At 71.8% G+C, this 45451-nt stretch carries 50 protein-coding genes; 17 read left to right on the top strand and 33 right to left on the bottom strand.

What is annotated here, in order from left to right; translation table 11 throughout:
* Window positions 1-311: 311 nt before the first annotated feature.
* Genes ACIQMJ_RS39975 through ACIQMJ_RS39960 form a run of 4 tightly spaced genes read right to left on the bottom strand, consistent with a single transcriptional unit; the run spans window position 312 to window position 3622 of the window.
* Window positions 312-1196, bottom strand: a complete 885-nt coding sequence (locus ACIQMJ_RS39975) for an ABC transporter substrate-binding protein (RefSeq protein WP_499766224.1) — start codon at window positions 1194-1196, stop codon at window positions 312-314.
* Window positions 1193-1918, bottom strand: a complete 726-nt coding sequence (locus ACIQMJ_RS39970; protein WP_499766227.1) for an ABC transporter permease — start codon at window positions 1916-1918, stop codon at window positions 1193-1195. The genes ACIQMJ_RS39975 and ACIQMJ_RS39970 overlap by 4 nt, the downstream gene beginning before the upstream one ends.
* Entirely contained in the window at window positions 1918-2523 is a 606-nt protein-coding gene (locus ACIQMJ_RS39965) for an ABC transporter permease (RefSeq protein WP_499766226.1), read from the bottom strand. The genes ACIQMJ_RS39970 and ACIQMJ_RS39965 overlap by 1 nt, the downstream gene beginning before the upstream one ends.
* A gap of 49 nt (window positions 2524-2572) precedes the next feature.
* The gene (locus ACIQMJ_RS39960; protein WP_499766223.1) at window positions 2573-3622 is read right to left on the bottom strand and encodes an ABC transporter ATP-binding protein; all 1050 of its coding nucleotides are present in this window, start codon (window positions 3620-3622) and stop codon (window positions 2573-2575) included.
* Between the two features lie 103 nt (window positions 3623-3725).
* Here ACIQMJ_RS39960 and ACIQMJ_RS39955 point away from each other — a divergent pair, with 103 nt between their 5' ends.
* Window positions 3726-5279 carry a bis-aminopropyl spermidine synthase family protein gene (locus ACIQMJ_RS39955; protein ID WP_499766222.1) on the top strand — a complete coding sequence of 518 codons (1554 nt, stop codon included), beginning with the start codon at window positions 3726-3728 and terminating at the stop codon, window positions 5277-5279.
* Window positions 5280-5354: 75 nt separating this feature from the next.
* A complete protein-coding gene (locus tag ACIQMJ_RS39950; protein WP_499766221.1) occupies window positions 5355-6065 on the top strand; it encodes a hypothetical protein in 711 nt (236 codons plus the stop codon).
* Between the two features lies 1 nt (window position 6066).
* Here ACIQMJ_RS39950 and ACIQMJ_RS39945 read toward each other — a convergent pair whose 3' ends face one another.
* The 4 genes from ACIQMJ_RS39945 to ACIQMJ_RS39930 all read right to left on the bottom strand — a co-directional run bounded on the left by ACIQMJ_RS39945 (window position 6067) and on the right by ACIQMJ_RS39930 (window position 11672).
* Window positions 6067-6684, bottom strand: coding sequence for a hypothetical protein (locus ACIQMJ_RS39945; protein ID WP_499766220.1), 618 nt, complete (start codon window positions 6682-6684; stop codon window positions 6067-6069).
* Entirely contained in the window at window positions 6681-7079 is a 399-nt protein-coding gene (locus tag ACIQMJ_RS39940) for a YbaB/EbfC family nucleoid-associated protein (protein WP_499766219.1), read from the bottom strand. Before ACIQMJ_RS39940 ends, ACIQMJ_RS39945 begins: the two co-directional genes overlap by 4 nt.
* A gap of 20 nt (window positions 7080-7099) precedes the next feature.
* Complete coding sequence (locus ACIQMJ_RS39935; RefSeq protein WP_499766218.1) at window positions 7100-10267, bottom strand: sensor domain-containing protein; 3168 nt, start codon at window positions 10265-10267, stop codon at window positions 7100-7102.
* A 223-nt stretch (window positions 10268-10490) separates the two neighbouring features.
* Window positions 10491-11672, bottom strand: a complete 1182-nt coding sequence (locus ACIQMJ_RS39930; RefSeq protein ID WP_499766217.1) for an NAD(P)-dependent malic enzyme — start codon at window positions 11670-11672, stop codon at window positions 10491-10493.
* Between the two features lie 287 nt (window positions 11673-11959).
* Between ACIQMJ_RS39930 and ACIQMJ_RS39925 the strand changes: the two genes are divergently transcribed.
* Entirely contained in the window at window positions 11960-12553 is a 594-nt protein-coding gene (locus ACIQMJ_RS39925) for a dTDP-4-dehydrorhamnose 3,5-epimerase family protein (RefSeq protein ID WP_499766216.1), read from the top strand.
* A gap of 11 nt (window positions 12554-12564) precedes the next feature.
* On the opposite strand, the gene ACIQMJ_RS39920 is transcribed toward ACIQMJ_RS39925, so the two are convergent.
* Window positions 12565-12897: a S24/S26 family peptidase gene (locus tag ACIQMJ_RS39920; protein ID WP_499766215.1), complete on the bottom strand. Its 333-nt coding sequence runs from the start codon at window positions 12895-12897 to the stop codon at window positions 12565-12567.
* Between the two features lie 78 nt (window positions 12898-12975).
* Here ACIQMJ_RS39920 and sodN point away from each other — a divergent pair, with 78 nt between their 5' ends.
* Entirely contained in the window at window positions 12976-13395 is a 420-nt protein-coding gene (gene sodN, locus ACIQMJ_RS39915; RefSeq protein ID WP_073891370.1) for a superoxide dismutase, Ni, read from the top strand.
* Window positions 13396-13465: 70 nt separating this feature from the next.
* Here the strand turns inward: sodN and ACIQMJ_RS39910 are convergent, their stop codons facing one another.
* Window positions 13466-13696 (bottom strand): hypothetical protein, encoded by a 231-nt coding sequence (locus ACIQMJ_RS39910; protein ID WP_499766214.1) that lies wholly within the window; start codon window positions 13694-13696, stop codon window positions 13466-13468.
* Between the two features lie 340 nt (window positions 13697-14036).
* Entirely contained in the window at window positions 14037-14237 is a 201-nt protein-coding gene (locus ACIQMJ_RS39905) for a beta/gamma crystallin family protein (protein WP_499766213.1), read from the bottom strand.
* 555 nt (window positions 14238-14792) lie between these two features.
* Here ACIQMJ_RS39905 and ACIQMJ_RS39900 point away from each other — a divergent pair.
* A complete protein-coding gene (locus tag ACIQMJ_RS39900; protein WP_499766212.1) occupies window positions 14793-15398 on the top strand; it encodes a histidine phosphatase family protein in 606 nt (201 codons plus the stop codon).
* A complete protein-coding gene (locus tag ACIQMJ_RS39895; protein WP_499766211.1) occupies window positions 15391-15876 on the top strand; it encodes a GNAT family N-acetyltransferase in 486 nt (161 codons plus the stop codon). Before ACIQMJ_RS39900 ends, ACIQMJ_RS39895 begins: the two co-directional genes overlap by 8 nt.
* Here the strand turns inward: ACIQMJ_RS39895 and ACIQMJ_RS39890 are convergent.
* Complete coding sequence (locus ACIQMJ_RS39890) at window positions 15851-16348, bottom strand: hypothetical protein (protein WP_499766210.1); 498 nt, start codon at window positions 16346-16348, stop codon at window positions 15851-15853. The two genes, ACIQMJ_RS39895 and ACIQMJ_RS39890, sit on opposite strands and share 26 nt — an antisense overlap.
* A gap of 68 nt (window positions 16349-16416) precedes the next feature.
* On the opposite strand from ACIQMJ_RS39890, the gene ACIQMJ_RS39885 reads away from it, so the two are divergent.
* The gene (locus ACIQMJ_RS39885) at window positions 16417-16851 is read left to right on the top strand and encodes a MarR family transcriptional regulator (protein WP_499766209.1); all 435 of its coding nucleotides are present in this window, start codon (window positions 16417-16419) and stop codon (window positions 16849-16851) included.
* A 12-nt stretch (window positions 16852-16863) separates the two neighbouring features.
* On the opposite strand, the gene ACIQMJ_RS39880 is transcribed toward ACIQMJ_RS39885, so the two are convergent.
* The 3 genes from ACIQMJ_RS39880 to ACIQMJ_RS39870 form a co-directional block, all read right to left on the bottom strand.
* Window positions 16864-17670 carry an SAM-dependent methyltransferase gene (locus tag ACIQMJ_RS39880; RefSeq protein WP_499766208.1) on the bottom strand — a complete coding sequence of 269 codons (807 nt, stop codon included), beginning with the start codon at window positions 17668-17670 and terminating at the stop codon, window positions 16864-16866.
* 203 nt (window positions 17671-17873) lie between these two features.
* Entirely contained in the window at window positions 17874-18623 is a 750-nt protein-coding gene (locus ACIQMJ_RS39875; protein WP_499766207.1) for a S1 family peptidase, read from the bottom strand.
* 145 nt (window positions 18624-18768) lie between these two features.
* Window positions 18769-19173 carry a hypothetical protein gene (locus ACIQMJ_RS39870; protein ID WP_499766206.1) on the bottom strand — a complete coding sequence of 135 codons (405 nt, stop codon included), beginning with the start codon at window positions 19171-19173 and terminating at the stop codon, window positions 18769-18771.
* Between the two features lie 264 nt (window positions 19174-19437).
* Here ACIQMJ_RS39870 and ACIQMJ_RS39865 point away from each other — a divergent pair, with 264 nt between their 5' ends.
* Together ACIQMJ_RS39865 and ACIQMJ_RS39860 are read left to right on the top strand one after the other, a co-directional pair.
* Window positions 19438-20382, top strand: coding sequence for a diacylglycerol/lipid kinase family protein (locus ACIQMJ_RS39865; protein ID WP_499766205.1), 945 nt, complete (start codon window positions 19438-19440; stop codon window positions 20380-20382).
* 225 nt (window positions 20383-20607) lie between these two features.
* Window positions 20608-20862, top strand: a complete 255-nt coding sequence (locus tag ACIQMJ_RS39860) for a WhiB family transcriptional regulator (RefSeq protein WP_053719541.1) — start codon at window positions 20608-20610, stop codon at window positions 20860-20862.
* A gap of 131 nt (window positions 20863-20993) precedes the next feature.
* Here the strand turns inward: ACIQMJ_RS39860 and ACIQMJ_RS39855 are convergent, their stop codons facing one another.
* Together ACIQMJ_RS39855 and ACIQMJ_RS39850 are read right to left on the bottom strand one after the other, a co-directional pair.
* A complete protein-coding gene (locus tag ACIQMJ_RS39855; RefSeq protein ID WP_499766225.1) occupies window positions 20994-22472 on the bottom strand; it encodes a histidine kinase N-terminal domain-containing protein in 1479 nt (492 codons plus the stop codon).
* Complete coding sequence (locus ACIQMJ_RS39850) at window positions 22473-22688, bottom strand: biotin/lipoyl-binding carrier protein (protein WP_106613908.1); 216 nt, start codon at window positions 22686-22688, stop codon at window positions 22473-22475. It lies immediately after the preceding gene.
* 107 nt (window positions 22689-22795) lie between these two features.
* On the opposite strand from ACIQMJ_RS39850, the gene ACIQMJ_RS39845 reads away from it, so the two are divergent.
* Complete coding sequence (locus tag ACIQMJ_RS39845) at window positions 22796-22870, top strand: 50S ribosomal protein bL37 (RefSeq protein WP_096498094.1); 75 nt, start codon at window positions 22796-22798, stop codon at window positions 22868-22870.
* Between the two features lie 112 nt (window positions 22871-22982).
* Here the strand turns inward: ACIQMJ_RS39845 and rsrA are convergent, their stop codons facing one another.
* A complete protein-coding gene (rsrA, locus tag ACIQMJ_RS39840; protein ID WP_387486884.1) occupies window positions 22983-23297 on the bottom strand; it encodes a mycothiol system anti-sigma-R factor in 315 nt (104 codons plus the stop codon).
* On the bottom strand, window positions 23297-23920 hold the full coding sequence (locus tag ACIQMJ_RS39835) for a sigma-70 family RNA polymerase sigma factor (protein WP_141980630.1): 624 nt from the start codon (window positions 23918-23920) through the stop codon (window positions 23297-23299). Before ACIQMJ_RS39835 ends, rsrA begins: the two co-directional genes overlap by 1 nt.
* Before the next feature lie 214 nt (window positions 23921-24134).
* Here ACIQMJ_RS39835 and ybaK point away from each other — a divergent pair, with 214 nt between their 5' ends.
* A complete protein-coding gene (ybaK, locus tag ACIQMJ_RS39830) occupies window positions 24135-24611 on the top strand; it encodes a Cys-tRNA(Pro) deacylase (RefSeq protein ID WP_499766204.1) in 477 nt (158 codons plus the stop codon).
* Between the two features lie 62 nt (window positions 24612-24673).
* Here the strand turns inward: ybaK and ACIQMJ_RS39825 are convergent, their stop codons facing one another.
* Together ACIQMJ_RS39825 and ACIQMJ_RS39820 are read right to left on the bottom strand one after the other, a co-directional pair.
* Window positions 24674-25288 (bottom strand): alpha/beta hydrolase family protein, encoded by a 615-nt coding sequence (locus ACIQMJ_RS39825; RefSeq protein WP_499766203.1) that lies wholly within the window; start codon window positions 25286-25288, stop codon window positions 24674-24676.
* Window positions 25285-26046 carry an SOS response-associated peptidase gene (locus ACIQMJ_RS39820; RefSeq protein WP_499766202.1) on the bottom strand — a complete coding sequence of 254 codons (762 nt, stop codon included), beginning with the start codon at window positions 26044-26046 and terminating at the stop codon, window positions 25285-25287. Before ACIQMJ_RS39820 ends, ACIQMJ_RS39825 begins: the two co-directional genes overlap by 4 nt.
* 97 nt (window positions 26047-26143) lie before the next feature.
* Between ACIQMJ_RS39820 and aroA the strand changes: the two genes are divergently transcribed.
* From aroA to ACIQMJ_RS39805, 3 genes are all read left to right on the top strand, one after another.
* Window positions 26144-27418, top strand: a complete 1275-nt coding sequence (gene aroA, locus ACIQMJ_RS39815) for a 3-phosphoshikimate 1-carboxyvinyltransferase (protein WP_499766201.1) — start codon at window positions 26144-26146, stop codon at window positions 27416-27418.
* Window position 27419: 1 nt separating this feature from the next.
* Complete coding sequence (rsgA, locus tag ACIQMJ_RS39810; protein WP_499766200.1) at window positions 27420-28430, top strand: ribosome small subunit-dependent GTPase A; 1011 nt, start codon at window positions 27420-27422, stop codon at window positions 28428-28430.
* A 226-nt stretch (window positions 28431-28656) separates the two neighbouring features.
* The gene (locus ACIQMJ_RS39805; RefSeq protein ID WP_499766199.1) at window positions 28657-29025 is read left to right on the top strand and encodes a VOC family protein; all 369 of its coding nucleotides are present in this window, start codon (window positions 28657-28659) and stop codon (window positions 29023-29025) included.
* A gap of 6 nt (window positions 29026-29031) precedes the next feature.
* Here ACIQMJ_RS39805 and ACIQMJ_RS39800 read toward each other — a convergent pair whose 3' ends face one another.
* Genes ACIQMJ_RS39800 through ACIQMJ_RS39790 form a run of 3 tightly spaced genes read right to left on the bottom strand, consistent with a single transcriptional unit; the run spans window position 29032 to window position 31575 of the window.
* Window positions 29032-29523, bottom strand: a complete 492-nt coding sequence (locus ACIQMJ_RS39800) for a DUF6912 family protein (RefSeq protein WP_499766198.1) — start codon at window positions 29521-29523, stop codon at window positions 29032-29034.
* Complete coding sequence (locus ACIQMJ_RS39795) at window positions 29520-30896, bottom strand: WS/DGAT/MGAT family O-acyltransferase (protein WP_499766197.1); 1377 nt, start codon at window positions 30894-30896, stop codon at window positions 29520-29522. The genes ACIQMJ_RS39800 and ACIQMJ_RS39795 overlap by 4 nt, the downstream gene beginning before the upstream one ends.
* A 10-nt stretch (window positions 30897-30906) precedes the next feature.
* Window positions 30907-31575: a phosphotransferase gene (locus ACIQMJ_RS39790; protein WP_499766196.1), complete on the bottom strand. Its 669-nt coding sequence runs from the start codon at window positions 31573-31575 to the stop codon at window positions 30907-30909.
* Between the two features lie 63 nt (window positions 31576-31638).
* Here ACIQMJ_RS39790 and ACIQMJ_RS39785 point away from each other — a divergent pair, with 63 nt between their 5' ends.
* Complete coding sequence (locus tag ACIQMJ_RS39785; RefSeq protein WP_499766195.1) at window positions 31639-32385, top strand: TrmH family RNA methyltransferase; 747 nt, start codon at window positions 31639-31641, stop codon at window positions 32383-32385.
* Window positions 32386-32731: 346 nt separating this feature from the next.
* Here the strand turns inward: ACIQMJ_RS39785 and ACIQMJ_RS39780 are convergent, their stop codons facing one another.
* Window positions 32732-33142, bottom strand: coding sequence for an HAD-IA family hydrolase (locus ACIQMJ_RS39780; protein WP_499766194.1), 411 nt, complete (start codon window positions 33140-33142; stop codon window positions 32732-32734).
* Between the two features lie 57 nt (window positions 33143-33199).
* Here ACIQMJ_RS39780 and ACIQMJ_RS39775 point away from each other — a divergent pair, with 57 nt between their 5' ends.
* On the top strand, window positions 33200-33580 hold the full coding sequence (locus tag ACIQMJ_RS39775; RefSeq protein WP_499766193.1) for an Rv3235 family protein: 381 nt from the start codon (window positions 33200-33202) through the stop codon (window positions 33578-33580).
* A gap of 373 nt (window positions 33581-33953) precedes the next feature.
* Here ACIQMJ_RS39775 and secA read toward each other — a convergent pair whose 3' ends face one another.
* The 7 genes from secA to ACIQMJ_RS39740 form a co-directional block, all read right to left on the bottom strand.
* Window positions 33954-36821, bottom strand: a complete 2868-nt coding sequence (secA, locus tag ACIQMJ_RS39770; RefSeq protein ID WP_499766192.1) for a preprotein translocase subunit SecA — start codon at window positions 36819-36821, stop codon at window positions 33954-33956.
* A 527-nt stretch (window positions 36822-37348) separates the two neighbouring features.
* Window positions 37349-38041: a ribosome hibernation-promoting factor, HPF/YfiA family gene (hpf, locus tag ACIQMJ_RS39765; protein ID WP_141980608.1), complete on the bottom strand. Its 693-nt coding sequence runs from the start codon at window positions 38039-38041 to the stop codon at window positions 37349-37351.
* Between the two features lie 432 nt (window positions 38042-38473).
* Window positions 38474-39154 (bottom strand): ComF family protein, encoded by a 681-nt coding sequence (locus ACIQMJ_RS39760; protein WP_499766191.1) that lies wholly within the window; start codon window positions 39152-39154, stop codon window positions 38474-38476.
* Window positions 39155-39196: 42 nt separating this feature from the next.
* Window positions 39197-40927: an LpqB family beta-propeller domain-containing protein gene (locus tag ACIQMJ_RS39755; protein ID WP_499766190.1), complete on the bottom strand. Its 1731-nt coding sequence runs from the start codon at window positions 40925-40927 to the stop codon at window positions 39197-39199.
* Window positions 40924-42657 (bottom strand): MtrAB system histidine kinase MtrB, encoded by a 1734-nt coding sequence (mtrB, locus tag ACIQMJ_RS39750; protein WP_499766189.1) that lies wholly within the window; start codon window positions 42655-42657, stop codon window positions 40924-40926. The genes ACIQMJ_RS39755 and mtrB overlap by 4 nt, the downstream gene beginning before the upstream one ends.
* 16 nt (window positions 42658-42673) lie before the next feature.
* Window positions 42674-43351 (bottom strand): MtrAB system response regulator MtrA, encoded by a 678-nt coding sequence (gene mtrA / locus ACIQMJ_RS39745; RefSeq protein WP_158850045.1) that lies wholly within the window; start codon window positions 43349-43351, stop codon window positions 42674-42676.
* Window positions 43352-43537: 186 nt separating this feature from the next.
* On the bottom strand, window positions 43538-44179 hold the full coding sequence (locus ACIQMJ_RS39740) for a dTMP kinase (RefSeq protein ID WP_499766188.1): 642 nt from the start codon (window positions 44177-44179) through the stop codon (window positions 43538-43540).
* A gap of 141 nt (window positions 44180-44320) precedes the next feature.
* On the opposite strand from ACIQMJ_RS39740, the gene ACIQMJ_RS39735 reads away from it, so the two are divergent.
* Window positions 44321-45280 (top strand): hypothetical protein, encoded by a 960-nt coding sequence (locus tag ACIQMJ_RS39735; protein WP_499766187.1) that lies wholly within the window; start codon window positions 44321-44323, stop codon window positions 45278-45280.
* 48 nt (window positions 45281-45328) lie between these two features.
* Here the strand turns inward: ACIQMJ_RS39735 and ACIQMJ_RS39730 are convergent.
* Window positions 45329-45451 (bottom strand): adenosylhomocysteinase (locus tag ACIQMJ_RS39730; protein WP_499764835.1); only part of this gene is annotated, 123 nt, incomplete at its 5' end.

Here is a 45451-nt window from a genome sequence, read left to right as displayed (position 1 = left end):
GATCTCTTCCCTAGACAAGAAGATGATCACCCAAGGGCTGCTTCCATGATCAACCGGGTCCCGACCTCACCCACCAGGTTAAAACTCAAGTTCAGGTCCGGTGAGTTCAACGTTCAGGTCGGCGGCTCGGTGGTTGAGTCCGGCTCGATTTGACATGGGGCCCTTACGGGCACTCCAGGCAGGCCAAAGCCGGCAGGCCCGGCGGGGAAAAGCGTCCCGCTAGACCTGCCGGCTTCGACCAGCCTAAAGCACCCGAACCCATGTCAAATCGGGCCTTGTGGGCTGGTGGCGGGTCCGTTGTGGGGTGGTGCTCAGAGCGTGACGGACTTGAGGAAGTCGGCGGCGACGTTGGCGATGGTCTCCTTGTCCACGTCGACGCGCTTGACCAGGTCGGCGAGCTTCTCCGTGGTCAGGGCGGCGGACACCTTGTTCAGGGCGTCCTTGCCCTTGGCGTCGACGGCGTCCGAGCGCAGCAGCGGGACGACGTTCTGGGCCGGGTACATGACCTTCGGGTCTTCCAGCTCCACGAAGTCGTTCGCCTTGATGTCGGCGGACGTGGTGTAGAGGTTGGCGACCTGGACGGTGCCGTTCTTCAGGGCGTCGACGGTGATCGGGCCGCCCGTGTCGGTGGTCTTGATCTCGGTGAACGTGACCCCGTACAGCTCCTTGACCTTGGCCTCCCAGCGCTGCGCCCACTCGCCGGCGGCACCCAGGGCGTACTTGCCGGAGCCGAGGTCGGCGATGGACTTCACGCCGCCGTCCGCGGTGGCCTTGGTGACGACCAGGACGTCCTTGTCCTCCGCGGCGGACTTCTCCAGCACCTCCAGGCCGGACGGGGTCTTCGTCTTCAGCGCCGTGTAGACCTCCTCCGCCTCGGTGGTGGAGTTGGTCTTGTCGAAGTAGTTGAGCAGGTTGCCCGTGTACTCCGGCACGACGCCGAGCGACTTGTCCTGCAACGCCTTCACGACCAGCTCGCGGGCACCGATGCCGGACTTCACCGTCACACTGGCGCCGGTCGCCTTCAACGCGCCGGCGTAGATCTCGGCCAGGATCTTGTTCTCGGTGAAGTCGGCCGAACCGACCACGACCTCACCCGACGCGGCCTGCTGGCCGCTCCCGCCCAGGTCCTCTTTGGACCCGCACGCGGAGACGACCAGGGCGGTCGCCGCGACGACGACGGCCAACGTGCGCTTCATGCCGTACTTCCTCCAGATTCGACGGGCGCCGGTTCGTCCCGACGCCTCTTGGACCGCGTCCCGCTCGACAGCCTCAGGCCCGCGGGCACGACGAGCCTGCCGACGACCGCGAGCACCACGTCCAGCACGACCGCGAGCAGCGCGATCAGGATCGCCCCGCCGACGAACTGCCCGTAGTCGAGCACGCGCAAACCGTCCAGCAGGGGACGCCCCAGCGTCTCGACCCCCACGTACGCCGCCACCGACGCGGTCGCGACCACTTGCAGCATGGCGTTGCGCAAACCACCGACGAGCAGCGGCAGGGCGTTGGGCACCTCGACCTGCCACAGGCGCTGCGCACCGGTCATGCCCATGCCGCCGGCCGCGTCCACGACACCGCGGTCCACGTCCTGGATGCCCGCGTAGGTGCCGGCCAGGATCGGCGGCACGGCCAGCACCACGAGACCGATGAGCACACCGGTCGTGCCGCCGCCCGCGACCAGGTACAGGAACGTGACGAGCCCCAGCGTGGGCAGCGCGCGCAACGCGTTGCTGCCGCCGACCAGCACGAGGCCACCGCGCCCGGTGTGCCCGACGAACAGGCCGAGCGGCACGGCGATCAGCGCGGCCCCGAGCACCGCGCCGAAGCAGTAGAGCAGGTGGACGCCGATCCGCACCGGGATCGACTTGCCGCCCGACCAGTTGGCCGGGTCGACCAGCCAGGCGAACGCGTCGGCGAAGATCACGGCTTGCCCCCCGCCCGCGCCCACGGCGTCAGCCGGTTGCGCAGCAGCACCAGCAGCAGGTCGACGACCAGCGCGAGCACGAGCGTCAGCACGATGCCGACGATGATCGGCGCGAGGTAGCGCTGCCGGAACCCGTCGGTGAACAACGTGCCCAGGCCGCCCGTGCCGATCAACGCGCCCACGCTGACCAGGCTGATGTTGCTGACCGAGCCGACCCGCACGCCGGCCGCCAGCACGGGCACGGACAGCGGCAGCTCCACGGTCAGGAACCGGCGCAGCGGCCGGAATCCCATCGCGGTGGCGGCGGCGGTGACGTGGGCGGGCACGGCGGCCAGGGCCTCGGCGACCGGGCGGACCAACAGCGCGGTGGTGTAGACGGTCAGCGCGATGATCACGTTCAGCGGGTCGAGCACCTGCGTGCCGATGACCGCCGGGATGATCGCGAACAGCGCCAGCGACGGGATCGTGTAGACCACGTTGGACAGCGCGATCAACGTCGCGTTGACCCTGCGGAACCGGTGGCACAGCAGCCCGAGGACGATCGCCAGCACGATCGACACGACCAGCGGCACCAGCGACAGGTAGACGTGGTCCAGCAGCATGTCCAGCAGCGCCGCCCTGGTCCCGGCGTCGCTGAGGTACTTCGGGATGTCACCCACGGCGGCTCTCGATCACGTCCAGCACCTGGCGCGCGGTCACCACGCCGGCCAGGCGTCCCTCGTGGTCGACCGCCACGCCCAGCCCGGAGGGCGACGACAGCGCGGCGTCCAGCGCGCCCCGGATCGACGCGCCCACCTCGTACAGCGAGCCACCCGGCACGACCGACGAGTCCGGCGCGACCCAGCCCCGGGGGCGCCGCTCCGCGTCCACGACGAGCCGCCAGTCCGAAGAGGACTTCCGGGCCGCGTCCGGCGCGACGGTGGGCACGTCCGACACCTCGACGCCGGAGGAGTCCACAAAGGACAGGCTGCGGTAGCCGCGGTCCTTGCCCACGAAGCTCGCCACGAAGTCGTCCGCGGGGCGGGTCAGCAGCTCGACGGGCGGCGCGTACTGGGCCAGGTGGCCACCGGTGCGCATCACCGCGACCTTCTCACCGATGCGGATGGCCTCGTCGATGTCGTGCGTGACGAACACGATGGTCTTGTCCAGCTCGGCCTGGAGCCGCAGCAGCTCGTCCTGAAGTCCCTCGCGCACGACCGGGTCGACGGCGCTGAACGGCTCGTCCATCAGCAGCACCGGCGGGTCCGCGGCCAACGCCCGCGCCACGCCGACGCGCTGCTGCTGGCCGCCGGACAGCTGCACGGGGTAGCGGCGGCCCAGTTCGGCGGGCAGGCCGACCAGCTCCAGCAGCTCGGCGGCCCGCGCCCTGGCCTTGCGGCGCGTCCAGCCGGTGAGCAGCGGCACGGTGGCCACGTTGTCCAGCACGGTCCGGTGCGGGAACAGGCCCGCCTGCTGGATGACGTACCCGATGCCGCGCCGCAGTGTGGGCGGGTCCACACCGAGCACGTCCCGGCCGTCCACCAGGACGGTGCCGGACGTGGGGTCGATCATCCGGTTCACCATGCGCAGGGACGTGGTCTTGCCGCAACCGGACGGTCCGACGAAGACGGTGATCGTGCCCGCCTCGACCACCAGGTCCAGGCCGTTCACCGCGGTGGTCCCGTCGTCGAACCGCTTGGTCACGTCGCGGAACTCGATCACCCGTGGTCCTCCTGCCGATGGGCATCAAGCGTCGAACGACCCTAGCCCGTCAGTCCGACCGCGGCACGGCGTTTCAGCATGCGGTCAGTAGGCTGCACCGGTTGTGGCGACCGAACTGGTGCGAGCGCTCCTCGCCGAACGCGGCCCGCACGCCCGCAAGCTGCGGCGCGTGCTCGACCTGCTCGCGACCGACTGGCACACGTTGGCCGAGCTGGTCCGGCTCACCGCCGTGCCCCGGCGCACCGTCCAGGAGGTGCTGACCGCGGTCGGCGACGACCTGCAAGCCGAGCGCGACCGGTTCCGGCTCGCGCCCGCCAAGGCCGCCGACTACGCGGAGTTCCGGGCCGGTGACGACCTGGCCGACCCGGTGGACGCGCTGGTGTCGCGGCACACCGCGCAGCTGCGGTCGATCCTGGCCGACATCGCCGACGTGCCCGCGCCGCTGGCCGCGCTGGACCACGTGCAGGCGACGGCGGAGACGGCGTTGAAGCGCGCGCTGTGGCTGGACGCGACGTACGACCTGGCCGGCCGCACGCTGCTGTGCCTGGGCGACCACGACCTGACCTCGCTCGCGGTGTGCGCGGTGAACCCGGCGGTCGAGGTCGTCGTGGTGGACGTGGACGACCGGCTCCTGGAGCACATCGCGAAGCGCGCGGCCGAGCGCGGGTGGCCGGTGCGGACGGTCCACGCGGACTTCCGGTTCGGCCTGCCGCCCGCCGTGCTGGAGTCGGCGGACCTGGTGTTCAGCGATCCGCCGTACACGCCGGAGGGCATGGCGCTGTTCGCCGGCCGCGCCGTGGAGTGCCTGGCCGACCTGGGACGCGGGCGGGTGCTGCTCGCGTACGGGTTCAGCGACCGGACGCCGGCCCTGGGGTTGAAGGTGCAGCAGGAGTTGCAGCGGCTGGGGTTGGTGTTCGAGGCGATCCTGCCCGCGTTCCACCGGTTCGACGGCGCGCAGGCGATCGGCAGCGCGGCCGACCTGTACGTGTGCCGGCCCACGTCCCGCCGATCGGCGTCACCCGCCTCGGCGAAGACGGCCATCTACACGCACGGTCCGCAGTCGGTCGAGGCGACCGGCCCGGGTTCGGCGGCGTTGGCCGCGCTGGTCGACCTCGCGCCGCGGCCGGAGTCCTCGCCGCCGCCGAAGCCGCGCGCGCCGGGGTGGGCCGAGCCGATCGGCAAGGGCGCGGCGTCGTTGGCGGTGGACCTGTCCGGCGACCCCGGGCCGTGGTTGCTGCGGACGTTGCTGGCGTGCTCGCCCGGCCGGATGGCGGCCCTGGTGCCGAACAACCACCCGAACGTGGCGTCGGCGGCGGGTCAGCAGGAGCTGAGGTCGTTGGTGGACACCAGGTTCGCGCTGCGGTTCCTGCGGTCCACTCCGGACGGCAAGCACTGCGTGGTGGTCGCGGACCAGGTGTTGGCGGGCACGCTGGACGTCGGCGGGCTGACCGTGCGCGAGGTTCTCATGCGGGCGCACGGCAAGCTCGGCAACGTGTGGCGCGAGGCGTTGATCACGGCCACGCGCGGCGCGATGACCAAGCGGGAGGCGCGGGAGCGGATCGGTGAGCACGACGACCTGGAGCTGCGGTTGATCGACCTGCCGCAGCACCGGATCGCCGAGCTGCTGCCGCTGATCCGCGCGTCGGCGTCCCGCTAGCCGGCCCGAATTCGGCGAACGCCCACGTCGAGGGCGCCTCCGGCGGTAGTTTCCCGCTCGAACCCGGAGGCGCGCATGACTCATCCCCACCCCGGCCCGCAGCCGGGTCCGCAGCGGTTCCCCGGACCGCCCCCGCCGCCCGGCCACGGCCCGTACCCGGGTCAGCCGCCGTTCCCGGGTCACCCGCCCCACGGCGGGCCGCCGTTCCCCGGTCAGCCGCCGTTCCCCGGTCCGCCGCGCCCGCCGGGCAGGGCGATGCCGGTGGTCGCGGGGCTGCTCTACCTGCCGGGCGTGCTGCTGTCCCTGGTCGGCTCCATCGGGTTGGCGAGCCAGTCGGGGTTCGCGCTCGACCTGTGGGGCGCGATCCTGATGCCGCCGTTCCCGCGCGGCTACGGCAGCTTCGACGTGGCCGTCACCGTCTCGTTCGTGCTGCCGGTGCCGGCGCTCGTCCTGGCCGTGCTGCTCGTGGCACGGGTGCCGGGTGTGCGCTGGGGGCTGGTGGCGATCTCGGTGGTGGCCGCGGTGCACTTCGGGCTCGTGCTCGCCGACGTCATGTCGGTCCTCCCGCCCTCGGTCGGGGTGATGCCGGCGGTCGCGCTGGTGCTGTGGCTGGTCGCGGGCCTGGTCGCGGCGTTGCCGCCGGTGGGGCGGGCGATGCGCGGGGCGAAGCCGAAGACGCCGCCGCACCCGGTGGCCGGACCTCCGCTGGCCGGTCCGCCGATGGCCGGACCCCCGATGGGCGGGCCGCCGCCCGGCGCGCCCGGTCCGCAGGGGCCGTGGGGCTGAGTCACTCGCCGAAGCGCGTGAGGGCCCTGAGCATGTCGCGCGCTCTGCCGAACAACGCCTTCAGCGCCGCCAGGATGCGCACCACGACGTGCACGAGGTCGGCCAGCCGCCGGGTGATCCGGTCGAGCACGACCCCGCCGCGCCCGACCGCCCACGCCGCGAACTCGGCCACCGAGGCGCCGGCCGTGAGCTCCGACGCCGCGAGCGCCACCGTGGCGTGGCCCAGCACCTCCCGCACGAACAGCGCGATCACGTCGCGGAACACCCGGTGGACCGCGACGGTGATCGCGTGCACCGAGGCGACGTGCGACGCCACGTCGGAGCACCGCCGGCTCATCGCCGCGATCTCCTCGGTCAGCCACCCGCCCGACCGCCGCCGCGCCATGCCGTCCAACGTCGTGGCGACCTGGCGCCAGGTGGCGACCGCGTCCTCGAACCGCTCACCGTGGCCCGCCAGCCAGTCCAGCGGCTCCCGCAGCACGCCCACCTGACCGACCAGCCACCCCAGCCCGGCCACGTCGAGCAGGCCCAGCGGGTCGACGTCCGCCGCGGGCACGCCGAGGTCCGCTTCGAGCGCGTCGGCTGACCCCGCCGACTCCAGCACGGGAAAACCGGTCACGAAGGCGTCGACCCCGGCTCGTCGTCGGGCGCGCGCAGGCTCCGGGGCAGCGGAGGGTCCTCGGGCGCGGTCTCCGCGCCGGTCAGGAACCCCAGCGCCCCCGTGCCGCCGACCGCCGTCGCCACCTGCCGCGCCGCCTGCGCCTGGGCCCGCCGCACCGTCTCCAGCACGACCTCGCCGAGCCGCGCGGGCGTGCACTCGCCGGCGGCGGGCGAGAACTCGATGTGCCGCAACGACCCGTTCGGCGCGACCGTCGCGGTGACCACGCCGTCCGGCGACCGCTGCGTGGCCTGCGCGCGCCTGATCCGGTCCCGCAGCGCGCGGGACCGCTCGCCCAGCTCCCGGGCCCTGGCCTCGAGGTCGGCGATCATCCGTTCGGGGTTCGTGGCGTCCATCGGGACGCCAGTATCGCCGATCAACCGGCGCGGGGGATGTGCAACGGGCCAAGTGCCAGCACGGCGCGGAACTCCTTGGGCGGCACGGGACGCGAGAACAGCCAGCCCTGGTAGGTGTCCACGCCGATGCCGCGCAGCACGTGGAACTGGGTCGCGGTCTCCACGCCCTCGGCCACGCACTTGCGGTCCATCGCGCGGGCCATGTCGACCACGGCCTTCGCCACCGCGAAGTCCGACGAGTCGCTGCCCACGCCGGAGACGAACCGCCGGTCGACCTTGATGATCTGCGCGGGCAGGTCCTTGAGCCGCGCCAGCGACGAGTAGCCGGTGCCGAAGTCGTCCACGGCGAACCGGATGCCCCGCTCCACCAGCTCACCCATGGCCTGGCGCACCCGGGACGGCAGGTCGACCAGCGCGGTCTCGACCAGCTCCAGCACCACCCGGTCCCACGGGATGCCCGCCTCGGCGATGGCGTCGGCCACGATGTCCGCGAACTCCGGGTCGCCCGGCACCAGACCGGCCAGGTTCACCGCCACCGACACCGGCTTGCCGCCCGGTTCGGGCCAGGTCGAAGCCTCCTTCAACGCGGTCCGCAGCACCCACCGGTCCAGCTCGCGCAGCAGGTCGCCCTGCTCGGCCACGGGCAGGAAGATGTCCGGCGGCAGCAGCCCGCGGTCCGGGTGCGGCCACCGCACCAGCGCCTCCGCGGTCTGCACCGCGCCGTCCACGCCGACCACCGGCTGGAAGTGCAGCGCCAACCCGTCGTTCTGCAACGCCTCGCGCAGCTGGCCCTCCAGGTGCACCTGGCGGTCGGCCGAGGCGATCAGCGCCGCGCTGGCCAGCGACACCCGGCCCGCGCCGGACCGCTTGGCCTCGAACATCGCCGCGTCGGCGAAGCGCAGCAGGTCGTTGCCAGTGGCGCGGGACCCGTTCGGCACGGCCGCGCCGATCGACGCCGACACCCGGACGAGCTGCCCGTGCACCGGCACGGCCGTGCGCAGCAGCCCGGCCACCTTCGTGGCCAGCGCGTCCACGCCGCCGACCTGGTCCAGGTTCTCGCAGATGATCACGTACTCGTCGCCGGACAGGCGGGCCGCCGTGCAGCCGTCGGGCAGGCCGCCCTCCAACCGCCGCGCCAGCGCCACCAGCAGCTCGTCGCCCGCGTCGTGGCCGAGCGAGTCGTTGACCCGCTTGAAGTTGTCGATGTCGCAGAACAGCACCGCGACCTTGGCCCGGGCGGGCGACTCCAGCAGCTCGCCGAGCATCTCCTTGACCAGCGCCCGGTTCGGCAGGCCGGTCAGCTCGTCGTGCGTGGCCTGGTGCCGCAGCGCCTCGGCCGTGCGGCGGCGCTCGGTGATGTCCTGGAACACGATCAGCCAGAACCGGCGGCCGTCGTCCTGCACGGACAGCGCGATGTGCAGCTCGCAGTACACCTGCACGCCGTCGCGGCGGACCAGGATCCGCTGCGGGATCTTGTGCGTGCGCTCGGCGTCCGGCGCGGACATCTCGTCGATGGACGGCAGGCCGCCGCTGGTGTCGTCCGGGTGGGTGAGCGCGCTCGCGGTCATGCCGCGCAGCTGCTCCAGGTCCATGCCGAGCAGGTCGCACAGCGCGTCGTTCGCGTCGACCAGCCGCTCGCCCTCGTCGAACAGGCCGATGCCGACCGGCGTGAGCGACACCAGGTCGGCGAAGCGCTGGCTGGACCGCTTCATCCGCGTCTCGGCGGCGCGCTGCTCGGTGATGTCCTGCGCCGTGCCGACCGCGAGCGGCAAGCCGTCCGGGCCCTTCACCACCACGCCGTAGCAGCGGAACACGCGCTGCCTGCCGTCCCGGCGCACGATCCGGTGCTCGAGCTGGATCGGCACCTCCTCGGTGGCCAGCTGCTGCCACAGGTCGTCCACCCAGCCCCGGTCGTCGGGGTGCACCAGGTCGAGGTAGGTCTGGTAGCGGGTGCGCTCGTCGCGCGGCACGCCGAACAGCTCGTGCAGCATGTCCGACCACACCACGTCGCCGGTCCGCAGGTCCCACTCCCACACGCCGAGCTGCGCGGCCTTCTGCGCGTCGGCCAGCCTGCGGCGGTCGTCGCGGAGCTGGCGCTCCAGCGCGCGGGCCTCGGTGACGTCCTGGACGGTGCCGTGCAGCCTGCTGACCTTGCCGCCCTCGATCTCGGCCCGAGCCCGGCACACGTACACGCGGTCGCCGCCCTCGCTGCGCACCTCGGCTTCGACCGTGCTGCCGTCCTGCGCCCGCTGCATCAGGCCCTCCAGCGCGGCCCGGTCGTCGGGGTGCACGGCCAGCAGCTGGTCGTTGGGGTCCACGCCGAGCTCGTCGTACATCTCCAGCAGGACCTCGCTGCGGTGCACGGCGCCGGACTCGACGTCGTAGCTCCAGCTGCCCATGCGCGCGATGCGCTGCGCCTCCAGCAACCGGGCCCGTTCGGTCTCCAGGGCGCGGTCGGACCGCAACTGGTCGGTGATGTCGCGGATGTAGCCGGTGATGAACTGGGTCCGGCCGTCGGACCTGACCTTCGCCTCGGCGACGCCGCGGATCCAGCGCTGCTCGCCGCCGGGCAGGATGATCCGGTAGACGATGTCGATCGGGTTGCCGTCGAGCTCGCGGTTGGCCCAGTAGCGGGCGACCATCTCGTAGTCGTCGGGGTGCACGACGTCCAGCACCGCCTGCGCGCCGGGCACCACCTCGCCGGGCCGCACGCCCATCATCTCGTAGTGCGACTCGGACCAGACCGTGACGCCGGTGTCCGGGTCGTACTCCCACGAGCCGATCTGCGCGACCCGCTGCACGGTGCGCAGCCTGCGCTGCTCGTCGCGCAGGTCCTCGGCCGCCTGCGCCAGGTCGGAGACGTCGACCAGCAGCACGGCGTGCAGGCCGGTGCCGGGCACCTGGGTGCGCACCACGCGGACCGGCACGAGCGAGCCGTCGGCCCGGTGCAGCCGCAGGTCGTCGGGGCCGCCGAGCAGCAGCTCGCCCAGGGAGCGGCCGACGAGGTCGTCGGCGGAGCGGGCCTTGGTGAGCCGCACCGCGGCGGCGCCGGCCCTCATCACCACGCCCTTGGGGTCGCACAGCAGCGTGGGCGCCTCGGGCAGGGCGATGCCGTCCAGCGTCACGTCGCCGTTCTCCGGACGCGCTGGGTCGAGCACCACCGGAGCGCGTCCAACCCGCTTGGGCACGGTCCCACCTTCCCGTGTCTACGGCAGGGATGACCGGCCCGACCGCACCCAAAGACGGCGTCCCTCTCCACGGGCAATATTCACCCGAGGAGAGGGACGGTAGCGCTTCGGAGCGTCATCGCCCACCCCTCAACGGGCTAACGAAACAACTCGTTAGCGGTTTCGGTCCCCGTTGACGGGTACGGACGGATGCGGCCGGAGCTCTCCCAACTCCGACTTGGGGTCAGGCTACTCCGTCTTCGGCCGCTGCCAAGGCCACGGCCGCGGCCACTTCCGGGCCGACCCGCGGGTCCAGGGCGCTGGGCACGATCCGGTCCACCGAGAGGTCGTCGGCGGCGACCGCGGCGATGGCGCCCGCGGCGGCGAGCTTCATGCCCTCGGTGATCCGCTTCGCGCCCGCGTCCAGCGCGCCGCGGAAGATGCCGGGGAACGCGAGGACGTTGTTGATCTGGTTCGGGAAGTCGCTGCGCCCGGTGGCGACCACGGCGGCGTGCCGGCGGGCCACGTCCGGGTGCACCTCGGGGTCGGGGTTGGACAGGGCGAACACGATCGAGTCGTCGGCCATGCTCGCGATCAGGTCCTCGGGCACCTTCGACGAGGACACGCCGACGAACACGTCCGCGCCCCGCAGCGCCTCGGCGATGCCGCCGCGCAGGCCACTGGCGTTGGTGACCTCGGCCAGCTCGGCCTTCACCGGGTTCAGCCCGTCCCGGCCGACGTGCACGATGCCGCGCGAGTCGACCACGGTGACCTCGCCGACGCCCGCGGCCAGCAGGATCTTCGCGCACGCCACGCCGGCCGCGCCCGCGCCGGAGATGACCACGCGCTGGTTCGCCACGTCCTTGCCCAGCACGGTGTTCGCGCCGCGCAGGGCGGCCAGCACGACGACCGCGGTGCCGTGCTGGTCGTCGTGCATGACCGGCACGTCCAGGGCCTCGATGAGCCGGGCCTCCAGCTCGAAGCAGCGCGGCGCGGCGACGTCCTCCAGGTTGACCGCGCCGAACGACGGGCGCAGCCGGACCAGCGTCTCCACGATCTCGTCCACGTCCGTGGTGTCCAGCACCAGCGGGATGGAGTCGAGGCCGCCGAAGGTCTTGAACAGCGCGGCCTTGCCCTCCATCACGGGCAGCGACGCGCTCGGGCCGATGTCGCCCAGGCCGAGCACGGCGGTGCCGTCGCTGACCACGGCGACCAGGCGGTGCGCCCAGGTGTACTTGGCGGCCAGGGCCGGGTCGTCCGCGATGGCGCGGCTGACCCGGGCCACGCCCGGCGTGTAGGCGATGGACAGCGCGCGCGGGTCGGCCAGCGACGCGGTCGCGCCCACGGCCAGTTTCCCGCCTTCGTGCGCGCTGAAGATTTCCTCGTCGCTCAATTCGGTGGTCACTGGGTCGTTGACTGCGGTCACGGAAGTCCTCCTGCGGTGCGCGATACCTGCGGCGCACCGGGACCGGCGTTGTCACGCGGGTCGACGGGGCCTGTCTGCGGAGTCGTCCACGCGGTCGGCGGGGCGGCTCTCGGGGGCGGTGTGCGGGCAAGCATGGCAGTGTCTCCGGGTGCTGTCTGCGGCGGGGATCACACTTTTTCCGCAGGTCAGAGGTAGTGCCACAGAACGTACGTCCGGTTTTCTGCACCGACCGGTCAGTTTCCGCAGGCAGGATCGGTCAAGAGCCGACGGGTCCTAGGGTGTGCGCCATGCAGGTACGTGAGTTGAAAATTTCCGGCGCTTTCGAGTTCACCCCTTCGGTGTTCCCCGATGATCGCGGTTTGTTCGTCGCGCCCTACCAGGAAGCGGTGTTCGTGGAAGCCGTCGGGCACCCGCTGCGGGTCGCCCAGACCAACCACAGCGAGTCCAAGCGGGGTGTGGTGCGCGGCATCCACTACGCCGACACGCCGCCGGGGCAGGCGAAGTACGTGCACTGCCCGCGAGGTCGCCTGCTGGACGTCGTGGTGGACCTGCGCGTCGGCTCGCCCACGTTCGGCGAGTGGGACGCGGTGGAGCTGTCGGCGGGGGTGTTCAACTCCGTGTACCTGCCCGAGGGGATGGGGCACGCCCTGATGGCGCTGGAGGACGGCACGGTCGCGTCGTACCTGTGCTCGGAGGGGTTCAACCCGACCGCCGAGCACGGCGTGAACCCGCTGTCCATGGACCTGCCGTGGCCCGCGGGCATCACGCCGCTGCTGTCGCCGAAGGACGCCGCCGCGCCGTCGTTCGACCAGGCGCGCGACGCCGGGCTGCTGCCGTCGTACGACGAGTGCGCGGCCTGGTACTCGAAGCTGCGCCGCTGAGCCGACCGCGGTCAGCTCCGCGGGGCTGACCGCCGCAGCGGCCTCGGCCTCGGCCAGAGGCGCGCGGGCACCACCCCGAGCACCTCGGCCGCGCCCAGCTCGCGCGAGTCGGTGGAGGCGAACGGGTTGTCGCCCTCGACGTGCCAGCCGCCGCCGTCGGGCCGGACCGCCCGCTTCACCGACAGCTGCGCGGGCCGCGCCGCCCACCTGACCAGCACGAGATCACCCGGGCGGGCCGGTTTCCCGAAGCGGACCAGCACCACGTCCCCCGTCCGCAGGGTGGGGACCATCGAGGGTCCGACCACCCGAACCAGCGGCAACGGGTTGGCTTCCGGCCGTGCCAACGATCACCTCCACCTGCTCGCGCCGAGGCCCCGGAGTAGGGTTCGTCACGTCGGAGCATCCACTGTCAGGGAGGAAAGATGCGACTTCTGTCGCGCATCCGTTCACTCCGCCGCCCGCTCCTGGAGGCCACCGCGCACTGCGACCTCCCGTGCGGTGTTTACGACCCGGCCCAGGCCCGGATCGAGGCCGAGTCGGTCAAGGCGATTCAGGAGAAGTACCAGGCGAACGAGGACCCCGAGTTCCGCGCCCGCGCCATCCTGATCAAGGAGCAGCGCAGCGAGCTCGTCAAGCACCACCTGTGGGTGCTGTGGACCGACTACTTCAAGCCGCCGCACTTCGAGAAGTACCCGGAGCTGCACGACTTGTTCAACCGGGCCACGAAGGCGGCCGGCGCGTCCGGCGCGAAGGGTTCCATGGACCCCGCCAAGGGCCAGGAGCTGCTGGACCTGATCGCCCAGATCGACAAGATCTTCTGGGAGACCAAGGCCGCGGCCTGATCCACCTGCTCCAACGCGGCGCCGGCCGGTGGGATCCCCACCGGCCGGCGCCGTCGCACGTCACCCGCACTCAGCCCCGCACGTAGTGGAACGTCCAGCGCTGGTTGTCGCTGTCGTAATCCGGGTTCGTGTAGACCTCACCGGTTCCGCGGCTGTCGAGGAATTGGCCGGTGGCGTGGTTGCGGACCTTGTAGTCCATGTTCAGCCGGTCGTCCGGCTGGGCGGTCACCGCCCCGGCATGCGAAACCAGTGCGATCAGCAGACCGCTGACGACCGCGAGGACCGCGAAGGAACGCCTCATGTTCTTCTCCCATCGATGCGTTGGTGCCGGCGAATGGCGACAGGTCGCACGTGAAGTCGCCGGAGAGGACCGGGCCCGGACTCCGGTGCCCGCTCATCCATGTCAGCACGGCCGCGCCGCCACCACCAGTCACCTCACCTGAGAGGGGCGCGAGTGCATACCGAAGTGAGATAAAATTTTGCGCTGCGCTGCGGAACGGGGAGTTTGCCGAGGAGCTTTCCTCCGCAGGCGACAAGGGTGCCCCGACCGTGCGGTGGGTGTGACCGTTCGTCGCCCGGACGTCGCACGCACGGCCCACCCCTCGACCGGCGCGGCCAGGTCACACTCACCGCGTCCGCGACTAGAAGTTGACGCGGATGGACGATGCCTTGTCGTTGTAGCTCGAGGGCAGGTCTCCGCTGGAGTTCTGCTTCAGCACGAAGTCCTCGCCCCGGTAGTTGGTCCTGGCGAACAACGTCGCCTCGCCGGTGACCCGCACGACGTATGAGCTGGCGATGTTGAGGAAGTCGTACTTCGCGAGATCGGGAACGTCCTCGTCCACCATGAGGATCTTGGCATCGGAACTGCCGTTAAGTTGTAGTGCTGGTACAGGCACACATAACCGGCGCGGCAGTCGCCCACGCCGTGACCGTCGATCGAGTACACCGACTGGACGGCGTGGGCGTTACCGGCCAACGCCATGGGCAGGAACGCCGATAGGGCGACGAGAACAGCTCGGATCTTCACGATTTCCCCACTTTCCCCTGGACGGCACGCGCAGATCTCCGGCCCTGGGCACCGGCGCACAACAAAATGATCGCGAAAGGTTGCCCGAGCGGGTGAGCGCAGGCCACGCGGACTTGCCCTTCAATGGCAATACATCGGCGAAGCCCTCGCCAGGCCCATCACCTGAAGGCGCTGCCGTGCACGCCATTGTGTGCAGGACGTGTGCAGGACACGGAAATACGTGCGCGTAGCGCTGCCGAATCGGCGGTTTAGCCGGCGGGTATCCATCAGGCGCGGTAGGCGCATTGCCCGACCGGGGGCGGGCGTGACCTGTCGTGGCGCCACCGGGGTGCCACCGGCCGCGGGACCGGCCGTCCGTAAGCTGCGAACCGTGACCTCACACGTCTACCTGCTCCGGCACGGGCAAACCGAGTGGTCCGAGAGCGGGCGGCACACCGGGACGACCGACGTGCCCCTCACCGAGGCCGGGGTGCAGCAGGCCCGGCGGGCGGGTGCGGTGCTGGCGCGGTTGCGGGCCACGGACCGGCCGCCCGCGCTGGTGCTGTCGAGCCCGCGGCAGCGGGCGTGGCGGACGGCCGAGCTGGCCGGGCTGCACGACGTCGAGCGCACCGAGGACCTCGCCGAGTGGGACTACGGCGACTACGAGGGCCTGACCACCCCGCAGATCCGGGAGACGGACCCGGGCTGGACGGTCTGGACCCACGCCGTGCCCCGCGGCGAGACGTCCGACGAGGTGCACGCGCGCGCGGCCAAGGTGGTGGAGCGGGCTCGGCGGGCGTTGGCCGGTGGTGACGTGGTGCTGGTCGGGCACGGGCACTTCAGCCGCGTGCTCATCGCCACCTGGCTCGGCCTGCCGCCGAGCGAGGGTGTCCACTTCGGACTGGACCCGGCCGGCACGACGGTGCTCGGCGACGAGCGCGGCGACCCGCAGGTGCGCCGGCTGAACGTGCCCGCCTGGGAGGTCGACGTTGACTGACCCGCGCATCCGCCGCGTCCGGCCGGAGGACGTGCCCGCCGTCGTCGGCCTGGTCGAGGAGCTGGCCGAGTACGAGCGCGCCCGGCACGAGTGCCACCTGACCGCCGAGCAGCTGCACGACGCGCTGTTCCGCCCCTCGCCCGCCCTGTTCGGCCACGTGGCCGAAGTGGACGGTCGAGTCGTCGGCATGGCCTTGTGGTTCCTCAACTTCTCCACGTGGCGCGGCACACACGGGATCTACCTGGAGGACCTGTACGTCCAGCCGGAGCAGCGCAAGAGCGGCCTGGGCCGGGCGCTGCTGAAGGCCCTGGCCGACGAGTGCGCGGCCCGCGGCTACGCGCGGCTGGAGTGGTGGGTGCTCGACTGGAACGCCCCCGCGATCGGCTTCTACAAGTCGCTGGGCGCGATCCCGATGGACGAGTGGACCGTCTTCCGCCTCACCGACGACGCGCTCACCGCGCTGGCACAAGGCGACTGACGGCGACCTGCCGGACCAGCCCCACCCACCAGACGAACGTGAACGCGATCACGGTCGGGTTCTTGACGAACAGCAGCACGGCCAGGTAGGTCTGCCGGGCCGACTCGGGCAGCAGCCCGCCGACCCCCTGCTCCGCGCCGACGTCGAACACCAGGAACGCCACCGCGAGCAGCACGCCCTGCCACACCAGGCTCGGCCAGTGCCGCGTCGCGAACGCCCGCGCGTCCGCCCACCGCAGCCGCTCGCCCCGGGTCGCCAACCGCCAGATCACGACGACCAGCAGCACCCGCGCGGCCATCACCAGCACCTCCGAGGCGAGCGCCACCCCGGCCGGCACGTGGTCACCCCGGTTCACCACCACGAGCCGCTGCACGGACGCGATCAGCGACAGCCCGACGACCACCGCCCAGTGCCGCGCGTAGAACCGCCCCGCCCACCGCGGCACCTCCAGCGCGAGCCTCCACTCCGCCATGCTTCCCCCTCACTCGCCAAATATTTTAGTTCAGTGTACTGAAATATCTGGCGCGGTAAAGTGACCGCATGGACGGGCGGGACTTCGGGCGCGAGCTGAGCACGGCGGTGGTCGCGTTCCACGAGGCCGTGGGCGCACGGCTGGGCGTGACGGCGGTGGACCAGCGCGCGCTCGCCCTCATCGCCGGCAAGGGCCCGCTCACGGCGGGCGAGCTGGCCAAGGAGATCCACCTGACCCCCGGCGCGGTCACCGGCGTCGCCGACCGGCTCGAACGCGCGGGCCTGGTGCGGCGCGAACCCGACCCCGGCGACCGCAGGCGCGTGGTGATCAGCGCGATCCCCGGCGCGTTCGGCCGGGTCTTCGCCGGGCTGAGCGCGGCCATGGACGAGCTGAGCGCGCGCTACACACCGGAAGAGCAGCGGGTCATCGCCGACTGGGTGGTCCGCACGATCGCCGTGCTGAAGGAGCAGACCCGGCTGCTCACCGAGCCCGGTCGGCCCTGAACCGGGGCGGCCTCAGCCGGTGGACCGCTTCACGCCGACCGCGCCGTAGGTGACGGCCTCGGCCCCGGTCTCCGGCTCGCCCTCGCCACGCCACTTCGTCGCCAGCACCAGCCCCGGGTCGAGCAGGTCGAACCCGTCGAGCATCGCCTCGACGTCGGCCTTGGACCGCGCCACGATCGGCGAGTCGGTCTCCGCGGCCACCCCGACCACCTTGCGCACCAGCTCCGGCTGCTCGTCCGCGGTCAGGTGGCTGATCACCAGGTGGCTGCCGTCGGGCAGCGCGTCGCGGTAGCGGCCGACCAGCTCGACGGGGCGGTCCTCGTCGGCGAGGTACGGCAGGATCGCCACCATCAGCAGCGCGACCGGTCGGGTCAGGTCGAGCAGGGCGCGGACCTCCGGGGCGTCCAGCACCGCCGCCACGTCCCGGATGTCGGCCTCGGCGATGGCCGCGAACTCGTTGTCGCGCAGCATGGTGCGGCTGTGGGCGACGGTGGCGGGCTCGTTGTCCACGTACACCACGCGGCACGTCGGGTCGGCCCGCTGGGCGACCTCGTGCACGTTGCCCGCGGTGGGGATGCCGGAGCCGAGGTCGAGGAACTGGCGGATGCCCCGCGCCACGCACAGCCGCACGGCCCGGCGCAGGAACGAGCGGGTGTGCTGGACCATCGCGGCGGTCGGGATCTCGCTCATGGACCGGTCGGCGAACTCGCGGTCGACGGCGAAGTTGTGCGCGCCGCCGAGGTAGTAGTCGTACAGCCGGGCCACGTTGGGGCGCTCGACGTCACCGCTGGTCGACACCCACCTCGGGGGGTTCTGCACTGCGCACCTCACCCTGCCTGCACCCGGAGCGGCGCGAACGCCTGCCAGACCGTATCTGGCTACTCCGTTCGTGTCCATCCGCCAAAAGTGAACACGCAGGGTGATTATGACTGGTGGGTGGCCCGAATGCCCACCGTGGTGCCCCGGCCGAAGGGGCGGCGCGCAGGGGGAGAGTGTCCAGCCCCTTCGGCCGGGGAATTCGGTCACACGCCGGCGTAGGAGCGGATCCAGTCGCGGTAGCGGGTGACGGCCGTGTAGTTCGACCGCGACGAGCGGTCGCTGGTGGAGGCCACGCCGACCTGGTAGCGGCGGCCGTCGACCGGGCTGGTGGCGAACATCGGGCCACCGGAGTCGCCGCCCGCGGCGATGCCGTCGATCCGGCTCACCGAGATCGCGATGCCGCCCCGGTAGTCACGCCCGTTGACCGAGGTCACGCGGGTGTTGGCGTACTTGAGGTAGCGGGACTGGCAGTTGATCTCGGGCTGGTTGGTGCACGTGGCGCCCCAGCCGTAGAGCTGCACGGTCTGGCCGACCTGCACGGCGGTGGTGGTGCCCAGCGGCGCGTACGTGCCCGCGACCGACCGGTCCAGCCGCGCCAGCGCGAGGTCGACCGACGGGTGCTGGATGATCTGGGTGGCGGTGGCCATGGTGCCGCCGCTGGTCTGGTCGAGGCTGCCGATGCGGAACGTGTAGGTGCCCGAGCTCGCCACGCAGTGCTGGGCGGTCAGGACCCACGTGGGCGCGATGATCGTGGCCGAGCAGTTCTGCTGGCCGTTGCGGAACAGGCGGGCCGCCCACGGGGCGTCGGTCGCCGTGCCGCCGCCGATGATGTACGGCTGGACGCCACCGGCCTCCTGGGCCGACGCGGTCGGCGCGAGCGTGGTCAGCGCGAACGCGGACAGCAGGGCGGTAGTGGCTCCGACCACCGCGGACAGGGCGCGATTGAGTCGCATGGAGTTGTCACCTCAACGAACGCAGGGAGTGGTGAATTCACCACTCACAGCGTCACCTGTTCCGGTGACGGCGACCACCCGCCGTTAGTCGGCGAGCACCCAGACGATGGTCGGCGGCCGAATGGCCCCCTACGACCCGAATGCGCTATTCGCCCGCTTCGTCCTCGTCCACGCCGAGCGCCCACCGGCGCACCGGGTTGGTGAACAGCAGCACGAGCGTGATGACGACGTACACGCCGAGCAGCGCGCCCCAGAGCTGCCGCCCGGACGGCCCGTACATGTACCAGGCCACACCCAGCAGGAGGAGCTGCACGACGATCGCGGGCGTGCGCCCCCAGTGCCTGCCGAGCACCAGGCCGGTACCGGCGGCGAGCACGCCGGCCGACAGCACCGCGAAGTAGGCGGCCTCGCCGAGCACCTCGCCGGACTTCTCCGCGCTGAACGACCGCACCACCAGCGCGACCGCGAAGGCCAGCCCGGTCAAGCCCTGCAACGCGGTCAGCGCGCCCGCAGCCCGAACCGCCGGTGGGACCTTGCTCTGGGTCGACACGCTGGGCCTTTCCTCACGGTGAGTACTCGTCACGCATCGTAGGCCACCCGGTTGGCGTGTCCCGTTCGACCGCCCCACGAGCGATGATCACAGCAGTCTCTTCGGCGAGCCGGCGGTCGGGTCGGGGTGCACTTGTCGCGAGACGCAGGACCACGCGGAAACGCGACACGGAAAGGAGATGTCGGCCACTTTCGTGCGCGAGTGACCCTCCTACCGGGTGACACGCAACCTGTCGGAGGTCACGCGCTGTCCTACCCTGCAAGGGTGCGCGCACTTCTGGTGGTCAACCCGCAGGCGACGGCAACCACGCCTGCCGGTCGGGACGTGCTCGCGCACGCACTGGCCAGCGACGTGAAGCTCGACATCGTCGAGACGGACTACCGCGGCCACGCGGCCGACGCCGCCGCGCAGGCCGTCGTCGACGGCTACGACCTGGTCGTGGCCCACGGCGGCGACGGCACGGTGAACGAGGTGGTCAACGGCGTGCTGCGCAAGGGCGCGCGGCCCGGCCTGCCCATGGTCGGCGTCGTGCCCGGCGGGTCGGCGAACGTGTTCGCGGGCGCGCTCGGCCTGCCCCGCGACCCGGTCGAGGCGACCTACCGGCTGTTGCAGGCCATCGAGCACGGCACCAGCCGCAAGGTCAGCGTCGGCCACGTCGCGGCCACCGGCGCGGGGCTCGACCACGACCGCTGGTTCACCTTCAACGCGGGCGTCGGCTGGGACGCCGACGTGGTCGCGGCCGTGGAGCAGCAACGCGCCAAGGGCCGCCAGGCGTCACCCACCCTCTACGCGCGCACCGCGCTGACCAGCTACTTCAGCCAGCGCAGACAGCCGCCGGCGCTCACCGTGCACATCCCGGACGAGCCGCCGGCCGAGGACGTCCGGCTGGCGTTCATCTCCAACACCGACCCGTGGACCTACCTCGGCGACAAGGCGATCCGGCTCAACCCGAGCACGTCGTTCGACGGCGGTCTGGGCCTGTTCGCGCTGCACGGGATGGGATTGCCGACAGTTCTTCGCTATGTCGCGCATCTCTTGGCCACGGATGGGAACCCCAAAGGCGGGAACCTGCTCCGGCGCGACGACGTGGAGTTCGTCCGGGTGACGAGTCCGGAGGCCGTCAACCTCCAGGTGGACGGCGACTTGCTCGGCGCGTGCACCGAGGTGGAGTTCACCGGTGTGCCGGGCGCGCTGACGGTCGCCGTGTGACCGGGGTGTGACCGCCCCGGTACCGATCCGCGATGTTGTGACCTGGTGTGACACCGCGGCGAGAACGCCACGTGAACTCAGTCGATCTTTCGGGTGAGTTCACTCACCGGGTTGGGGCTAAACCCTTGACATCCCCGCCGTTCGTGAAAGCATTCACAAGCACCCCAAAACCGACCGCTGACGAGTGGCGCGCTCTCGCGCGCGCCTAGCTGAGGAGTAGTTCCAATGGACTGGCGCCACCGCGCGATCTGCCGCGACGAGGACCCCGAGCTGTTCTTCCCCGTGGGGAACAGCGGTCCTGCGCTCCTGCAGATCGCCGAGGCGAAGACCGTCTGCCGCCGTTGCCCCGTCGTCTCCGACTGCCTCTCGTGGGCGCTGGAGAGCGGCCAGGACGCCGGCGTGTGGGGCGGGATGAGCGAAGACGAGCGTCGCGCCCTCAAGCGCCGCAACGCTCGCACCCGGGCTCGCAGCAACGCCTGAGCCGCATCCGTCAAGCAGACGAAAGGCCCGACACCGTGCCAGGTGTCGGGCCTTTCGCTTTGTGTTGCACACCCTCCCGCATGACCACGTGACTCCGCTGAGGTAGGTCGTCACGTGTGCACGGGAGCAGTCTAACGCCGCGCTCTGAGCGGTACGCGCAGGACCGCCTCTGTACCGCCTCGGGGCCGCCGCCGCAAGCTCAACGAGCCCCTGAGTTCGGATTCCACCAGCGTCCGGACGATCTGCAACCCGAGCCGGTCGGTGCGCTCCAGCGAGAAGCCCTGGGGCAGGCCGCGGCCGTCGTCGGAGATCACCACGTCCAGCCACTTCGCCGAGCGCTCGGCGTGCACGACGACCTCACCGCGCTGGCCCGCCGCGTACGCGTGCTCGAACGCGTTCTGCACGAGCTCGGTCAGCACCATCACCAACGGGGTCGCGAGCTCCGCCGGGACGATGCCGAACGGGCCCTCCCGGCGCACCACCACCTGCGACTCGGTGGCGGCCACGTCCGACATCATCGGGATGACCTTGTCCACCACGTCGTCCAGGTCCACCCGCTCGTCCACCGACATGGACAGCGTCTCGTGCACCAGGGCGATGGACGTCACGCGGCGCACCGACTCGGCCAGCGCCTCGCGCGCCTCCTCGCTGCTGGTCCGCCTGCTCTGGAGGCGCAGCAGCGCGGCCACCGTCTGGAGGTTGTTCTTCACCCGGTGGTGGATCTCGCGGATCGTCGCGTCCTTCGACATCAGGGCGCGGTCGCGGCGGCGGACCTCGGTCACGTCGCGGCACAGCACCAGCGCGCCCGCCGCGCTGCCCCGCGGGCGCAGCGGCAGGGCCCGGAACAGCACCGCGGCGCCGCGGCGCGACTCGGCCTCGATGCGCATCGACGGCTGGCCGTCCAGGGCGGCCCGGATGCGCTGCGCCACCTCGGTGGCGTCGAACGGGTCGCCGATCAGGGACCGGGTCAGCGGGGCCAGGTGCACGCCGACCAGGTCGGACGCGTGGCCCATGCGGTGGTAGGCGCTCAGCGCGTTGGGGCTGGCGAACACCACCGCGCCCGACGCGTCCAGCCGGATCAGGCCGTCACCGACGCGGGGGCTCGTGTGCACGTCCGGGGACGGCTCGGTGGTCGGGAACGTGCCGTCGGAGATCATCTGGCACAGGTCTGCGGCGCTGCCCAGGTAGGAGATCTCCAACGGGCTCGGCACGCGCGGCACGGCCAGGTTCGTGTTGCGGCTGAGCACCCCGATGACCTCGCCGTCCCGCTTGACCGGGATGGCCTCGCGGCGCACCGGCACGCCCAGGTGCCAGCGCGGGTCCTCCTCGCGGCAGATCCGCGCCTCGGCCATGGCCCGGCGCAGCTGGGGGTGCTCCTCGACGTCCACCATGCTGCCCACGACGTCCTCGGGGTGCGCGGTGGGCGCGGTCGTCGGCCGGGCCTGGGCGACGCACAGGAACGTGGTGTCGTCCAGCGGCACCCACATCAGGAAGTCGGCGAAGCTCAGGTCGGACAGCAGCTGCCACTCGGCGACCACCAGTTGCAGGTGGTCGACGGCGCCGCCGGAGAGCTTGGTGTGCTCCGCCAGGAGGTCGGTGAGCGTGGACAGCTACTCCACCACCGCGATGAGGTCGCCCTCCTGGACCACGTCACCGGGGGACACGGCGATGCGGGTGATCCTGCCCGCCCCCTCGGGGAGGACCGGGATCTCCATCTTCATGCTCTCCAGCACCACGACGGTGGTCTCGTGCGTGACCTCGTCACCCTCTTTGACGGCGATCTGGGCCACGTTCGCCACGATCTCGGCCCGGATTTCCTCGGCCATGGTCCTCCTTAGTCCGAGTCCATCCAACCACGATTCAGACCCGGTGCCGTGCCCAGGTGACCGCGTGACACACTGACGTGAGGTAGTTCGAGCACTAGGAGAACCCCATGTCGAAGCGTGCCCGCAAGCGCCGCGACCGCAAGAAGGGCGGCGCCAACCACGGGAAGCGCCCCAACGCCTGACCGACGTCATGCGTGCGAAGGCCCCGGAGCACCCGCTCCGGGGCCTTCGACTTCCAGCAGTCCGCTTTCCGGGGCCTGCTTCCGGGGGTCCGCTTCGGGGTACCCCTACCGCTCAGCTGTTCGACTTCTCGGTCCTGGTCACCGTCGTGGTGACCTCGACCTCGACCGTCGTCTGCTCCGCCGTCTGGTAGAGCCGGGCGCGCAGCCGCCGCCGCAGCTCCTCGGGCGCGTGCTCGCCGCCGCACTTGCGGGCCAGCAGCGCCTTCAGGTGCTCCTCGATGCCGTACTGCTCCAGGCACGGGTGGCACTCCTCCAGGTGGGTCTGGAGCAGTTCCTTGCGCTTCTCGTCGCACTCGTGGTCGAGGAACAGGTAGACCTCGGACAGGACCTCGGAGCAGTCCGTCTCGTGGGGTTCGCCGCAGCTCATCAGCCCGCCACCTCCTGGTGACCGTCGCGGATGATGCCGCGCTCGCGCGCGGTGTCCGCCAGCTGGTCGCGAAGCTGCCTGCGGCCCCGGTGCAACCGGGACATCACGGTGCCGATGGGGGTGCCCATGATGTCTGCGATCTCCTTGTAGGCGAAGCCCTCCACGTCCGCGAGGTACACCGCGATCCGGAACTCCTCCGGCAGTCGCTGCAAGGCTTCCTTGACGTCTGAGTCCGGCAGCCGGTCCATCGCCTCGACCTCCGCCGACCGCAGCCCGGTCGACGTGTGGCTCTCCGCCTGCGCCAGCTGCCAGTCGGTGATCTCGTCCGTCGGCTGCTGGATCGGCTGGCGCTGCTTCTTGCGGTAGCCGTTGATGTAGGTGTTGGTGAGGATGCGGTACAGCCAAGCCTTGAGGTTCGTGCCCTGCGAGAAGGACGCGAAGGCGGCATATGCCTTGAGGTAGGTCTCCTGGACCAGGTCCTCGGCGTCGGCCGGGTTGCGGGTCATCCGCAGGGCAGCCGAGTACAACTGGTCGAGCATCGGCATCGCGTCGCGCTCGAACCTGGCGGCGCGCTCGGCCGTTGTCTCGTCAGTCGGCGTGTCCTGCGTTCGCGTGGCTGGCACCGCGCTCCCTTCCCACCTGCTGGTCAGCGCGGTGGCCGGAACTGTCTGGGACGCAGTCGAGGATACGCGGCGGTCACCCGGACGGCAGTGAGCCGAGCCACGCGGGGGGCGCGCCTTGACCTGCCTGCCGACCTGCTGGTCCATCACCTCGGTAGCCACGCTCGCACCAACGCGGCGGCCGGGCCGGGCATTCCCTGCACTATCGTGCGCGATCATGGCCGGACGTGGGACGCCCGCCACCGCGTTGCTGGACAAGCAGAAGGTGGCGCACACGCTGCACGCGTACGAGCACGACCCCCGCCACGAGTCGTACGGGCTGGAGGCGGCGGAGGCCCTGGGCGTGCCGCCCGAACGGGTGTTCAAGACGCTGGTCGCCGAGGTGGACGGCAAGCTCGCCGTCGGCGTGGTGCCGGTCACGGGGCAGCTGGACCTCAAGGCGCTGGCCGCCGCCGTGGGCGGGAAGAAGGCGAAGATGGCCGACGTCGCGGCGGCCGAGCGCGCCACCGGGTACGTGGCGGGTGGCATCTCGCCGCTGGGCCAGAAGAAGCGGCTGCCGCTGGCGCTGGACGCGTCGGCCGAGGGCTTCGCCACCATCTACTGCTCGGCCGGGCGGCGCGGGCTGGAGGTCGAGATCGCGCCGGCGGACCTGGTCCGGCTGACGCAGGCGGTGGTGGCGCCGATCTCGGCGTGACGCCGGCGCGGTCGTCGCAGGCGCGGTCGTCGGGGCGGTGCCGGCGTGCGGTCCCGGCCCGATCAGACCTCGAGCGGGCGCAGCACGCGGTCCAGCCACTCGCCCACGGTCCGGCCCACCGCGGCCACGTCGGCCTTGAGGTTGTGGTCGCCGGGCAGCAGCACGACGTCGCGGTGGTGCGCGGGCGCCGGGCGGCCGAACGGGTCGTTCTCGCCCTGCACCACCAGGGTGGCCACCTCGACGCCGTCCAGCTCCGCCATCCGGGACTTCTCCGGCTTGCCCGGCGGGTGCACCGGGAACGCCAGGCACAGCACCGCCGCCGCCTGGCCCTCCGACGACGTGCGGCACGCCACCCGCGCGCCCGAGGACCGGCCGCCGAACAGCAGCGGCAGGTCGTCGAACCAGCTCGTGCCCAGGTCGTCCGCCACCGCGAGCCACGCCGCGTCGAGCTGCTTGGCGGGCGCGGGCGCGCGGCGGCCGGCCACCCGGTACGGCTGCTCCACCAGCGCCACGTGCACGCCCACGTCCACCGCCGCGCGGGTCGCGGCCACCAGGTCGGGCGCGGCGATCCCGCCGCCCGCTCCGTGCCCGAGCAGCAGCGCCGCCCGGCTGTCGGACGCGCAGTGCAGCTCGGCCCGCGCGGGACCGAACGGGGTGTCGACCACCCGCGAGGTCATGTCAGCTCGAACAAGGTGGGCTCCGGCTTCTCGGACTCCCCCAGGTCGACCGCGTCCATCAGCGACGGGTCGTTGTTCTTGATGCTGTTCACCTTCATCGACACGGGCCGCAGCTCCAGCGCGTCCACCAGGTCGAGGTCGGGCTGGAGCAGGTCCTTCGGGTCGGCGTTGTCCGGGTCGAGCCACGCCGCCCAGCGGTCCCGCGGCAGCACCAGCGGCATCCGGTGGTGCACGGCGGTCATCTCGCCGATCGCGTCCGTGGTGAGCACGGCGCACGTGATGATCGGCTTGCGCTCGTCGCCCTCCTGCTGCCACCACACCGACCAGATGCCCGCCAGGGCCAGGCTGGAGTCGTCGCCGGGGTTGATGAAGTACGGCTGCTTGCGGCCCTCGCCGGGCTGCCACTCGTACCAGCCGGCGGCCGGGACGATGCACCGGCGCTTGGCCGCCGAGTCGCGGTAGGCGGGCTTGTCCAGCACGCTCTCCGCCCGCGCGTTGATCATCTTCGCGGCGCCGGAGAGGTCCTTGGCCCAGTGGGGCACCAGGCCCCACCGCATCACGCGGACGCTGCGCTCGGTGGTGTCCGGGTCGGGGTTGCCCTCGTCGTCGCGCGGGTGCCGCTCCACCACGGCGAGCACCTGCTTGGTGGGCGCCACGTTGTAGTCCGGGCCGGGCGCGGCGCCCTCGGTCCCGTCGACCGCGTCGAACTCCGCCGCGAGCAGCGCGGGGTTCTTCGTGGACGCGTACCTGCCGCACACACCGACCACCCTCTCCGCAGATCACCGTCCGGGCCATCGTCGCACGTCGGAAGGCCCGGTGCGAGCTGTCGGGGACCCGATGCGGAATCATCGGGGCATGACTCAGCAGTGGTCCGCTCCCACCGCCGACGGCCCGGTCGACGCGACGGTACCCGTGCCCGGTTCCAAGTCCATCACCAACCGCGCGCTCGTGCTCGCCGCCCTGGCCGACCGCGCGTCCTCGCTGCACGCGCCGCTGCGCAGCCGCGACACGAACCTGATGGTCGCCGCGCTGCGGTCGCTCGGCGTCGACGCGGTCGACGGCCCGGACGGGTCCTGGCTGGTCACGCCGCACGAGCTGCGCGGGCCGGCGCACGTCGACTGCGGTCTGGCGGGCACCGTGATGCGGTTCCTGCCGCCCGCCGCCGCGCTCGCGGTCGGCGACATCACCTTCGACGGCGACCCGCACGCGCGGACCCGGCCGATGACCACGATCCTGGCCGCGCTGCGGGCGCTGGGCGCGGACGTGGCGGGCGACGCGCTGCCGTTCACGCTGCACGGCAAGGGCGGCGTGCCGGGCGGCGAGGTCACCATCGACGCGTCGGCGTCGTCCCAGTTCGTGTCCGGGCTGCTGCTGTCGGGCGCGCGGTACGAGAGCGGCGTGACGGTCCGGCACTCGGGAAAGCCGGTGCCGTCGCTGCCGCACATCGAGATGACGGTGACCATGCTGCGGCAGGCGGGCGTCGTGGTGGACGACTCGACGCCCGACGTGTGGCGGGTCGAGCCGGGCCCGGTCGAGGGCCGGGAGTGGCACGTGGAGCCGGACCTGTCCAACGCCACGCCGTTCCTGGCGGCGGCGGCCGTGACGGGCGGCCGGGTGACGATCCCGGGCTGGCCCGCGGAGACGACGCAGCCGGGCGGCGCGGCACGGGAGCTGTTCGAGCGGATGGGGTGCGCGGTCGAGCTGACCGACGCGGGTCTGGAGCTGCGCGGGCCGGACCGGCTGACCGGGCTGGACGTGGACCTGCGCGACGAGAGCGAGCTGACGCCGACGGTGGCGGCCCTGGCGGCGCTGGCCGACGGCCCGAGCCGCATCCGCGGTGTCGCGCACATCCGCGGCCACGAGACCGACCGGCTCGCCGCGCTCGTCGCCGAGATCACCCGGCTCGGCGGTGACGCGACGGAGACCGAGGACGGCCTGGTGATCACGCCCCGGCCGCTGCGCGGCGGCGTGTGGCGCGCCTACGCCGACCACCGGATGGCCACCGCGGGCGCGATCATCGGCCTGGTGGTCGAGGGCGTGTCGGTGGACGACATCGGGTCGACCACCAAGACGATCCCGGACTTCCCGGGCATGTGGGCGGCCATGCTGTCGCTGCCGGGGGCGCGCTGACGTGGCACGCGGCGACTGGCGGCGGTTGGACGAGTCCGACGTGCGGGTGCGGCCGGGCAAGGGGACCCGGCCGCGCAGCAAGCGCAGGCCGGAGCACGCGGACGCCGTGCCCGCCATGGTCGTCGGGGTGGACCGGGGGCGGTGGACGTGCGCGGTGGACGACGACCCGGCGCGGCTGGTCGTCGCCATGCGGGCGCGCGAGCTGGGCCGCACGCCGGTCGTCGTCGGCGACCAGGTGGGGCTGGTGGGCGACACGTCCGGTCAGCCGGACACGCTGGCGCGGATCGTGCGGGTCGAGGACCGGCGCAGCGTGCTGCGGCGCACCGCGGACGACACGGACCCGTTCGAGCGGGTCGTGGTGGCCAACGCGGGCCAGCTGGTGATCGTGTCGGCGCTGGCCGACCCGCAGCCGCGCCGCGGTTTCATCGACCGCTGCCTGGTGGCCGCGTACGCGGGCGGGCTGGAGCCGCTGCTGTGCCTGACGAAGTCGGACCTCGCGCCGCCGGACGAACTGCTGGCCGCGTACGCCGAGCTGGACCTGCCGGTCGTCGTGACGCGGTCCGACCAGGACCCGGAGGAGCTGCGGGCCCGGCTGGTGAACCGGTTGTCGGCGCTGATCGGGCACTCCGGCGTGGGCAAGTCGACGCTGGTGAACAAGCTGGTGCCGGACGCGCACCGGGCGGTGGGCGTGGTGAGCGGCGTCGGCAAGGGCCGGCACACGTCCACGCAGACCGTCGCCCTCCCGCTGCCCGAGGGCGGCTGGGCGGTGGACACGCCCGGCATCCGCTCGTTCGGCCTGGCGCACATCACCCCGGACGACATCGTGGCCGCGTTCCCGGACATGAAGGCGATGGCCGAGGAGTGCCCGTCGGGCTGCGGCCACCTGGGCGAGCCGGACGACCCGGACTGCATGCTGGACGACCTCGTCCGCACGGGTGAAGCCTCCCCCGGCCGCCTGGCCTCCCTGCGCCGCCTGCTGTCCTCCCGCAGCAAACTGGAGGAATACGACTGACCGCGCGAGTCCCACGTTCGCGTCCCGCGTGTCCCACGTTCGGAACACCCGAGTTCAACGCTCGGAACACGCGACCCGCGTGGTCACAGTGCGTCACGCCCACAGCGGAGCGTCACGATCAACGCGGCCGGGTGGGTATGCTCCCGCCGATTCGTTGACCGGATCGGGTGGCGACGTGACCGCGTCCATGGGCTCGGCCCGGCTCGCGGTAGTACGGTCCCCAGCCGTGGCGAAGGTGACTGGCATCGGCGGCGTGTTCCTGCGCGCCCGCAACCCCGAGCGGATGGCCGAGTGGTACCGCCGGCACCTCGGCGTGCCGATGAGCGACGGCGGCGCCATCACGTTCCACTGGGGCGAAGCCGAGACGACGACGTTCGCCCTGTTCGCCAACGACACCGACTACTTCGGCGAACCGGGCCAGCGCGCCATGATCAACCTCCGGGTGGACGACCTGGCCGCGCTGCTGGCCCAGCTGCGCAGCCGGGGCGTCGAGGTGCTGCCGCAGACCGAGGACTCCGAGTTCGGCCGGTTCGGGTGGTGCGTCGACCCCGAGGGCAACCGGATCGAGCTCTGGCAGCCCGCGGCGGGCATGTAGCCCCCGTTACATCAGCTCCAGCAGGAACGGCAGCTCCTGCGGCGCGTACCAGGCCAGCTCGTGGTCCTCCGCGCCGCCCAGCGCGAACTCCGCGTCCGGGTCGCCCAGGTCCGCCGCGTCGATCACCTCCGCCGCCGCCCGCACGTCGTCCTCGGCCTCCGACGTGTCCAGGTGGATCGCCGCGACCGCCTTCAGCGGCACCGGCCCGGACAGCTTCACCACCGAGAAGTCCAGGTCCGGCCGCAGCTTCACGTCCTCCACGTCCGCCGACACCACCGCGCGCCGCGGCACGGCCTTCTCGTCGCCCGCGATCAGCCGCAGCGAACCGCGTGCCGCGTCGAGCATGGCCGAGTACTCCAGCTCCTCCGTGTCACCGGTCGCGTAGGACTCGCGCAGCGCGGGCGTCAGCGCGAACGCCGTCCCGCCCACCGCGACGAACTCACCGTGCTCCACCAGGTCGCGCAACATCGCGACGGTCGCCGGGAGGTACACCCTCATGCGGACACCGTTCCCATCAGTTCCTCCACCGACTCCTCGACCATCGCCGCCAGCACGTCCACATCGGACATCGCATCGCGGTCGGCGTTCAACCCGAAGTACACGCCACCGTCATAAGACGTCACGCCGATCGACAGCGCCTGGCTCTTCGCCAAGGGCACGACCGGGAACATCTCGGTCATCCTCGCCCCCGCCGCGTACAGCGGCACCTGGGGACCGGGCACGTTCGTCACCACCACGTTGAACAACCGCCGCGAGAACGACGACGCCACCCGCGCGCCCAGCGCGTGCAGGGTCGGCGGCGCGAAGCCCGAGAACCGCACCAACGTCTGCGCCGCCACCGACTGCCCCGACTCCTGGTGCGCGCGCATCGCGTGCGACACGTGGTGCAGCCGCACGACCGGGTTCGGCTCGCCCACCGGCAGGTCCACCAGGTACGCCGACACCTGCGTCTCGTCGTCGCGCACCGACATCGGCGCCATCGCCCGGATCGTGGTGCCCGCGGACACCACCTCGCCCCGCGACAGCAACCAGTTCCGCAGCGCGCCGGACAGCACCGCCAGCACGCCGTCGTTCACCGTGCCGCCGTGCGCCCGGCGGATCGCCCGGAACACGTCCAGTTGCGTGCGAGCCACCGCGAACCGCCGCTGCGGCGAGATCCGCACGTTCAGCGGGCTGCCCGGCGCGGGCGTCGCGGCGGTGCGCACCGCCGAGGCCAACCCGCCGAACACCCCGGCGACCTTGCGCACGGTCGCGACCGTGTCCATCGCCGCCGAGCGGACGTTCTCCACCACCTCACCGGGCCGCTGCACGGCCTCCGCGACCGCGTCCGCCACCAGTTGCAGGCCGCTCGGCGCCGGCGACGGCATCCACAGCGACTCCACCGGCGGCCGGGGCGTGGCGGACGAGTCCAGCATCACCTGCCCGATCTCCGGCGCGCCGACGCCGTCCACCATCGCCTGGTGCGTCTTGGTGATCACCGCGATCCGGTTCCGGGCCAGGCCCTCGACCAGGTAGACCTCCCACAGCGGGCGGGTGTGGTCCAGCGGGCGCGACATCAGCCGGGCCACCAGGTCGTGCAGCTGCTGGTCGCTGCCCGGTTTCGGCAACGCCGACCGCCGCACGTGGTAGGTGACGTCGAAGTCCGCGTCGTCCACCCACACCGGCCGCGCGAGCCGCCCGGGCACGTGCACGACCTTCTGCCGGTACCGGGGCACGAGCGACAGCCGCTGCTCCACCAGGTCGACCAGCCGGTCGTAGTCGAAGCCCGTGCGCGGCCGCCGGAACACCGCCACCCCGCCGACGTGCATCGGCGTCGTGGAGTCCTCCAGGTACAGGAACGAGGCGTCCAGCGCGGACAGGCGGTCGGGCATGCGGTCCAGGCTAGTCGGTGCAGTCGCGCACCAGCCGCTGCACGGCGCTGACCTCGGCCTCGTCCCGTTCGTGCCGGGCCAGCCTGATCGCCGCGGCGGCCGGCATCGCCCGCCGCGCCTCGACCCGCACCGAGCCGTCGACCCCGGACAGGAACCCGCGCACCATCCGCGACCGGGCCAGCCGCTTGAACGGCCGCAGCGGCGCCACCGCGATGGCCAACCAGCTCAGCGCCACGTCGATCTTCCGGTCGCCCTTGCGCGCGCTGCCCCAGTCGACCACCACCGCGCCCTCCGGCCCCATCACCACGTTGCCGGGGTGCAGGTCCAGGTGCAGCAGGTCGCCGTCGCCGTGCAGGAACGCGGGCGCCGGCACCGCGTCCAGCTTGCGGTGCAGCTCGGCCAGCTCGCGGCCCAGCGCGCCCGCCCGCCACGGCCTGGCGTCCAGCTCCTGCGACATGCGCGGGCCGGGGACGTACTCCATGACCAGGTCGGTGGCCGAGGCGTCCGCCACCCGCGGCACCGGAACGCCGTGCCGGCGCAGGTAGCGCATGAGCTCGGCCTCGGGGCCGAGGTCGCGGCCCGTGCGGCTGCGCTTGACCAGCAGGCCGTCCGGACGCAGGTAGACGTCCGCCTCCCGGCCGCTGGCCAGCAGACGATGCGCCTCGTCGCGCGGTGTCATGTGACGATCATCATGATTGACAGCGAAGAAACAAGCCCCAAACGGGTAGAGGACACTTGCTCCGTGGATGTGTCACCCAAGGACAAGTTCGTGACCGTGTACGGCCGCAAGCCCGTGCTGGAGGCGTTGGACGACCCGCGGCTCGAGGTCGACAAGGTCGTGCTCGCCGACACCGCCCGCGGCGCGGCCGCCCGGGAGATCCTGGACGCGGCCGGTCGGCGCGGCGTCGCGGTGCAGCGGGCGTCCGCCCAGCGGGTCAAGGTGCTGGCCGGGAACGGCAAGCAGGACCAGGGCGTGCTGGCGGACGTGGTCGCGCCCCGGATGCGGCCGCTGGAGCTGGGGTTGCGCGACCGGCCGCGGCACGTGCTCGTGCTGGACGGGATCACCACGCCCGCGAACGTCGGCATGATCCTGCGCACGGCGACGGCGGCCGGGATGGACGGCATCGTGGTGCCGCGGCGGGGTGTCGCGTCGATCGACCCGATGGTGGTGAAGGCGTCGGCGGGGGTGGCGTTCCGGGCGCCGGTGCTGCGGTGCGGGACGGCGGCGGAGGCCGTGGCGTCGCTGGCCGGCGCGGGGTACCCGATCTTCGCGCTCGACGCCCAGGCCCGGTCGACGGTGTACTCGGCCGAGCTGCCGGCGCGGGCGGCGTTCGTGCTGGGCAGTGAGACGGCCGGGATCTCGGACGACGTGCGACCGCACGTGACCGGGTGGCTGTCGATCCCGATGGCGGCAGGGGTGGAGTCGTTGAACGTGGCCAGCGCGGCGGCCGTGCTGTGCTTCGAGGTGGTCCGCCGCCGGGTCTCGTGAGGTTCCCGTGTCGGCCGGTCGAGGTCGGCCGGGGTCGGCCGGTCGGGGTGGGTTGGCTGAGTGGCGCAGCGCGGGTGCCGGAGGGCCGCTCGGACACCCGCGCTGCCTAACCCGGCTGATCGGTGGCTCACCACAGCCACCCGACGCGGTACCCGTCGGGCCGTCCCGATCAGCCCTCGACGTCCCGCACCCGGGCCCCTCGTACAGCGCCGGGTGCCGAACAGCAGCACGTGGTCGTGCCGTTCAGCGCGTTGACATTCCTCGGTAGCGCCCAAAACCTACGAGCGGGTTCGAGTGACCGGCAATTCACCGCCCAGGTGGATTCGCCGTGGCCGTTCGTGACCGATTAACCCTGAAGAGGGACCTGGAGCAGTGTTTCCAGTTCCTCGAGTGTGGAATGCACGGACTGGTGGTGCACGCCGACCATTCCGGCAGCCGCCGCGCCGCGGACGTTGACCGCGAGGTCGTCCACGAAGACGCACTCGCGGGTCGGCAGGCCCAGGCGTTCGGCGGCGAGCAGGTAGATGCGGCGGTCGGGCTTCGCCATGCCGACCTCGCCGGAGGTGATGACGACGTCGAACAGGTCCTCCCAGCCAGCGGGAGGGCGCCAGAGGAAGTCGGCGTTGGAGAGCATCGCGGTGAGGATGCCCTGGTGACGGGCTTGGCGCGTGGCCGCCAGCAGGGGCGGTTCGGTGGCCGTGTGGTCGTCACCGAGGTCGGTCAGGACACCGCCGAAGTCGAGAACGAGTCCCCGCACCGTGCCTCCATCGGGTGATCTTGGTACGAAACCCCGGCCGTCCGCCCTCGGTTCAGCATGCCACCTCAACTGCGCACCCTGTCGTCCACGAAGCCGGCCCCCGTCCCACCCACCACCGCGCCGACCACTCCCCCGTCGGCGACCGGCGTCCCCCTCGACGCCCGCCACTTCCTGTTCCCGCTGGTGGAGGCTTTGAGCGGCCGAAGGCCGCCACGGCAACTGTCCGCCACCTTCGCGCCCCGCGCCCTGTCCACCGTGACCGAAGCCGCCATCCCGACCCGAACCCGCCTGGGCCGCTACCGGCTGTGCCACGTGTCCGCGGATGCCGCCGAGCTGGCGGGAACCCTCCACATGCCGACGAAGGTCCGCGCATTCGCCGCCCGGGTGGAACGCCAGGGCTCCCGCTGGCACTGCACCGAATTCCACCTCCTCCCCTGACCGGTGCGAAGGGCGGATGCCACCGCCTCCCCCGCCCCACCCGAACACGATCGGGTGAGATTGCCCCGAAAATGTACGGAAACACTGTTCCCGTACCTCGGTTGATAAGACAGCCGCCCGCAACCACCACCGGACCACCACCCACCCCGACGAGCCGGCCACACCGATCCGGCAGCGGCCACGGACCACAGCCCTGGACGGTGCGTGCAGGCGGCGCGTGGCGCATGGCGGGCGGCGCGAGCGGCGCGGCGGTGGCGCGCGGCGGGTGGCGAATGGGGGGCGAGGGTTAAGGGCTCGGATGAACGCGAAAGCGGGCCGCCGACCGTGGTCGGTGGCCCGCTCTCGGGGTTGGCTTGCCGTGCGTTGGGCCGGGTTACTGGCGCGGGCCCTTGCGCTGGCCCTTGGCCTGGGCGCGGGCGGCGGCGCGGCGTTCCTTGCGGGTGCCGGACGCCGGGTTGCCGGACTGCTGGGGGTTGCCGGTGGTTTCCGCGTCGCCGCTCTCGGACGGGCCCGTGTAGGTCAGGCCCTGCTGGGCGCGGCCGTCCAGGCCCTTGCCGCGCAGTGCGGGCGGGATGGCGTTGCCGCTCTGCAGTTGGGCCAGGGCCGGGCCGGCGGGGGCCTGGTTGGCGTCCGCCTGCTGCTGGGCGGCGGCAGCAGCGGCGGCGCGGGCGCGGGCGCGGCTGCCGGCCAGCGGGCCGCCGTTGGCCAGGGAGACCTGGACCGGCGGCTCGGCGGCGGGCTCGGGTTCGGCGGCTTCGACCTGGAGGTTGAACAGGAAGCCGACCGTCTCCTCCTTCAGGGCCTCCAGCATGCCGTTGAACATGTCGAAGCCCTCCCGCTGGTACTCGATCAGCGGGTCGCGCTGGGCCATCGCCCGCAGGCCGATGCCCTCCTTCAGGTAGTCCATCTCGTACAGGTGCTCGCGCCACTTCCGGTCGAGCACGGAGAGCAGGACGCGGCGCTCCAGCTCGCGCATCGCGCCCGGACCCACCCGGCCGTCGATGTCCGCCTCACGCGCCTCGTACGCGGCCAGGGCGTCGGCTTCCAGCTTCGCCTTCAGCGACTCCCGGCTGATGTCGTCGTCCTCTTCGAGGACCTTCTTCGGGTCGAGCGTGATCGGGTACAGCGTCTTGAGCGCCGTCCACAGCTGGTCGAGGTCCCAGTCCTCGGCGTAGCCGTCGGCGGTCGCGCCGTCGACGTACGCGCCGACCACGCTGGTGATCATGTGCTCGACCTGCTCGCGCAGGTCCTCGCCGTCGAGGACGCGGCGGCGCTCGGCGTAGATCACCTTGCGCTGCTCGTTCATGACCTCGTCGTACTTGAGGACGTTCTTGCGGATCTCGAAGTTCTGCTGCTCGACCTGCGTCTGCGCGCTGCGGATGGCCCGGGTGACCATCTTGTGCTCGATCGGCACCTCGTCCGGCACCTTCAGCCGGGTCATGACCGACTCGACCATCGCCGCGTTGAAGCGGCGCATCAGCTCGTCCTTCAGCGACAGGTAGAACCGCGACTCGCCGGGGTCGCCCTGACGGCCGGAACGACCGCGCAGCTGGTTGTCGATGCGCCGCGACTCGTGCCGCTCGGTGCCCAGCACGTACAGGCCGCCGGCCGCGCGGACCTCCTCGGCCTCGGACTTGACCTCGGCGGTGATCTCCTCGATCAGCTTCGCCCAGGCGGCCTCGTACTCCTCCGGGTTCTCCACCGGGTCCAGGCCGCGCTCCCGCAGCTCGTGGTCGGTGATGATGTCCGGGTTGCCGCCCAGCACGATGTCGGTGCCGCGGCCCGCCATGTTCGTCGCGACGGTGACGGCGCCCTTGCGGCCCGCCTTGGCGATGATCAGCGCCTCGCGCTCGTGGTGCTTGGCGTTGAGCACCTCGTGCGGGATGCCCTTGCGCACCAGCAGCTTCGACAGGTACTCGGAGCGCTCGACGCTCGTCGTGCCGACCAGCACCGGCTGGCCCTTCTCGTGCCGCTCGGCGATGTCCTCGGCGACCGCCTCGAACTTGGCCTCCTCGGTCTTGTAGACGAGGTCTGCCTGGTCCTTGCGCTGCATCGGGCGGTTCGTCGGGATCGGCACCACGCCGAGCTTGTAGGTCTGGTGGAACTCCGCCGCCTCGGTCTCGGCGGTACCGGTCATGCCGCCGAGCTTGGCGTAGAGGCGGAAGTAGTTCTGGAGGGTGATCGTGGCGAGCGTCTGGTTCTCCGCCTTGATCTCGACGCCTTCCTTGGCCTCGATCGCCTGGTGCATGCCCTCGTTGTAGCGACGACCGGCCAGCACGCGGCCGGTGAACTCGTCGACGATCATGACCTCGCCGTTGCGGACGATGTAGTCCTTGTCCTTGGCGAAGAGCTCCTTGGCCTTGATCGCGTTCTGGAAGTAGCCGACCAGCGGTGTGTTGGTCGAGTCGTACAGGTTGTCGATGCCGAGCTGGTCCTCGACGTACTGCACGCCCGCCTCGGTGACGCCGATGGTGCGCTTGCGCTCGTCCACCTCGTAGTGGGTGTCGCGGCGCATCTTCGTGGCGAGCCGGGCGAACTCGACGTACCAGCGCGAGGACTGGTCGGCCGGGCCGGAGATGATCAGCGGCGTGCGGGCCTCGTCGATGAGGATCGAGTCGACCTCGTCGACCAGGGCGAAGAAGTGGCCGCGCTGGACCATCTCGTCCCGGCTCCACGCCATGTTGTCGCGCAGGTAGTCGAAGCCGAACTCGTTGTTCGTGCCGTAGGTGATGTCGGCGTTGTAGGCGACGCGGCGCTGCTCGGGCGTCATCTCCGACAGGATCGCGCCGACGGTCAGGCCGAGGAAGCGGTGGATGCGGCCCATCCACTCCGCGTCGCGCTTGGCCAGGTAGTCGTTGGTGGTGACGACGTGCACGCCCTCGCCCGCGATCGCGTTCAGGTAGGCGGGCAGCACGGAGGTCAGCGTCTTGCCCTCACCGGTGCGCATCTCGGCGATCTGACCGAGGTGCAGCGCCGCGCCGCCCATGAGCTGGACGTCGAAGTGGCGTTGGCCGAGCGTGCGCTTGGCGCCCTCGCGGACGACCGCGAAGGCTTCCGGGAGCAGCTCGTCCAGGGACTCGCCGTCGGCGTAGCGCTTGCGGAACTCCTCGGTCTTCGCGCGCAGCTCCGCATCGGAGAGGTCGACGACGTCGTCTTCGAGGTTGTTGATGTGCGCTGCGATGTTGCGCAGGCGCTTGAGCATCTTGCCCTCGCCAGCGCGGAGCAGTCGGGACAGCACCATCCGGGTCGACCTCATTACCTCATCGCGACGCGCCCGGGGGACGGGCGCCTTCCACGGGGCTCACCACGGCCATGGCGAGCCTTCACCACCCGCCATCGTAGGCAAGTCGTGAAGGTGTGTGCACAGACACAGGTAGGAAGCACTCCGGGAGACCCCCGGAGGCCCCCGGAGACCGGTCCGATCCGACGACCCGGACCGCGCTCAAGATCGCGTTCCGTAACCGGTGGCCGAGGCCCGCCACCCGGTCGGACGCAATGGCGCGGGCCCCAGGCCCCGCGGCGGCCAAGATCGGGCCATTCACGAAATGGGAGACAAATCCCACGGCGACCGACCGCCGTGGCCTTCGACACACGTCGAACAGCCGTCATGTGACCGGTTCGCCGGGTCACGCGGTTGTCAGGTGACGCATTTCCCGGCGATCACGCCGTTCGATCTTCGAATTGCCGGTCCGCGCCGTGCGGCCCCCGGCGTGCGAGGACGCCGGGGGCCGCGCGAAGTCGAGTGAGGGGAGAGTGGTCAGGTGGCGCTCAGGCCAACCTGATCACGCCGTAGTCGAACCCCTTCCGGCGGTACACGACGCTCGGTCGGCCGCTGTCGGCGTCGGAGAACAGGTAGAAGTCGTGGCCGACCAGTTCCATCTCGTAGAGGGCCTGGTCGACGGTCATCGGCTTGGCCGTGTGCTCTTTCTCGCGCACGATCTGGCCGGGCAGGTTGTCCTCGATGCCGTCTTCCCAGCGCTGCGCGGGCACTTCCGCCATGCCCTCGTGCGCGGGTTCCGGCTCGGCCGCCTCGAGCACGGCGGTGTGGCCGAGCCACATGCCCTGCGCCTGGCCGCCGTCGCTGTCGGGGCGGAGGGGGAGCGACTCCCCGAGTCCGCTGGTCGCCTCGGCGACCGATGTCGGGCCGCGTCGCCCGTGGTGCACGCGCCTGCGGTCATGCGAGCGCCGCAGCCGGTTCTCGAGCTTGCTCACCGCGGAGTCCAGGGCGGCGTAGAAGTCGCCCGCACATGCTTCGGAACGAACCACCGGGCCGCGTCCCTTGCCGGTGATCTCGACCCGCTGGCAGTTCTTCGACTGCCTGCGGTTCGGTTCGTGGAAAAGCTCCACGTCGAAGCGGATGACCTTGCGGTCGTAACGCTCAAGCCTGGCCAGCTTTTCGGCGACGTGAACCCTGTAGTGATCGGGCACCTCGACGTTGCGGCCCTTAACGACGATGTCCATACACGACCTCCCTCGCTTTGCTGCGAGCAATGGCTTCGGATCGCTTGGGCGCCGGTTCCGCGATCATCGTCGCGGACTTTGTCGCTGAGGGTGGTCCCTCAGGTCCCCACCGGCGCCAGGGTCATGGGCTGTTCGCCTCCTCCCCGCGTGCCGGGAACGCTGATAGCGGTGCACGTTAGCCCGGTATTCGCCGCTGCGACAGCCCCCGGGGCGGGGGAACTCCAAGATTTTCTTGTCGTAACGCAGAGCGACGAAAAACCGGTGGCGGCGACGCGCCACGCGGGCGCGTTCCACCTCCACGCCGGCAGCCGCTCACCCGAACGGCCGAGGTGGACACGGGCACCCGTCGGCAGAGTGGTTGCTTCGAACGGCCTCTGCGCGGGCGTCATATCCGGCCAACGGGCGAGCGTCCCGAGAGGTTCCCGGTCCGATTCACCCGTGTGGGTGGGTTCTGCGTGCGGTTGTCAGCGTGAGGACAGCGGGTACCCGGATTCCGGCGGCTTTCAACACCGAAACGCAGGCGCTCGCCGTCGCCCCCGTCGTCACCACGTCATCCAGCAGGACGACCGATGTGCCCGGTGGTGGTAGCCGCTGCGGGACGAGCCGGACGCGTCCGGTCAGGTTGGCGCGCCGGGACGCCGCGTCCAGCCGCACCGAGTCGCGAACGCCGCTCGTGAACGCGAGGGCGGGCGCGACGGGAAAGCCGGACGCGCGTGCCATTCTCAGCACGTGGGAACCGCCGCGGGCGCGGGCGGCCGACGCGCGCGACGGCGCCGGCACCAGCCACGGACCGGGCCCCACGCCGGGCAGCCGGGGCAGCGCGGCGGCGACCAGCGCGCCGAAGACGGCCGCCAGCTCACGCCGCCCGCGCTCCTTGAACGCGAGCACCAGCTCACGCGCCGCGCCCGCGTACGCGGCCAGCGCGAACACCGGCGGACCGGCGCCGGGCACCCGCTTCGGCAGCCCGAAGAGCGCCAGGCACCGGTCGCACAGGCGCACTCCCCAGGTGCCGCAGCCGGGACAACGGGGCGGGAACAGCAGGTTGATCAGCACGGGTGCGACGATGCCGGCGGCCACCGACAACCCGGGCCCCTCCGCCGAGGTGCGCGGCATCCACGATCGGGTGAAGATGGGAACGGCCCCACCCGACCACCTTCAGCCCGGGTAGAAGGCTTGGGTGCCCTTCTCCACCTTCGTCGTCGACGCACGCCACACGTCACCCACGTCGTTCGCGCTCCACAACCCGCTCTGGTCCACCGCCAGCACGTTGCGGCCCGGCGCCGCGGTCACCGACGTGACCGGCACGGTCAGGTTCGACGTGTTGTACCGCTCGACCCGCACGCCGTCGATGTTCACCTTGGCGATCGGGTACGCCGCCAGCGACGTGCTCACCACCAGCACGTCCTGCGCCAGCCAGTCCAGCGCCAACGCGCTGGTGCCCAGCACGGACGGCTGGAGGTGGCGCGGCGACCGCAGCGACACGGCGGAGTCCTGGTCGCGCACCACCGCCGCGACCACGAGCTTGCCGTCCACCACGGCCGCCACCCGGGTGCCGTCGCGCGAGAGCCGCAGCTCGCTGATGCCGCCCAGCTCGGTGAGCTCGGAGGCGTTGACCGCGTTCGCCGTCCACCCGCTGTCGGTCCTGATCACGCGCACGACCTTGACGCCGTCGGCGACCGTCCACACCTCGGTGCTCGGCTCGCTGCGCCCCCCGCTGAGCAGCCACGTGGGCCGGGTCATCGCGGACGCGCGCAGGTCGACCTCGGCCAGCTGCTCCGACACCGGCCCCACCCGCAGCCGCACGGAGCCGTCCCCGACCCGGCTCACCGCCGCGAGCCGGCTGCCGTCCATCGACTGCGCCGCGGTGAGCACCTGGTAGTCGCCCGCGCCGGCCGGTCCGGGCACCGGGTCGCCGTTGATCTGCTTGACCCGCCCGTTGCCGACCAGCATCCCGTTGAGGTCGGCGTTCGGCGTGGTCAGCTCCTCGCCGGTCTGCACGTCGGCGGGCCGCCACTCGTGCTGGTCGGGGTTGATCGACTGGCCTTCCACCAGCACCCGGATGCGGCTGCTGGAGACGCCCGCGAGCGACTTCACCACCTGCGCCACGATCTGCTTGCCGCCCTGCACGGTGATGTCGCCGACCTTGGTCAGGTCGACCTCCAGCGCGCCGTCGTCGGCCTCGGAGGTGTTCTTGCGCTGCGCGGCGCCGTTCGGGATGGCCGTGGTCAACGCGCCGCGCATGCCCACCGCGGGCCCCTTGAGCAGCAGGCTCGTCACCCGGCTCGGGATCGACGTGGACGGCGCGATCACCACCCACCTCGGGTCGGGCACGAGCACGCTGAAGTCGGCGTTGTAGAAGAACAGCGTCACGCGCCGGTAGTTCTGCTGGAACCCGCCGAGGGGCACGTAGACGCCGTCCGGCGGGGCGGAGATGCGCCACTGGTCCTCGGCGTCGCGCTCGATCCCGATCGGCGTGTCCAGGGGGCCGATGAGCTGGATGAACGAGTTGTCCTCCAGCTGGAGCCGGCCGACGTTGCGGCCCTGGAGCAGCACGGTCCGGTGCCGGTCGTCCGTCGTCACGCCCGGTGTCGGCACCGTGTTGAACGTGGTGTCGATGATCGTCGGCGTGCCCTTGGTGTTCCACGCCTTCTTGGCGTCCTCGGTCAGGTACGCCTTGGCCGCCGCGTAGTCGCCCTCCGGGTTGGCCGAGGCGTTGACGAACTCCCGGACCAGCGTCAACGGGTCGATGTCCTTGACCGGCTTGGGCGCGGCGGCCTCGCTGGCGTTGCCCGCGGAGGGGTTGACCGCGATGGGCGAGGTCTCGGTGGGGATCGCCGCGCACCCGGCGGCCACGAGCACGGCCAGGAGCACCGCGAGCAGCCTCACCGGACCTCCTCGCGTTCGCCGGTGACCGGCTGGGCGGGCTGCCACGTGATCTCCTCCTCCGTCAGCTCGACCTCCTCCACCGGCTCGGGCGCGTCCGGCTCGGGCTCGACCACGGGCGGCAGGTCCGGCGGTTCCAGCGGCAGCGGGCTGGAGGTCAGCTCGTGGTTCAGCCGGCACGGCAGGGTCAGCCGGAACACCGCGCCGAGGCCGCGTTCGCCCCACGCCTCCAGCCAGCCGCCGTGCAGCCGCGCGTCCTCCAGGCTGATCGACAGGCCCAGGCCGGTGCCGCCGGTGCGGCGGTTGCGGGACGGGTCGGCCCGCCAGAACCGGTTGAACACCAGGTCCGCCTCGCCGGGGCGCAGGCCGACGCCGCGGTCCCGGACGGTCACCGCGACCGCCTCGCCGTCGCCGCGCAGCGTCAGCTCGACCGGCATGCCCTCGCCGTGGTCGATGGCGTTGGCCAGCAGGTTGCGCAGGATCCGCTCGACCCGGCGGGAGTCCAGCTCGGCGTTGACCTCGTGGTCGGGCAGGTCCAGCACGATCGCGGTGCCGCTGCTGTTGGCGATGGCGCGCACCGCGTCGTGGGCGCGCCGGGCCAGGACGCGGATGTCGACCAGCTCGGCGGCCAGCTCCTCCACGCCCGCGTCCAGCCTGGAGATCTCCAGCAGGTCGCCGAGCAGCGACTCGAACCGGTCCAGCTCGTCGACCAGCAGCTCGGTGGACCGGGCCAGGCCGCCGGGGAACTGCTCGCGCGAGGCGTGCAGCACGTCCGCGGCCATCCGCACGGTCGTCAGGGGTGTGCGCAGCTCGTGCGAGACGTCGGAGGTGAACCGGCGCTGGAGCTGGCCGAACTCCTCCAGCTGGTGGATCTGCCGCTGGATGCTCGCGGCCATCTCGTTGTACGACTCGGCCAGCCGCGCCACGTCGTCCTCGCCGACCACGGGCATGCGCTGGTCGAGGCTGCCGTCGGCGAACCGCTCGGCGATCTCGGCGGCCTGCCGCACCGGCCGCACGACCTGCCGGGTGACCAGGTTCGCGATCAGCGCGAGGAGCAGGAGCAGCACCACGCCGCCGACGACCAGGGTGCTCTGCACGACGTCGGCGGTGGCCTGCTCGCTGGTCAGCGGGAACAGCAGGTACAGGTGCATGGCGCGGGCGGAGCTGTTCACCGGTTTGCCCACGACCAGCAGCGTCGTGGGTCCGGTCTCCCGCTCCACGGTGGTGATCTGGTAGCCGGCGCTGCCCCGTTCGAGCATCTTGAACAGCCCGTCGGGCACGTCCTCGTACTGGCCGACGGCGACCGGCAGGCCGTCGGAGCCCGTGCCGACGGGGTCGCGGAGCACCGGCTCGAACGCGCCCGCGCCGGAACTGGTCGGGTCGAGGTCCACCCCGGACGTGTTGATCTTGTTCAGGGCGGTGGTGAACCGGGTCTTCACGCTGTCCGGACCGGGGTTGAGACCCGCCAGGTCGGGCTGGATCGCCGCCGCGCTCGCCTCGGTCTGCCGAACCGCCGCCTCGATCTTGGTCTCCAGCAGCTGGCCGGTGATCTGCACCTGGAGCACCATGCCCAGCACGAACACCACGGCCGACGACAGCGCCAGCGTGCTGACCACGACCCGGAGCTGGAGCGAGCGGCGCCACAGCTCGCCGAACGCGAGCGCCTGCCGACGAGCGCGTTCGACCCCGCGGCGCAGCTCGCGCACCGCGGGGTCGAACCACCGCGAAGTCATCTCCGGTGGACCCCGATCACGGAGGGCCGGCCTTGTACCCGACGCCGCGCACGGTCAGCACCACCTCGGGGTGCTCCGGGTCGCGCTCGACCTTGGAGCGCAGCCGCTGCACGTGGACGTTCACCAGCCGGGTGTCCGCCGCGTGCCGGTAGCCCCACACCTGCTCCAGCAGCACCTCGCGGGTGAACACCTGGCGCGGCTTGCGGGCGAGTGCCACGAGCAGGTCGAACTCCAGCGGCGTGAGCTGGATCGGCTTGCCCTCGCGCAGCACCTCGTGCCCGGGCACGTCGATGGTCAGGTCGCCGATCTGCAACACCTCGGCCGGCTCGGCCTCGGTGCGCCGCAGGCGGGCCCGGATGCGGGCCACCAGCTCCTTCGGCTTGAACGGCTTGACCACGTAGTCGTCCGCGCCGGACTCCAGGCCCAGCACGATGTCCACCGTGTCACTTTTCGCGGTCAGCATCACGATCGGGACGCCCGACTCGGACCTGATGGCCTTGCAGACGTCGATGCCGTTCATGCCGGGCAGCATCAGGTCCAGCAGCACCAGGTCGGGCTTCAACTCGCGCAGCGCGGGCAGCGCGCGGGCGCCGTCGGCCACCACAGCGGTGTCGAAGCCCTCGCCCCGCAGCACGATGGTCAGCATCTCCGCCAGAGCGGGGTCGTCGTCCACGACGAGCACGCGTGCCTTCATACCCAACATCGTCCCACTAGTGGCCGGCAGTCCACGCACCGCCCAGCGGTCATCGCTGCTGGTCGTCGTGCGCGTCCACTCCGTAGCCAGTCTCTGCCGCCGATCCACGTGCCCACCTCGTCCCGCTGAAACGCGAATCCTCAGCGACTCATCGGCACAGTGGTGACGTTTTGTTACTTTATTACACTAATGGGTGAACCACCGATCGAGGATCGCCTCGACGCGCAGGTCAGCGGTGCCGTCCAGCACCTCCCACGGCGAGAGCCACCCGGCGGCGGCCAACCCGTCGTACACGGCGGCGCACCGCGCCTGGAGCCCGCCGTCCGACTCGTACAGGTCCCGCCCCCTGGCCTCCTCCGCCTCGCGGTGCGCCGCGCGGCCGGCCGCCACGTCCGCGGGCACGCGCAGCAGCACCTGGAGGTCGGGGATCGGCAAACCGAAGCGGTCCACCTCCAGCGCCCGGACCCACTCGACGAACTCGCCGTCGGCGCCCTGGTGCAGGCGAGCGGCGCCGTAGGCCGCGTTGGACGCCGTGTACCGGTCGAGCAGCACGACGTCGTACTGCGCCAGGTCGGCCCGGATGCGGTCGGCCGCGCCACGCCGGTCCAGCGCGTAGAGCACCGACATGCCGTGCACCGAATCCGTCAGGTCACCCAGCCTGCCGTGCAGCGCGTCGCGCACCAGGTCGGCGTGCACGTCCTCGTCGTAGCGGGGGAACGCCCCGGTGGCGACCTTGGCCCCGCGCGCGTCCAGCGCGTCGGTCAACGCCTTGGCCAGGGTGCGCTTGCCGGCGCCGTCCAGGCCCTCGATCACGACGAGTTTTCCCACGGAGAACACCCTAAGGGGCACCCTCCGCTCACGTTCGGCGGCATGACATCGCCCAGTCGGGTGACGAGAGATCCTTTGCGTCACCAGATTGAGTGACTACGGTGAACCCCATTTCCGGTTGCGCGAAAGGGTGGTGCCGCGGTGACCGCGGATTCCGGGCACGCCAGACCGGTTGACGAGCAGGCCACCCACCCGCCCGGGAGCCTGCCCGCGAGCCTCGCGGAAACCCTGCGCTACGGGCCGTTCCACCGAGCCCTGCACGACGCCATCGCCCACCGCGGCCTGTCGCTGGCCCGGCTGCGGGCGCACCTGGAGCAGCTCGGCGTCCAGGTCGGGCAGTCCACCCTGAGCTACTGGCAGCGCGGTCTGCGGCACCCCGAAGTGCCCCGCGCCATCGCCACCGTGCGCGCGCTGGAGACCGTGCTGAGGCTGCCGGCGGAGTCGCTGGTGGCGCTGGTCGGCAACCGGCCGCAACCCCGGCTGACCAGGCCGAGCGGCTGGGTGGCGCCGGTGCCGGTGCTGTCGGAGTTCGAGGCGGTCGGCGACGTCGGCGCGAACACCGACATCGAGGTGCTGTCCGTGCACGACACCGTGCTCATCGGGCCGGAGCGGGAGCAGCGGTCGATCAGCACGCGGCTGGTCGTGCGGGCCACGAAGGCCGGGCCGGACCGGTACCTGGCCGTGCACCAGGGCGACGAGGGCTGCCTGATCGACAACGCGCTCGTGCGGCCCGGCGAGGGGTGCCGGCTGGGGCGGCTCCGGCGGCAGCTCGCCACCCGGGGGCTGGCGTTCGAGCTGCTGTTCGACCGCAGGCTCGCCGAGGGCGAGGAGCACGTGTTCAGCTTCACCGTGGTGGACGACACCGGCGGGCCGACACCGGGCCACCGGCGGGCGTTCCGCGAACCGTGCCGCGGCTACCTGCTGCAACTGGCGTTCAACCGCCGCGCCCTGCCCGCCCGGTGCACCAAGCAGTTCCGGGTCGACGCCGACGCCGTGCCGGTGGACCTGGAGGAGCTGGTGTGCGGGCTGGGCGGGTTCGCCAGCGCCTACTTCGAGGACGTCGGCCCCGGCGTGGCCGGCATCAGCGTCGAGTGGACGTGAGCGAACGGCCGGACCGCTGAGGCGACCCGGCCGTTCCCACCACCGGCGTCAGTAGCGGTAGTGCTCGGGCTTGTAGGGGCCCTCGACGTCGACGTCGATGTACTCGGCCTGGTCCTTGGTCAGCTTGGTGAGCTTGCCGCCCAGCGCTTCCAGGTGGATGCGGGCGACCTT

This window comes from Actinosynnema sp. NPDC091369 (assembly GCF_044757065.1).
Classification (GTDB): domain Bacteria; phylum Actinomycetota; class Actinomycetes; order Mycobacteriales; family Pseudonocardiaceae; genus Actinosynnema.
The sequence above is the reverse complement of the archived record's forward strand: the minus strand, read 5'-3'. Positions and strand labels throughout refer to the sequence as shown.

Excerpts from the sequence above, each read along its gene's own strand:
- ACIQMJ_RS39800 (WP_499766198.1), bottom strand. The coding sequence starts at position 29,523 with ATGAGGGTGTACCTCCCGGCGACCGTCGCGATGTTGCGCGACCTGGTG.
- rsrA (WP_387486884.1), bottom strand. The coding sequence starts at position 23,297 with ATGAGCTGCGGCGAACCCCACGAGACGGACTGCTCCGAGGTCCTGTCC.
- ACIQMJ_RS39885 (WP_499766209.1), top strand. The coding sequence starts at position 16,417 with ATGGACGGGCGGGACTTCGGGCGCGAGCTGAGCACGGCGGTGGTCGCG.
- ACIQMJ_RS39775 (WP_499766193.1), top strand. The coding sequence starts at position 33,200 with ATGCCACCTCAACTGCGCACCCTGTCGTCCACGAAGCCGGCCCCCGTC.
- ACIQMJ_RS39950 (WP_499766221.1), top strand. The coding sequence starts at position 5,355 with ATGACTCATCCCCACCCCGGCCCGCAGCCGGGTCCGCAGCGGTTCCCC.
- aroA (WP_499766201.1), top strand. The coding sequence starts at position 26,144 with ATGACTCAGCAGTGGTCCGCTCCCACCGCCGACGGCCCGGTCGACGCG.
- mtrB (WP_499766189.1), bottom strand. The coding sequence starts at position 42,657 with ATGACTTCGCGGTGGTTCGACCCCGCGGTGCGCGAGCTGCGCCGCGGG.
- ACIQMJ_RS39825 (WP_499766203.1), bottom strand. The coding sequence starts at position 25,288 with ATGACCTCGCGGGTGGTCGACACCCCGTTCGGTCCCGCGCGGGCCGAG.
- hpf (WP_141980608.1), bottom strand. The coding sequence starts at position 38,041 with ATGGACATCGTCGTTAAGGGCCGCAACGTCGAGGTGCCCGATCACTAC.
- secA (WP_499766192.1), bottom strand. The coding sequence starts at position 36,821 with ATGGTGCTGTCCCGACTGCTCCGCGCTGGCGAGGGCAAGATGCTCAAG.
- ACIQMJ_RS39795 (WP_499766197.1), bottom strand. The coding sequence starts at position 30,896 with ATGCCCGACCGCCTGTCCGCGCTGGACGCCTCGTTCCTGTACCTGGAG.
- ACIQMJ_RS39850 (WP_106613908.1), bottom strand. The coding sequence starts at position 22,688 with ATGGCCGAGGAAATCCGGGCCGAGATCGTGGCGAACGTGGCCCAGATC.
- ACIQMJ_RS39860 (WP_053719541.1), top strand. The coding sequence starts at position 20,608 with ATGGACTGGCGCCACCGCGCGATCTGCCGCGACGAGGACCCCGAGCTG.
- ACIQMJ_RS39760 (WP_499766191.1), bottom strand. The coding sequence starts at position 39,154 with ATGCCGCGCACCTCGGCGGAGGGGCCCGGGTTGTCGGTGGCCGCCGGC.
- ACIQMJ_RS39875 (WP_499766207.1), bottom strand. The coding sequence starts at position 18,623 with ATGCGACTCAATCGCGCCCTGTCCGCGGTGGTCGGAGCCACTACCGCC.
- ACIQMJ_RS39790 (WP_499766196.1), bottom strand. The coding sequence starts at position 31,575 with ATGACACCGCGCGACGAGGCGCATCGTCTGCTGGCCAGCGGCCGGGAG.
- ybaK (WP_499766204.1), top strand. The coding sequence starts at position 24,135 with ATGGCCGGACGTGGGACGCCCGCCACCGCGTTGCTGGACAAGCAGAAG.
- ACIQMJ_RS39965 (WP_499766226.1), bottom strand. The coding sequence starts at position 2,523 with ATGCTGCTGGACCACGTCTACCTGTCGCTGGTGCCGCTGGTCGTGTCG.
- ACIQMJ_RS39940 (WP_499766219.1), bottom strand. The coding sequence starts at position 7,079 with ATGGACGCCACGAACCCCGAACGGATGATCGCCGACCTCGAGGCCAGG.
- ACIQMJ_RS39925 (WP_499766216.1), top strand. The coding sequence starts at position 11,960 with ATGCAGGTACGTGAGTTGAAAATTTCCGGCGCTTTCGAGTTCACCCCT.
- ACIQMJ_RS39975 (WP_499766224.1), bottom strand. The coding sequence starts at position 1,196 with ATGAAGCGCACGTTGGCCGTCGTCGTCGCGGCGACCGCCCTGGTCGTC.
- ACIQMJ_RS39890 (WP_499766210.1), bottom strand. The coding sequence starts at position 16,348 with ATGGCGGAGTGGAGGCTCGCGCTGGAGGTGCCGCGGTGGGCGGGGCGG.
- sodN (WP_073891370.1), top strand. The coding sequence starts at position 12,976 with ATGCGACTTCTGTCGCGCATCCGTTCACTCCGCCGCCCGCTCCTGGAG.
- ACIQMJ_RS39910 (WP_499766214.1), bottom strand. The coding sequence starts at position 13,696 with ATGAGGCGTTCCTTCGCGGTCCTCGCGGTCGTCAGCGGTCTGCTGATC.
- mtrA (WP_158850045.1), bottom strand. The coding sequence starts at position 43,351 with ATGAAGGCACGCGTGCTCGTCGTGGACGACGACCCCGCTCTGGCGGAG.